Source organism: Pseudomonas triticifolii (genome assembly GCF_014358015.1).
GTDB classification, from domain to species: domain Bacteria; phylum Pseudomonadota; class Gammaproteobacteria; order Pseudomonadales; family Pseudomonadaceae; genus Aquipseudomonas; species Aquipseudomonas triticifolii.
Window position 1 is genome coordinate 115,343 of the sequence record NZ_JACONV010000007.1, and the last position, 56,654, is coordinate 171,996.

Here is a 56,654-nt window from a genome sequence, read left to right on the forward strand (position 1 = left end):
GCCCAGATCGCCCTTGACCAGGTTCTTGTCGATGCCGCTGCTTTCGTAATTGAACAGGTCGTGACGGAAATGCACCTCGCGCGCCTGCTTGTTCTGCGGGTCGACGCTGTACATGCGCACGGGTGTCTTGAAGCCCATGCCGACGTGGAAGAAATGCACGTCCAGTTGGCCGTGGACGTCTTTCCACAAGGAGTGTTCGGGGTCATAGCGAATGGCGTTGAACTGCTGCGGCGTCATGTTGGCCAATACCGGTGGCAGCACCTGCTTGGTACTCACATAACCTTTGCTGGCCAGCTTCTTGGCATGGGCCTGCAACTCGGCAAAATCGAAGTGTTCGATTTCGCCATCGGCTGCTGCAGCCAGTGCGCGAGCGGCAAATAAGCCTGAAGCCGACACGCTGCTATAAGCGGCCAGCGCCATGGAAGCTTTCAGGAGATTCCTGCGATTCATAAGGGTGAAGCCTCTAGGTAATTCTGTGCGTCCTGCACAAAAAATGGCGCGCCAACGACTCCTTGCCGAACGCAAACTACCCACAACAGATAACAAAGACGAGATCCGGTTCGAAAATAGGCCGAAAAAAAACGCCGTTCAGGGTGAATAAAAACGGCGTCGGGCGTTTGAAACGGGCGATGTTCAGGTCTGTGTTGGTAGCCCGATCACGCTCATCGCCGCTTGGCGCAAGGCCTGCAAGCGAGTCAGGTTCGGACGGCCGGTCAACGAAGTATTTTTGCAGAGCGCCGTGAGCGTAGTGGCTATGCAATATTCAGCAATCATTTCGTTGGCCGGCGGAACTGTCAGACACGCCAAATGCAGCATGGCGCGCTTATTGATCAGCCTCCAAGGACTGCGCAAGTGGCCTCATGTCCACCAGTAGCGCACCAGGTGGAAGAAGATCGGTGCGGCGAAACACACCGAGTCCAGCCGGTCTAGCATGCCGCCGTGGCCTTCGATCATATGGCCCCAGTCCTTCACGCCCCGGTCACGCTTGATGGCGGACATCACGATGCCGCCAGCAAAGCCCAGCAGGTTGATGAGCAGCGCGATCAGTGCTGACTGCCACGGGTTGAATGGCGTGATCCAGAACAGCGCGCCGCCAATCAGCGAAGCCAGGGCGATGCCGCCGACGAAGCCTTCGACGGTCTTGGACGGCGAGAGGTTGGGCGCGATCTTGCGTTTGCCGAACAGCTTGCCGCACACGTACTGCAGCACATCCGAGATCTGCACCACGATCACCAGATAGGCAATCAGCAACAGGTTGCGGCCTTCGTAGCCTGCGATCTCCAGCGTCAGCAGAGCTGGCACGTAGGACACGCAGAAGACGGCGATCATCAGGCCCCATTGCACCTTCGACGCACGTTCCAGGAAGTGTTTGCTGTCACCGCCCAGGGACGCCAGGATCGGCAGTAGCAGAAACACGTAGACCGGAATGAAGATCGAGAACAGCCCGTACCAGTTCATGGCGATCAACACGTACTGCAACGGCAGCGCCAGATAAAACGCGGCTACCAGCGCGGGGTAGTCGCTGCGTCGGGTCGGCGTCAGGGTCAGGAATTCGCGCAGGGCGTAGAACGACACGGCGTAGAACAGCAGGATGACCGCGCCCTGGCCAAGCCAGAAGGCAATGCCGATCACCAGCACCATGACCCACCACGCGTTGATTCGCGCGTTCAGGTTATCGATGACCGAATTGGGGCCGCCTGCCCTGCGTTTGAGTACGTAGCCGATCAGCGAGGCCAGCAGCAGGACAGCGCCGATGCCCATGAACAGCATTTGAGTCTGGTTATCCATTACAGCGGCTCCGGTGCCAGGGCCAGCAGTGCATCACGACTGCGGGCGAGGAATTGCTCTTTGCTTTCTTCACTGTCCAGCCGCAGCGGTGCGCCGAAGCTGGTTGTGCATAACAACGGCAGCGGCAACAGGCGGCCTTTGGGCATGACGCGGTTGAGGTTGGATATCCACACCGGCACCAGATCCACTTGGGGATAACTTTGCGCCAGATGAAACAGCCCGCTCTTGAACAGCAGCAGGCCTTCGTCAGGGTTGCGTGTGCCCTCAGGAAACAGGATCAGCGAGTCACCGTTTTCCAGCGCTTCGAGCATGGGCTGCAAAGGATTTTTAACCGGCGCGTCCGGCGTTGAGCTTCGATTGCGGTCCACCAGCACGCCATTGAACACGCGGTTGATGATGTAGCGGCGCAGCGGGCTGGTTTGCCAGTAATCGGCACCGGCAACGGGCCTGGCCGTCTTGCGCAACGCGGGTGGCAGCGAAGCCCAGAGCAGCACGAAGTCGCCGTGGCTGCTGTGGTTGGCATAGTAGATCCGCTGCCGGGGCTCGGGCGTACAGCCCAGCCAAAGGCTGCGAGCGCCGGTAATGCTGCGCGCACCGGCGGTAATGATCGTGGCGACCAGAGGTTCGAACATGACAATTCCTATTGAGCGAAGGACAGCCAGGGAAAGATGAAAATGGCGGCCACCAGCCATAGCAGCTGGAGCGCGATATAACGGACCTGCAGACGTAATTGCCTGAGTGCACCTTGCGTGCGCAGCCCCCAGGGTCGGCCGCCTTTCTCGATGGGCTGCAGCCTGAGGTCGGCCAGCACCTGATCGAGCTCGTGAGTGCGATCACTCAACTGGCTCGGGCGATCAGCCATGTGCTGGAACAGATCGGCATCGAACGCGACGCGGAATGCCTGGGATTTGGCCAGCCCGCCGGTGAGGACCATGCACGCCAGCAACATCATCATCAGCACGCTGGCAGAACCTGTCCACAGCTGCATGAGGCCAAACAGCAGACTCAGCAGCAACAGCCCTGTGGACAAATAATCCAGCGACTTGCCACGCCGTAGCAGCGCGGCCACTACATGCAACTGCATTTCCGATGACATGGATAAGCACTCCTGTGGATAAGTGGTTCCAGTAAAGACGTGTGAAAGCTGACCGTGGTAAGCCTCAACACGACGCCAACGCGGACCGTGGGAGGGGGCTTGCCCGCGATGAGGTCGACGCGGTATTTCAGGAACATCGCGTCATCGTTCATCGCCGGCAAGCCGCCTCCCACAGAGTTCGCGCGGTCACTACGTGCAGCTAGCCAGGTACGTGCGCTTTAAACGAAATCCCTGCGAATTCATTCAAGATATCCACATGGCCACGGCGCAGCACGACACCTGGCCTTGCCTTGCGAATCAACTCGACTGCGTTATCCACAGACCGCGCCCGTCCGCTGTGAAGCAACCATGCGGCGACGGCCATTGCGCTGCGCGAGTATCCCAAGGCGCAGCACACCAACAGCGGGCCATCGGCGCGCAGGCGTTCGATGGCTTGTGCAGCCTGTCGGCATTGCTCGGCGGTCAGTGGCACCAGATCCAGCGCCGCGACCTGTTGATAACTTATCGAGCCGACACCGAGCGGGATTTCGGCGCACATATCCACAACTGTATCGAACGGCTGCAGCTGTTTTGCATCAGGCACACGGCCCAGCCAGATGTTGTCCACAACCTGATCGGGATCGGGGCGGTTTTTTGTCCACAGCCGGGAATTGATCCACGCGCCGATCAGGTACGGCGCCATCAGCCAGCACGCGGCTGGGGATAAGGTTCCGTCTTGGCGCTTCTGGAAGCCCGCCGCGTCGAACACCAGATAATTCAGCGCCACCAGCAGCAGGGACACGGCAGGCCATGCCAGCCAGAGCCAGCCTCCGCCCAGGGTGAACACGGGCGTCGCCAGCAGCAGCGCGCCAATGCCGTAGAACAGCGCCAGCTTGAGTCGCTGCGGCTGCCGGGTCAGGCGGGCGGCCAGTAAAGGGCTGCGGCCTTCGTCGGGCCAGAGCCAGACGCACAGCCAGCCCGCCAGCGCGCCTGTGGGTAAGTCGATGAAGTGATGCTGATACGTCGTCAGCACCGACACGCCAATCAGTGCAAACCAACTGTGCAACAGCCAGCGCCACGCCACATGAAAATGCCGCGCATAGCGGTCGTAGCAGACCCACAGCACCACCAGCAGCGCAATATGCAGCGAGGGCGCCTGATTGAACGGTTTGTCGAAACCGGCCAGCACGGCGAACAGCCAGCCGAACACGCCATCCAGTTCCGGGCGCTCGAACGTGAAGCGCAGCGGCCAGAGCAGAAAGCAGCTGACGGCGATTACCTGCGCGCTGAACAGGCGCAACGCGTGAGTGTCCAGCTCCCGGCGCGTCAGGCAGGCCAGCAGCGAAAACCCGTACAGCAGGTCGATGGACCAGTAGGGCACGATGGTCCAGGCCCAGAACGGCATATGGCTTTCCCAGTCGAACGCCAGGATGCCGACATCACTGCGTTGGGCCGTGTACCAGGTGGCAAAGCCGTAGCTGGCGAAAAAGAACGGTGCCAGCACCAGCAGCCAGACCACCGCCCTTTTCCACAGGCCCGGCTCGCGAACCCTGTTCACTGAATACGCTGCGCAAGGGATACCGTGAAAATCCCCCATTCATCCACGCGCTGGGTGATCTTGCGAAACCCGGCGGCCTCGACCAGTTGATCCATTTCCGACTGGCTACGACGACGCATGACCCAGGCCTGCCCCTGACGGTGGCTGGTCAGGGCGCGGGCGATCAGCTCAAGTTGCGGGTGCCAGGGCTGTCCGGTGTACACCAGATAACCGCCAGGCTCGACGGCGGCTGCCAGCCCGGCCAGCGAGTCGCCGACCATCTGGTTGCTGGCGAACAGTTCGTAGAGACCCGACACCACAGCCAGCGTGGGTTTGGGGTCCAGCGCTGCCAGGTCGGCGCGGTCGAACGCATCGCCTTTGACGAACCGCGCGACGTCTTCCAGGTCTTTCTGTTCGATCAGCAGGCTGCCGTCGCGCACGTTGATGTCGCTGTAGTCACGCAGCAGAATCGACTCGGGCAGCGGGTCGACGCCTTGCAGCGATTCAAGAATGTAACGGCCATGCCCGGCGGCGATATCCACGATACGCACCGGCTTGCCCTGATTGCGCAGGTGCGCCATCGCCAGGCGCAACAATTCCTCGGCGTGAATCTTGCGCTGACGAATCCCGCGCCAGCCGATGGATTGCAGGTAGTTTTTGTCGATCATCCGGCCCAGCGCGCCCGTGCCGGTGGGTTTGTTGCGGTAGACGTAATCCAGCGTGCTGCCGGAATCGAAACCGGTGTCGAAGCCCAGTTTCACGCCTGTGGATAACTTGCTGCCCAGGCGCATGCTGGCACGCGTCATGCGCCAGTACAGGTCGCGTAGCGAATTGCGCGGCAGCGGCGCGGCCAGCGCTTCGGATTCAGCGCAGGTCACGCCCAGTGTGTCGGCGTCGAGCAGGGAAGGGCGCGCCACCGGGGTTTCAAAATTCTGCAGCACGAAGCGCCGCGCACGGCTGATCGCCAGGTGGCGATCGCGCTCGCCCAGTGTGTCGTGGAAGAAGCCCGGCAGGATGTGTTTTTCCTTGCGCACGCTGCCTAGCCCGTCGAAAAACCTTTCCTGCGGACCGCGATGCACCACGAAGTCTGCGCCGGAGATCAACAACTGGGTCGGAATCTGGATGGCCTGCGCGTCGGCAACCACTCGGTCGGCGGCTTCGTAAAGGCCCAGCAGCACATTCACCGAGATCGCTTTGGTGATCAACGGGTCGCTGTCATACGACGCGATGCGCTGTGGGTCATGGCTCAGGAAGCGCGCCTTGACGTAACTGTTGACGAAAAAGTTGCCCTTGAACGTGCGCATCAGCGCCAGTCCCGCGCGTGCGAACGGCACGTAAAGCTTGACCTTGAAGGCAGGCGAGGCGAGGACCAGCGAACGGATTTTCGGCGCGTAATCGTGAGCCCAGGTGGCGGCAATGACCGCGCCGACGCTCTGGGCAATCACGGCCATGTTCTCTTCGGGAATATCGAAGGTCACGCTCAGGTGGTCGACGAAGGTCTGCACGTCGCGAACGCTGGTCGCAAAGCTTGGGCTGTCGCCACGTGCGCCGGGCGACTGACCGTGGCCGCGTGCATCCCAAGCGAAGAAATCGAAGCCCGGCAGGTCCAGTTCATCGACCAGATGGGCGATGCGCCCCGAGTGCTCGTGGCCCCGGTGGAACAACACGATGGCCTGTCGAGGGGCGTCGGCGGTCTGCGTGGTTGCAGGCCAGTGGCGGTAGAACAGCTCTACCCCGTCATGAGTCGTGAAGCGCCGATCATTCATCTCACGCATTGCAACTTCCTTACGCCGGAGGCTTGTGGCTGCTTATTCTTGAGGGGAGGTGGATTCATCCAGACCGCGCCGAACGCGGTTGTACAGGGTGTAGACCAGCAGCGCGCAGACGATGGCGAGCACGCCATTTATCCACAGGGCGGTCAACCAGCCGACCGCAACACCTGCGCCCAGCACGCCGAAGACCAGGGCGCGGTCGCTTTTGCCCATGGGGCCGTCGTAGCGTCGTGATGCGCCAACCATCGGGCCGAGCACACCTGCGTATTCCGTGAAGATCGCCAGCAGCGTGACGGCCAGCACCAGCCCTGGGCTGACGTCGGGTATCAGGGCAAACGGCAGGAACAGCGCACTGTCGGCAATGACATCGGTCAATTCGTTGAGGTAAGCCCCGAGTCGGGACTTCTGGCCGAACTCGCGCGCGAGCATGCCATCAATGGCGTTGAGCGCCATGCGCAGGATCATCCACAGGGGGATGAGCGCGAACACGGCGTAATGCGGGATCGACAGCGCTGCGATGGCGCCGACCAGCAAGGACACCGCGCAGGCTGCAAGCGTGACCTGATTGGCCGTCACGCCTCGGTCGTACAGGCGCTGCACGGCAGGGCGCAGAAGGTTTTGAAAGCGGGGTTTGAGCTGGTAGATAGAAATCAACGAAGAGCATCCGTGTCTGTGGATAACTACAAAGCCCTGCTGCCATTCAGGCGGCGGCGCAGGCCAGGCCGCTAGTGAAACATAATGTGACCTGTATCACGCACTGCTGTTTGTGCGATGTGTCTCACCGTGAGAAATTCGTGGGCGTGAGGGCTAACTGAACACGGGTTGAACCTGAAGAAAATTTCACTCCGGTTGTTACATCATAACGCTATGATGCCCCTCATTCAGACAGCCGAAACGGGCCTCCAGCAGGCCGATGGCAATTGTGGGCAGGTTCCGGGGTAGCGATGCGGGTTGATCTGGATGTCGAACACGCAGACCTTGCAGGTCTGCCGCGTTTTCAAATGGCGGCGCGTCAGGTTCGACGTCTCGCGCAGGTCATGTACGTGACCGCAGGGCTTGGCATTGCCGCAGGGCTGCTGGCGTTCTTCGTCGATCTTTTTTCCCCCGGTTCATTGTGGATGGCCGTGCTGGTGAACAGCGGCGCGGCCTTGCTGTTGCTGGCCGCTGCCGCGCAGTCGGCCAAAAGCGTGTCGGTCTGGCGGAACATGGCGCTGGGTTCGTCCGCAGCGACCGAAACTGACAGCGATCCCCTCGTTGTCGAGGACGCTGGCTGGTACGAACGTCTGCTGACGCGTCTGAGCCATTCGGGCGAGTCGCTGGTGCGTCAGGTGGGGGCCTCGACACTGTGGCTCGCCGGTTGGGCGTTGCTGGTTCTGATCAGCATCCGATCCGTCTGGGACCTGACGTTGCCTGGCAACGACATCTCGTCGCTGGCCAGCCTGACAGGCAGCGTGATGCTGTTGCTGGCGTTCGGTTTGCTGGTGTTCGAACGTCAGTTGCACAGCGACACCCAATGGCCTGAAGCCGAGCCGCTTTGCAGACTGGCACGCATGACGATTGTCGTGCTGCTGGTGGGCGCGCTGTGCCTGTTTTTCTCCAGCGCCGACCGGGTCTGGCCAGCACGTCTGGCGGTGTTCATTGGCCTGTTGCCGATGGCGGTCGCTATCGAGTTTCTGCTCCGCGCTGTGCTGTCGCTGTTCAGCCCCCGAAACGAGCGTCTTGAGCCTCGCTTGCTGGCCAGCAGTTTCGTGGCCGATCTGCTGCGCTGGCCACCGCGCCCGCTGCTGGCCTTGCAGCATGAACTGCATAACCGTTTCGGCATCGATCTGCGCCAGGTCTGGGCATTCACCTACATGCGTCGGGCCTTTGTGCCGGTGCTGGCGGTCGTGACAGCCTTGGGTTGGGCGCTGACCGGCGTGCATGAAATCCCGCTGCAGGGGCGAGGTATCTATGAACGCTTCGGCAAGCCGGTGGAGGTGTTCGGTCCAGGCCTGCATGCCGGTTTGCCGTGGCCGTTCGGTCGCGTGCTGGCCGTTGAAAATGGCGTGGTTCATGAGCTGGCGACCAGTGTGTCTCCCGCCAGTGATGTGGAGCAGATCGCCGATCCTGCCGAAGGGCCGCCACCGGCCAGCGCCAACCGGTTGTGGGACGCCAGCCACATCAATGAGAAATCCCAGGTCATTGCCAGCAACGCGGGCGCGAAACAAAGCTTTCAGATCGTCAACATGGACGTGCGTTTCGTTTACCGCATCGGCCTGACGGACGCCGCAGCACTGGCGGCCACCTACAACAGCGCCGATGTTCCTGCGTTGATCCGTAGCACCGCCAGCCGCGTGCTGGTGCATGACTTTGCCTCGCGTACGCTGGACGAGCTGCTCGGCGAGCAACGCGGCGGCCTGGCGCAAGACATCGGCGAGGCCGTGCAGGCCGACTTGCAGCGGCTGGACAGCGGCGTGGAAATTCTCGCCACCGTGGTCGAGGCGATTCACCCGCCGGCCGGTGCCGCCAATGCCTATCACGCGGTACAGGCGGCGCAGATTGGGGCGCAGGCACTGATTTCCCGCGAGCGCGGTGCAGCGAGTGACAAGGCCAACCAGGCGCAACTCAACGCCAGCGTCGCCCATGATCAGGCCAGCGCCACTGCCCGCGAAGTGCTGGCCACGGCGCAAGGTGCTGATCTGCAATTCGGCGCCGAGCGCCAGGCGTACAGCAGCGCCGGGCAGGCATTTCTGCTGGAGCATTACCTGACGCGCCTGAATGAAGGGCTGGGCAATGCCAAGCTGCTGATACTCGATCACCGTCTGGGTGGCGACAACGCGCCGACCCTCGACCTGCGTTCCTTCACACCACCGGCAGACCCAACGGCGCCGCGTAAAGCCGCTCAGTAAGGAGTCGTCCCTTGAGTCTGTTCCATCATCATCACGATCACAGCGACCACGATCACAGCGGTCACGGCCACCACCACCATCATCATGAAGCGGCGGGTCCGGCTGCGTTTCCATGGAGGCGGGCCAGTCTTGCCGCAGTATTGATCGCGTTTGCCATCGCGGCTGCGAGCCTGGTGCAGGTACGCTCGGGCGAGGCGACAGTCGTCACCCGTTTCGGCAACCCGTCCCGCGTACTGCTGGAGCCGGGCCTTAACTGGCGCTGGCCTGCGCCGTTCGAGGCGACCATTCCGGTGGACCTGCGCCTGCGCACGACCTCCAGCGGTCTGCAGGACGTGGGCACGCGTGATGGCTTGCGGATCATCGTTCAGGCGTACGTGGCATGGCAGGTTCAGGGCGACGCGGACAACGTGCAGCGTTTCATGCGTGCGGTGCAGAACCAGCCCGACGAAGCGGCGCGGCAGATTCGCACCTTTGTCGGCTCTGCGCTGGAAACCACGGCCAGCAGCTTCGACCTGTCCAGCCTGATCAACACCGACGCAAACAAAGTGAACATCACGGCGTTCGAGAACCAGTTACGTCAGCAGATCGATCAGCAGTTGCTCGCTACCTACGGCGTGCGCGTGCTGCAGGTCGGCGTCGAGCGCCTGACCTTGCCGTCAGTCACGCTCAACGCCACCGTTGACCGGATGCGCGCCGAGCGCGAAACCATCGCCACCGAACGCACCGCCGTAGGCAAGCGTGAAGCGGCGCAGATTCGCTCGGCCGCCGAGCGCGATGCGCGCATCGTCGAAGCCGATGCAACGGTCAAGGCGGCTGACATCGAGGCGCAATCACGCGTCGAGGCGGCGCAGATTTACGGCCGTGCCTACGCCGGTTCGCCACAGCTCTATAACCTGCTGCGTTCGCTGGATACCCTGGGCACGGTGGTCACGCCGAGCACCCGTCTGATTCTGCGCACCGATGCCGCACCGTTCCGCGTGCTGGTCGATGGCCCGCCGACACTGGACGGCAAGAGCGGATCGCAGCCATGAGCGAGCCTGCTGCCGACACCGCGTCACAGCGTCCAGCCAGTAACGGGCCCTGGCTGCAGGCCAGTCGCCTGGCGTTTCTGGGGTTGTACGGCGTCACGCTGCTGGCGGCGCTGGGCTGGATCACCTCCAACGTGCGCCAGATTGATCCGCAGAATCGTGCCGTGGTCATGCGTTTCGGTGCGCTTGAACGCATCCAGAACGCAGGCTTGCTGACGGCCTGGCCGCAACCTTTCGAACAAGTGGTGCTGTTGCCCTCGGCTGATCGAGTGATCGAGCGACGTGTCGAAACCCTGCTGCGCTCGTCAGCGGCCCAGAAGGCGGACGAAATTGCGACGTTGTCGGCACCGATCAGCGACGCGCTGGCAGGCTCGGGCTTTCTGCTGACGGGTGATGCCGGTGTGGTCCAGCTGGACGTGACGGTGTTCTACAAGGTCACGGACCCGTATGCCTTCGTGTTGCAGGGCGAGCATGTGCAGCCTGCGCTGGATCGACTGGTCAACCGCAGCGCGGTGGCACTGGCAGCCGCGCGGGATCTGGACACCATTCTGGTCGCACGGCCAGAACTGATGCGCGCCGACAGCCAGGCCGCAGAGCGACGCGAACGTCTGCGCGGCGATCTGGTGCGCGGCATCAATCAGCGTCTGGCCGCTCTGAAAGACGAGGGCATGAGCATCGGCATCGAAGTCGCTCGCGTTGACGTGCAGTCGAGCCTGCCTGCGTCGGCAGTCAATGCGTTCAACGCTGTGCTGACCGCCAGCCAGCAGGCGGATCAAGCGGTGGCCAATGCCCGCACCGATGCCGAAAAGCTGACTCAGACCGCCAATCAGCAAGCCGACCGAACCCTGCAGGTGGCGCACGCCCAGGCATCTGAAAGGCTGGCCAGGGCGCAGACGGATACCGCCACGGTGGTCAGCCTGACGCAGTCGGTGCAGAACCGCAGCGACCCCGGCCTGTTGCAACGCCTCTATCGCGAGCGGATTCCCGGCATTCTGCGTCAGGCCGGTTCCGTCACAACGGTCGATCCCAAAGACGATTCCCGCCTGATCATTCAGGGAGCACAACAATGAGTGGCGAAGCCGTTCACACCCACGAGCCAGCAAAACCGCAGGTGGCTGGCAGCATGTTGAGTGGGGCCGAACAGCGCAGCGCGGCCCGCCAGTTGACGCTGGCGATGCTGGCGCTGGGCTTGCTGGGGCTTGGCCTGATCTGGCGGTTTATAGCGCCCCAGCAGACCGGTGTCAGTCAGCTGCTGCTGGGCGCGGCCTCGCTGTTGGTTGCTATCCCGGTGGTCAGTGCCGGTTGGCACAGCCTGCGGCATCCGAGTCTGCATGGCATCACCGATCAACTGATTGCGTTGGCCATGCTGGGGGCATGGGCCACAGGCGACCTGATGACTGCCGCCCTGCTGCCCATCATCATGATCTTCGGCCATGTGCTGGAAGAGCGCAGCGTGATCGGCTCGCAGGAAGCCATTGAGGCGCTGGGCCGCTTGACCCGCAGCCATGCCCGTTTGCTTGCGGCCGATGGCAGCGTGCGCGAGGTCGACAACACCACGCTGAAAGCGGGCGATCAGGTCGAAGTGCGGGCCGGGGATCGGGTTCCGGCGGACGGTCGCGTCCTCTCTGGCCAGGCCAGTCTCGACACGTCGTCGATCACCGGTGAGTCGGTGCCGCTGGAGGCGACGGTGGGCGTGGAGGTCTTTGGCGGCGCGATCAACCTTGATGGTCTGCTGCGCATTGAAGTGACACGCATCGGCGAGGAATCCACGCTGGGCAAGGTCATCGCCCTGATGCAGAGCGCCGAGCGTTCCAAACCGCCGATCACGCGCCTGCTGGAGCGGTATGCAGGCAGCTACATGGTGCTGGTGTTGCTGATTGCCGCGCTGACCTGGTTCATTACAAACGACGCCCAGGCAATGCTGGCGGTGCTGGTGGCGGCGTGTCCTTGTGCGTTGGTGCTCTCGGCTCCGGCCACCGCCATCGCCGGCATCGCTGTGGCGGCGCGCCACGGTATTCTGATTCGCAGCTCGGCGTTTCTTGAGGAGCTGGCGGACTTGACGTCGCTGGTTGTGGATAAAACCGGGACCCTGACGTTCGGCCGCTTGCGATTGCAGTCGATACAGGCGCGGGGTGCGCAACATCCGCAATTGCTGGAACTGGCGGCCAGCCTTGGGTCTGCCAGCAGTCACCCGGTCAGTCGTGCGCTGGCCGGGCTTGTGGATAAGTCTGAGCTGATGTGGTTGACCGACATTCGCGAGCGTCAGGGGCTGGGTGTGGTGGCGTCGACCGAGCACGGTGATGCGGCGCTGGGTCGTCCCGAGTTGTTCGAGCAACTGGGCATCGTCACACCGAGCGTCCCCGATCACGACGGACCGCTGGCCGGCCTGTCGCTCAATGGCGAGTTTCTCGCCTGGCTGTTGCTGGCCGACACCCTCAAACCGGAAGCGCAATCTGCATTGCAGGCGTTGCGCGAGTTGGGGATGGGCAGGCAGCTGCTGCTGACCGGCGACCGCGAGGGTGTGGCGCATCAACTGGCCCGCGAGGTCGGCATTACTGACGTGCACGCGCAGGCGCTGCCCGAAGACAAGCTCAACCGGGTGATGGGCGAGATTGCCAGTGGCTTCAGGCCCATGGTGGTGGGTGATGGCGTTAACGACTCGCTGGCGCTCAAGGCGGGCGTGGTCGGTGTGGCGATGGGGGCGGGTGGTGCAGACATCGCGCTGGCCTCAGCCGATATCGTACTGATCGGCAGTGATCTGCGCCGCTTGGGCACTTGCGTGCGCCTGAGTCGTCAGTGCCGTCAGACCCTGCACGTCAACGTGATCATCGGCCTGGGCTGGACGCTGGCCATCGTCGCGCTGGCAGCCTTTGGTCTGCTGGGCGCTGCGGGTGCCATGATTGCAGCTATTTTGCACAACCTCAGTACCTTACTGGTCTTGGGGAATGCCGGGCGTCTGCTACGTTTTCAGGAGCCGCTGAGCAAATTATGAGCGGTTCGCAGGCATGGACAGCGGTCGTCATGTTCGGACCGCTCAGGTCATTGCCGGGCTTTACGTACAAGAAATGGCTTGAGCTTTGAAGAACTCTGTTACAAATTAAGAGCTGTTATCAGAGTGCGTTCCAGATTCAGGCTGTTGTTCGGCGCGAGTCAGTGGGCACAAGGCCGTTCCCCGGAAGTTGATTCAACGCAGTTTTCGCCATCGCCATTAGCCTATCGGCCCTTTTGTAGGGCTTGTCCTGGATGCTCTTTTCGGGTTTCTGGATAAGGGGGTGATTTCGTATGCTCACGCAACTTCCGTCGGCCTTGCAGAACCTTCATCTGCCGTTGCGTCTCAAGCTCTGGGACGGGCATCAAATGGACCTGGGGCCTGAGCCCAGCGTCACCATCGTGGTCAAAGACCCGCAACTGGTGTCAGATTTCATCCACCCCAGTCTGGACTTGCTGGGCAGCGCATTCGTGGAAGGGCGACTTGAACTCGAAGGCTCTATCCGTGAAGTGGTCAGGGTGTGTGATGAGCTGACTCACGCACTGTTGGAGGACAAAGAGTCCGACACGCCGGTACGCACGCTGCACGACAAGGCCACCGACGCCGCCTCAATCTCCTACCACTACGATCTTTCCAACGACTTCTACCAGCTCTGGCTCGACCACGAGATGGTTTACTCCTGCGCCTACTTCAAGACCGGTAGCGAGTCGCTGGAGCAGGCGCAGCAGGACAAATTCCATCACCTGTGCCGCAAGCTGCGCCTCACGCCCGGCGAGTATCTGCTGGACGTGGGGTGCGGCTGGGGCGGTCTGGCGCGTTTTGCTGCGCGCGAGTATGGCGCCAGGGTCTTTGGTATCACGCTAAGCGGCGAGCAACTGGCGCTGGCACGTGAGCGTGTGAAGGCTGACGGGCTGGAGAATCAGGTCCAGCTTGAGCTACTGGATTATCGTGATCTGCCGCAAGACGGCCGCTTCGACAAGGTGGTCAGCGTCGGCATGTTCGAGCATGTCGGCCACGCCAACCTGCCGCTGTATGCCCAGCGCCTGTTTGGCGCGGTGAAGGAGGGCGGTCTGGTGATGAACCATGGCATCACTGCCAGACACACCGACGGGCGTCCTGTGGGACGCGGGGCGGGTGAATTCATTGCTCGCTACGTGTTCCCCAACGGCGAACTGCCGCATCTGGCGATGATCAGCGCGCATATCAGCGAGGCCGGGCTTGAAGTGGTCGATGTCGAAAGCCTGCGTGCGCACTACGCCATGACCCTGGAGCACTGGAGCGCCCGACTCGAATCCCGCCTCGGCGAAGCCGCGGCCATGGTCCCGGAACACACGTTGCGCATCTGGCGTCTGTACCTGGCCGGCTGCGCCTACGGGTTTGCGCGAGGCTGGATCAACCTGCACCAGATACTGGCGGTAAAGCCGTTTGCGGATGGCGGGACGGGATTGCCGCTGACGCGGGAGGATGTGTATCGGTAATGCAAATGACGGCATAGAAACGGTTTTCGTGGGAGCGAGCTTGCTCGCGAAAGGGCTGGCGCTGACGCGTAGCCTCTATCGCCTGTGAGCTGTCTGCGCTGACCGTCCGCTGCACACTACAAAATCGGTGAAATCAACCGAGCCACGCGCATGCCCAACTGGTGCAGCCTGCGCGTCTCCCGGCTCTCCTGAATGGAAATCTCCCGCGCCAGTGCGAAGTCAGCGTTGAGCATGGCTTCGACCTGGCTGGAGAAGTCTGGATCCACGGTCAGCAGCATCAGTTCGAAGTTGAGGCGGAACGAGCGGTTGTCGAGATTGGCACTGCCGATGGCGGTGATTTCGTTGTCCACCAGCACCACCTTCTGATGCAGGAAGCCAGGCGTGTAGCGAAACACTCTGACGCCTGCGCGTACCGCTTCGAAGGCGTACAGGCTGGACGCGGCATAGACCACGTAATGGTCGGGGCGGGAGGGAAGCAACAGGCGCACGTCCACGCCACGCAGCACGGCCAGACGCAAGGCGGCTGAGACGGCCTCGTCGGGGATGAAGTAGGGGCTGGTGATCCAGACGCGCTCTTCGGCGGCATGAATGGCTTCGACGAAGAACAGCGAGCAGGTTTCCTGCGCATCGGCCGGGCCGCTGGCAAGCAGCTGACAGAGTACTCCGTCCTCGGGAAAGGTTTCGGGCAGGCTCAACGGCGGCAGTTCGCGGGTGGCCCAGAACCAGTCCTCGGCAAACGACTCCTGCAGGCAGGCGACCACCGGGCCGATGACTTCGACGTGGGTGTCCCGCCACGGCGCCAGAGGAGGCTTGAGCCCCATGTATTCGTCGCCGACGTTGTGCCCGCCCATGTAGCCTTTCAGACCGTCCACCACCACGATCTTGCGGTGGTTGCGAAAGTTGATCTGAAAACGGTTGAGCCAGCCGGCATGGGTGGCGAACGCTTTGATCTGTACGCCGCCAGCGCGCAGCTTTTCACTGTACGCGGCGGGCAGGGCGTGGCTGCCGATGCGGTCGTAGAGGACAAAGATCGCCACGCCTTGCGCCGCCTTCTCCAGCAGCAGGGTTTGCAGCTGCCTGCCGAGCGCATCGTCGTGAATGATGAAGAACTGAATCAGAATCGTCTGTCGGGCTTCGCGTATCGCTTCAAAGATGGCCCCGAACGTGGCATCCCCATTGATCAACAGCCGGACCTTGTTATTGGCCAGAGCCGGCATATGCCCCAGCTTGGGCATGGCGCGCAATGACGCATACGCGTCCGAGCGACGTGCAGCAACGGCTTCTTCGATCCATGGCCGCCAGTTCAGGCTGCCGATGGCAACACGCATTTCCCGGTTGGCTTCACGACGCGCCTTGATATACGCATCGAACGAGCTACGCCCGAAGACCAGGTAAGGGATCAGGGTGAAATAAGGGATGAACAGCAGCGGCATCGCCCAGGCAATTGCGCCTTGCGAGGTGCGTACGGTCAACAGTGCGTGAATCGCGGCACCGGTTCCCAGCAAATGTATAAAACCCAGAACGTAACCGAAAAAATACGGGTCGTGATAATCCATGTGGAACAATGCTCCTCGGCTTTGCTGCCTAACAGACCACAGCCAACGGGTAATGTCGCTATTTTATTCCCGGTGCAACTGGGCAGCGCTTCTATCGTCTAAGCCTCATCTTCCGGCTGGTTTCCAGCTTGTATCTGAATCTGTCACTGCCGCTCAGGAATACTCAAATGAATAAACGTATGTTGGCCTGGATCTTTTGTCTGGCCACACCATTGGCCCAAGCGCAGATGCTGCAACCCGGCCTGTGGGAACTGACCTCCAGCAACATGAAGGTGGATGGCCAGCAACTGCCCGATCTGCAACTGATGCTGGGGCAGTTGAAAAATCTGCCACCCGAGCAGCGGGCCATGATGGAGCAGATGATGCAGAAGCAGGGCGTCACGCTGGGCGGGCAGGGCGTTCGTGTTTGCCTGACTCCCGCGCAGGTAAAGTCAGACAATATTCCGCTGACCGATCCCAAGTCTGGCTGCACGCAGAAAATCACCGCACGCAATGGTAAGACCTGGAACTTCCAGTTCAGTTGCCCCAAAGCGCAGGGCACAGGGCAGGCCCAATTCCTCAGCGATCGTGAGTTCACCACCAAGGTGGTGGGCACGTTCAACGCCACGGGTCAGCAGCAGAACGGCAGCATGGACACCCGTGCCCTGTGGTTGGGCGCACAGTGCGGCACGGTTGCGCCGCGTACCTGAGTCAATTCATTGAGTTACGTTCCACGTGGAACACTCTCTAAAAAACGGACGATTTATTGTCAGTCAGAGCGAGTGTTCCATGACTTAATCTTCATGAAGGACTTCATCTTTCGATTGTAACGGCATGTTATATTGTTACTAATGTTAAGGATGAAACCTTCCTGAGCCGGGATGCTCGTTTTTGCGCTTGAGACATCCCATGCACCGACGTCAAATGCTGCTCAACATGCTCTTGGCCGGCGCGGCCCTGACCTTGCCGCTGGGTGCCTATGCCACGCAGATCCGAAACGCGCGTCTGTGGCGCACCAATGACGCACTTCGTCTGGTCCTCGACCTGAGTGGTCCGGTGCAATACAAAACCTTCTCGCTTACCTCGCCCGACCGGTTGATCATCGACGTCAGTGGTTCGCGATTGACTGGCGATTTCAGCCAGTTGGCACTGGACCGAACCGTTATCAAATCCATTCGTTCCGGCCATTACGGCACGGGCGACGACACACGCATCGTGCTGGACCTGACGGCGCCGGTACAGTTGAACAGTTTCCTGCTCGGCCCTCAGGGCGACCAGGGCCATCGGTTGGTGCTCGACATGAGTTCGACGGTTCATGCGCCCGTGCAGATGGCCCAGTTGCCACCGCCAGTACCGGTCAAGGAACCCGCCAAGGCACGTACGGGTGGTCGCGATATCATGGTCGTGGTCGATGCGGGTCATGGTGGCAAGGATCCGGGCGCGGTGGGTTCCCGTGGCGAGCGAGAGAAAGACGTGGTGCTGTCCATCGCCCAGTTGCTGGCCAAACGTCTCAAGCGCGAGAAGGGTTTCGACGTGCGACTTGTGCGCAACGACGACTTCTTTGTGCCGCTGCGCAAGCGCGTCGAGTTCGCTCACAAATCCAACGCCGACATGTTCATCTCCGTGCATGCCGATGCCGCGCCACGGCTGACGGCATCTGGTGCGTCGGTGTTTGCGTTGTCCGAAGGCGGCGCGACGTCTGCCACCGCGCGCTTCATGGCGCAGCGCGAGAATGGCGCGGACTTGCTGGGTGCAAGCTCACTGCTCAATCTGAAAGACAAGGATCCGATGCTGGCCGGGGTGATTCTCGACATGTCGATGAACGCAACCATTGCCGCCAGCCTGCAACTGGGTCACACCGTGCTGGGCAGTCTGGAAGGCATCACCACGCTGCACCAGAAGCGCGTGGAACAGGCCGGGTTCGCGGTGCTCAAATCGCCGGATGTGCCATCGATTCTGGTCGAGACCGGGTTCATCTCCAACAGCCGTGACAGTCAGCGCCTGGTGACGGCGCGTCATCAACAGGCTGTCGCTGACGGTCTGTTCGACGGGCTGCAGCGTTATTTCCAGCGCAACCCGCCCGCGGACTCGCACATGGCCTGGGTGCAGGCCCGGAAGCAGGAACAGCAGGTCTGACCCTTTATCTGCAGCCGTTCAGGCGGCTGCAGGTGATCTTGCTGCGGGTGCCATTCGAGCTTGAAACCCGTGTAATCGTCGTCCAGCCCACGCGCTGGATGGTACCTATCCAGGCTTCGCCATCCGACGCCAGCCCGGTGAAGAATGTCAGCTGATCGTAGCGGCTGTTGGTCTGCACCCAGCGGCGTTTATCCAGCACTTCATAGCCTCTCAACCAGGTCGTTTGCCCCGCCGTGGTGACACTGTAGTGATTACCCAGCGCGTCGCTGCACGCCAGCACCGTTGCGCTGCGCGTGCACAACGCCAGATCGGCGGCAGGCCTCGCGCCAGCTGACATTGCGGGCGTGCAGGCCAGCATCAGTGCGACGATAAAACATGGCGAGACATCTCTCATGACGAACCCTTCATCAAGCAGTGTAGCTATTCTGTGTTGTTATACTATAACATCTCAGCGTGATTAGAGCAGGCTGCAGAGGGATTCGTCGCAGCCTATATGAACAAGGTCAAAGCCTTGCGTTCCGGCTGGAGAATCCTGATGTCGAACCGTTTACCCGTCACTGTGCTGTCCGGATTTCTCGGCGCGGGCAAGAGCACCTTACTCAATTACGTGCTGCGCAATCGTGAAAGTCTGCGCGTGGCTGTGATCGTCAACGACATGAGCGAAATCAACATCGACGGCAGTGAGGTTCAGCGCGACGTCAGCTTGAACCGCGCCGAAGAAAAGCTCATCGAGATGAGCAATGGCTGTATTTGCTGCACCTTGCGCGAAGACCTGCTCGAAGAGGTCAGCCGCCTCGCTCAAGACGGACGCTTCGATTATCTGCTGATCGAGTCCACGGGCATTTCCGAGCCGTTGCCGGTCGCAGAAACCTTCACGTTTCGCGATGAAGCAGGCAAGAGCCTGACCGACCTCGCGCGTCTGGACACCATGGTGACGGTGGTCGACGGGCTGAACTTCCTGCTCGACTACGAAGCTGCCGATGGCCTGGACACGCGTGGCGAAACCCTGGGCGAGGACGATGATCGCTCGATTACCGACCTGCTGATCGAGCAGATCGAGTTCGCCGACGTCATCCTGATCAGCAAGATTGACCTGATCAGTTCCCACGAACGCGAAGAGCTGATGGCCATCCTGAGAAGCCTGAACGCCGACGCCGACATCATCCCGATGGTCATGGGGGAGGTGCCGCTGGCGCGCATTCTCAATACCAAACGCTTCGACTTTGACCGCGCCTCACAGGCCCCGGGCTGGTTGAAGGAAATGCGCGGCGAGCATATTCCTGAAACTGAAGCGTACGGCATTGCCTCAACGGCTTATCGCGCACGTCGTCCGTTTCACCCCGAGCGGTTTTTCAACTTTATCAATCGTCCGTGGACCAATGGCAAATTGCTGCGCTCCAAAGGTTTTTTCTGGCTGGCCAGCAAATACAAGGAGGCAGGCAGCTGGTCTCAGGCAGGCGGGCTGATGCGCCATGGTTTTGCAGGCCGCTGGTGGCGCTTCGTGACACGTGAGAGCTGGCCTGAAGACCAGGAAAGCGTGACCTCGATTCTGAACAACTGGTCGACGGAAACCGGGGATTGCCGTCAGGAACTGGTGTTTATCGGCCAGGACATCGACTTCGATCAATTGCGCACTGAACTGGACGAGTGCCTGCTCACCGACGACGAAATGGCGGTGGGTGTCGAGCACTGGCGTGCGCTGAATGATCCGTTTGGTCCTTGGCACGAGGAGGTGGCCGCATGATGCCTGCCCATTTACTGAAGTATCCGCCGCTGACGCGTCAAACACACGGTGATACCCCTGATGTACTGGGCGATGTGCTGGAGGATGGCGTCAACCTGGCGGTGTGGCGGCGTCAGCTACCCGCGCATATCGAGGACTTTGGCGCGTTGCTCCTGTCGATGGGCCAGCCACTCTCCGAATCGCTGACCCTGGACGTGAAGGGGGGTGATGTCGAGCCTGATTTGCGCACGCTGGCGTCCGGCTACGCAGACCTGCAGGGGTATCAAGGCTTTATTGCCGACGTGTCCTGGCTGGTCAGCGCCTATGCCTGCCTGTTGGGCGCAGAGAGCGTCGGCCTGCGTTTGCGGGTGCTCGACAAGGCCATGTGCCCGCGCTTTCATGTCGATCATGTGCCGGTGCGGTTGATCACCACCTACGCAGGATGCGGCAGTCAGTGGCTTGAGGAAGGCGTCATCGACCGCAAACAGCTGGGTCGCGCAGAGGCAGAGCCGATGGACGCCAGCCTGATTCAGCAGATCGATACGGCACACGTGGCGTTGCTCAAGGGTGAGCGCTGGCGCGGGAACGAAGGCAGTGGCCTCGTGCATCGCTCGCCAGCGTTGGGCCGTGATGAACGAAGGTTGATCCTGACCCTGGACTGGCTGGCCTGACGCGCCATTACGGCGTTAACCACTGGCCCTTGCTCTGGCCTTCGCAGAACGGTTTAAGGTACAGGGCATCAGTGGCTACGCCGTAATAATGGATGTTCTCGCGATAAGGCATATTGGCGACCTGCGCATTGCGGCACACGCCGAATGCGCCCGCCGGGCACTGGGTTGAATAGGTCACGTCGGTCTTCTGGCCTGCCAGTTGAGGCTGACAAAAGCTGTCGTGAAACAGGTTTGCCGGGATGTTGATATTTTCCTGGCAGACTTTGACATCCAGCCTTTCGGCCTGACTGTGTACCAGGCACGCCTGGGCCCACACGTGTCCCGAAGACATCGCCAGCAGTAACGTCGATACGGCAGACAGCCGCCTTACTTGCATCGTGACCTTTCCTTGCTCTTCAATGGCGAACGTACTCGCAGAAGTGACTTTCCATGCTGCAGAACATTGCGACTCATGTTATCGGAGGCCCGCTGGGCGCCGGCAAGACCAGCCTGATCAAACGATTGCTGGCCCAGAAACCTGAGCATGAACGCTGGGCTGTGTTGATCAACGAGTTCGGACAGATCGGCCTGGACGCTGCACTGCTGACCACCGCCAACGATGGTATCGCACTTGGCGAAGTGGCTGGCGGCTGCCTGTGCTGTGTCAATGGCGTGCCGTTTCAGATCGGTCTGGGTCGGTTGTTGCGCAAGGCCAGGCCTGACCGGCTGCTGATCGAGCCATCAGGGCTGGGGCATCCCGCGCAGTTGATGGCGCAGCTGCGTGAAGCGCCGTGGCGCGACGTCCTGGCCGTTCAGCCCAGCGTCATGGTGCTGGATGCCGCTGCCATGCACGAAGGCGAACGGTTGTCAGCGACTCAACAGCAGGCGCTGGCGCAGGCAGGCCTTGTGATCATGAATAAGTCCGAGCTTCTGGATGAGAGCGCAAGGCAGTCGTTGACTGAGCAACTGGCGGGGCATGAGCTGTTCTGGACGCGTTACAGCGAGCTGCCACTCGACCGCTTACCCGGCTATCGGCAGGACGCGCCTGTGGATAAACGCGCTGTGGATAACCTGGAATTGCCCCGCAGTATCGCGACGTTGCCAGCGGTCTGGGCCGATCCCGAGGTGCCCATCTGTCTGAGTCAGCAAAGCGCGGAAGGCTGGAGCATCGGATGGCGTTGGCATCGCTCGCAACAGTTTGACCTGATACGCATACTGCATTGGCTGGAAAGCCTGTCCTGGCGACGGGCCAAGATGGTTATCCACAGCGAAGGTGGCTGGTATTCAGGCAACGTCGCAGAAAGCGGACGGCTGGCCTGGCATCTCAGCGAGTGGCGACAGGACTCGCGGCTGGAACTGATCTTCTCGACCCCTCAGGATGTCGACGTGTTGCAGAAGCAGATGGCCGAGTGCCTCTTGGCAGACACATGATTGCGGGAAGTGTTTCTGACGTGGCGCTGTCTTACAGCAGCCAAGGAACTGTGGGAGCCGGCAAGTCCCCTCCCACAAAAACAGAGCCTACTGCTTCCACTTTTGATGCGACTGACGCCATTCGCTCATCTGGATGATTTCAGCGCTGGGCGGCGGCGTTTTTATTTCGAACGGGTAGGGCGCCAGTTCGATCTGGGCGGTGTGGGCACCGAACATGGTGATGGTGCCGGGATGGCGTTGTTCGCCGGTGACGGTGAATTCGAAACCGTACACCCTTGCCAGACGCTTGTGACCCTGAGCATCGCGAGCGAAGGTGAGGCGGCGCAGGGCCACATTGCCGTCCAGCAATTCGAGTTCGAGCCGTGCGCAGTGCTGCTTGACCCGCTCCAGCGCTTTCTCGCGCAGACCATGGGCGTGCCACCACCAGGCCGCAGCGCTCGCGAACAGCATCAGCACGAAAATGTTTCCCAAGGTCAGCATGACAGAGTGCTCCAGCGAAGGAGCCACCAGCTTAACTGTCTTGAGTGATTTACAGCCATACTGTGCGACTTATATTTCTCATGACTGCATTTGCATCGTGTTCAGGATACTCCCATGAAACGTACACCCCACTTGCTCGCTATCCAGTCCCACGTGGTCTTCGGCCACGCTGGCAACAGTGCGGCGGTGTTTCCGATGCAACGTATCGGGGTCAATGTCTGGCCGCTCAATACGGTCCAGTTCTCCAACCACACGCAATACAAGCAATGGACGGGCGAAGTGCTGGCTCCGCAGCAGATTCCGGCTCTGATCGACGGCATTGCCGCGATTGGCGAGCTGGGCAACTGCGATGCCGTCTTGTCGGGCTACCTGGGCAGTGCCGCGCAAGGACGGGCGATTCTGACCGGTGTGGCGCGTATCAAGGCCGCTAACCCCAAGGCGCTGTACCTGTGCGACCCGGTGATGGGCCATCCCGAGAAGGGCTGCATCGTCCCGGCAGAAGTCAGCGACTTCTTGCTGGAAGAGGCCGCTGCCATGGCCGACTTTTTGTGTCCCAATCAGCTGGAGCTGGACAGCTTTTCGGGGCGCAAGCCGCAATCACTGCTCGACTGCCTGGGCATGGCAAAAGCGTTGCTGGCGCGAGGCCCGAAAGCGGTGGTGGTCAAACACCTGGATTACCCCGGCAAGGCCGCCGACGGTTTTGAAATGCTGCTGGTGACGGCCGACGCCAGTTGGCACTTGCGCCGCCCACTGCTGGCGTTCCCGCGTCAGCCGGTGGGTGTGGGCGATCTGACCTCGGGCCTGTTTCTGTCGCGCGTGCTACTGGGCGATGATCTGGTCGCGGCATTTGAGTTCACCGCGTCTGCCGTGCACGAAGTGCTGCTGGAAACCCAGGCGTGCGGCAGCTACGAGCTTGAGCTGGTGCGCGCCCAGGACCGTATCGCTCATCCGCGGGTGCGTTTCGAAGCGGTACGTCTGTAAGCAGCATGAGCAGACTGATGGCTCAGGCATCCTTGCCTGGGCCGGATCTTACAAGGCTTCTTCCTTGATTTCCTGATAGCGCTTTTCCAGTTCCTGGCGGATCTGACGGCGTTGCTGCGCCTGGATGTAGCGACGCTTGGCGTCAGGGCTCTCGGGCTCCAGCGGCGGGACGCTGGCGGGTTTGCGGTTGTCGTCCACGGCCACCATGGTGAAGAAGCAGCTGTTGGAGTGGCGCACCGAGCGCTCGCGGATGTTTTCCGTGACCACCTTGATGCCCACCTCCATCGAGGTGTTGCCGGTGTAGTTCACCGACGCCAGGAACGTTACCAGTTCGCCGACATGCACCGGCTCACGGAAAATCACCTGGTCCACGGACAGCGTCACCACATAGCGTCCGGCGTAGCGGCTCGCGCAGGCGTAGGCCACTTCATCCAGGTATTTGAGTAACGTGCCGCCGTGCACATTGCCAGAGAAGTTGGCCATGTCCGGGGTCATCAAAACAGTCATCGACAGCTGGGCGTTTCCGGGTTCCATAGCGTACTCACACGGTCAGGGTGTTCAAGTGGCGCCTGTGTTGGCGCTCGAAGTGTTGCAGCCAGGCAGTCTGCACCCTTATCGGGACGCTGGCCGTCCGGCGTCCGTCACGCATCCCTCCATCTGTTTCCATATATTGCATCGGCTTTTTGTCGAAGAGTGCAGTGTTAACCTTCAAAAACCCGTGGATCGGGTTTTTTCCTACAGTTTCATCAGATTTTGATGACGGAATTATCGGTAGGTGACGTGCTAGGGACGTCGCTAGCGGTCTGAGGAGTCATCACTTACAAGGAGCGAGCCCCCCATGCATGCCATCAACTTCATTCAGGACCTGGCAGTGATCATGCTGGTGGCGGGCGTGGTGACCATCCTTTTCCATCGACTGCGGCAACCGGTGGTGCTGGGCTACATTGTCGCCGGGTTCATCATCGGCCCGCATACGCCGCCCGTGAGCCTGATCCACGACGAAGACACGATCAAGACCCTGGCCGAGTTGGGGGTCATCTTCCTGATGTTCTGCCTGGGCCTGGAATTCAGCCTGCGCAAACTGTTCAAGGTGGGTGCCACGGCGTTCATTGCCGCCTTCCTCGAAATCGCCCTGATGATCTGGATCGGCTATGAAATCGGCCAGTTCTTTGGTTGGAAAACCATGGACTCGCTGTTTCTGGGGGCGATTCTGGCGATTTCCTCGACCACGATCATCGTCAAGGCGCTCAACGACCTGAAGATGAAGAACGAGCGCTTCGCTCAGTTGATCTTCGGGGTGCTGATCGTTGAAGACATTCTGGGGATCGGCATCATCGCGCTGCTCTCCGGGATTGCAGTCAGCGGTTCGGTCAGCTCTGGCGAGGTGTTCTCGACAGTCGGCAAATTGTCGCTGTTCATGATCGTGGCGCTGGTGATCGGCATTCTGCTGGTGCCGCGAGTGCTGGCCTACGTGGCCAGATTCGAAAGCAACGAAATGCTGCTGGTAACAGTGCTGGGCCTGTGTTTCGGTTTCTGCCTGCTGGTGGTCAAGCTGGAATACAGCATGGTCCTGGGCGCGTTCCTGATTGGCGCGATCATGGCCGAATCCCGCGAGCTGATAAAGATCGAGCGTTTGATCGAGCCGATCCGCGACATGTTCAGCGCGATCTTCTTCGTGGCGATCGGCTTGATGATCGACCCGCATATCTTGCTGGATTACGCCTGGCCCATTGCAGTCATTACTGTTGCGGTGGTGCTGGGCAAGATGCTGTCCTGCGGGCTGGGCGCGTTTATCGCGGGCAACGATGGCCGCACCTCATTGCGCGTGGGGATGGGCCTGTCACAGATTGGCGAGTTTTCTTTCATCATCGCGGCGCTGGGCGTGACGCTGCAGGTCACCAGCGACTTCCTGTACCCGGTGGCGGTTGCCGTTTCGGCCATCACCACGTTGTTGACGCCCTACCTGATTCGCGGCGCTGATCCGCTGTCGAACAAGCTGGCCACACTGGTGCCCGGCCGTGTCGCCCGGGTCTTCAACCTGTACGGCGAATGGCTGCGCAGCATTCAGCCACAGGGACAGGGTGCGGTGTTGGCGAAGATGATCCGTCGCATCCTGCTGCAAGTCGGCGTGAACCTGGCGCTGGTCATGGCGATCTTCTTCAGCGGAGGCTATTTTGCCGAGCGCATCGGTGGCTACATGAGCGAGTGGGTCGGTGATATCAGCCATCAGAAGGCATGGATTTGTGGCGCAGCGTTGCTGCTCTCGCTGCCATTCCTGATCGCGGCGTATCGCAAGCTCAAGGCACTGTCGATGTTGCTGGCGGAGATGGGTGTGAAACCGGAAATGGCTGGCCGTCATACGGCACGCGTGCGCAGGGTGGTGGCGGAGGTGATTCCCTTGTTTTCGCTGGCAGTCATCTTCGTCATGCTGGCGGCGCTGTCGGCGAGCATTCTTCCGGCCAACGAGTTGCTGCTGGTCATCGCACTGATTGGCGCGTTGGTGGCGGCGCTGTTGTGGCGGTGGTTCATCCGCGTGCATACACGGATGCAGGTCGCGTTGCTGGACACACTGGAGAATAACAATCAGGAGTCATCCGGGCATTGAGCCCGGTGACAGATCTGCTTGCGATACAGCCCGGGGCGTTTCAGCTTTCCAGCCAGACGTCCCGTGCCCAATGCCAGACCGATTCCCAGCTTTCTTCCGTGACCAACTCTTCTTCGGCGGACCACAACAGCACGGTGCCGTCTTCTTCGACGCAGTAGTAGTCGTCGCCGTCCTGGCAGATCGGAATCAGCTCACGCGGCACGCCCATGTCCCATGCAGTCGCTGCCACATCCGGCAGGAAGGTGTGCGACTGCGGGTCTGTGACCGTGACGGGCTCCAGGCTGCCGTACACCACGTCGCTGACAGTCAGGAGAAACTCCTTGAAGACAAACGGGATGTTGATGAACAGCTGTTCCTCGATCTCGACCAGTTGGTCCTCATCGGGCAGTTCAAGTGGAACCGGAACCGGCTCGTTTGCTTCACGCAGTTGTTCGATGACTTCTTCCACGACACGGATCCTCTTACTTGATGGCGCGGGTTATACAGTAGCGTAAAGGCTTTCTCAAAATAACTATCCGAACGGATAAACAAAAACCCCGGACATGTCCGGGGTTCTGAACGCAGGAACGGTATCTGGTTCAACCGTTCTGGCGAATTCCTGCTACCAGCCAAGGCTGGTTGTCGCCCTGCGCACGTTCCATGTTCCAGCTTTCGCTGAACACTTCACCCTGGTCAAAGCGCGAGGTCTTGGACACGCCCGAGAAGGTCAGGGTCGCGATGGTCTTGTCGGCACGATCATCCACACCGTCCAGCTGGACGTTGAGGTTGTCGATGTACGTCGACTGGAAGCCATCACCCAGGTCAGCTCGTTCCTTTTTCAGGAACTGAAGCATTTGCGGGGTCACGAACTCGGAGATCTTGTCCATCTCATTGGCATCCCAGTGCTGCTGGAGCGACTGAAAGTGGCTGCGAGCGGCCTCAAGGAAGCGTTCTTCATTGAACCAGGCAGGCGCATTGATGACCGGTGCTGCGGAAGCGGCGGAGCTGCTGCCGAAGATCGGGTTTTGCGCAGGCTGGCTGACTTCACGCTGGTAAGGCGCACCGGCACCGGCCATTTTCGGCTGTTGCTGCTGACGCTTGCGCGCAATGAAGCGGAAGATCAGGAAGGCGATCAGGCCCATGATCAGGAAGTCGAACAGTTGCAGGCCCTGGAAACCGTCACCCATGAACATGGCGGCGAGCATGCCACCGGCAGCGATACCGGCCAATGGACCCAGCCAGCGGGACGCGCCGCTCGCGGCGGGTGTCGGGCGGCCAGCAGCGTTAGGGGCAGCAGCCGGTGTAGCAGGCGCTGTCTGGCGCGCCTGATGGGTCGGTGCCGAGCCCATGCTCTTGCCGCCACCGAAACGCGCGGCGTTCACATCCAGGCTCATGGTGAGCCCGATGCACAGCGCCATCGCGATGCTTAGAAAACGTTGCATAAGGGTATTCCCGTTTTGTGATTGCACGCGCGTCATGTTGCACAGCACATGGCTTCATGACCAGCGCGTTAATGTTTCGGACTTTTACACAAGTAGCGTAAGACTTTTCGCTGCGGCTTGTGGGATCGGTCATCTAGACGTTCAGTTATACACAAGAATGCCTGAATGAACGCACAACCCACCGCCTGATCGTCTCCATTGCGTGGTCAGCTTTATGCACACGTCTTGCAGCAACCGACTCACTGTGGGAGGCGGCTTGCCGGCGATGGCGTCCGCTCAGTCGCTGATAGGTCGCTTCAAAAAATGCATCGTCGGCAAGCCGCTTCTCAACCGCGATGCATTCAACCCGACACTCCCGCAGAAACGGTTACAACGCCACCAGCTTCGCGTAACCCATCATCAACCACTTGCTGCCTTCGGCAAAGTTGACCTGCACCCGGGCCTGAGCGCCTGCGCCCTCGAAATTGAGGATCACGCCTTCGCCGAATACCGCGTGCTGCACACGCTGGCCCAGGGTGAACTCGGTTTCCGGGATGCCGGTGCCGCTGAACAGGCTGCTGTTGTTGACCTTCTGGGTGCCGCCGAACGGGCGGCTGACGCTGTTGGACAGACGCACCTCCTGAATCAGCGCCGGCGGGATCTCACGGACGAAACGCGACACCTTGTTGTAGGTCTCGCTGCCGTACAGGCGACGCGTCTCGGCGTAGGTCATGACCAGATGCTGCATCGCGCGGGTGATGCCCACGTACGCCAGACGGCGCTCTTCTTCAAGACGGCCGGGCTCTTCCAGGCTCATCTTGTGCGGGAACAGCCCTTCTTCCATGCCCACCAGGAACACGTGCGGAAACTCCAGGCCCTTGGCGCTGTGCAGCGTCATCAGCTGAATGCTTTCTTCGTGCTCCTGAGCCTGAGTATCGCCCGCTTCCAGCGACGCATGGCCGAGGAAGGCCGCCAACGGGGTCAGGTCCTCTTCGCTTTCGGTATTTTCGAAGGCACGCGCAGCGCTGACCAGTTCCTCAAGGTTTTCTACCCGTGCCTGGCCTTTTTCGCCTTTTTCCTGCTCGTGGTAGGTGATCAGCCCGGATTGTTCGATGACCGTCTGGGTCATCAGGTGCAGCGGCATCTCCATGACCTTGGCTGACAGGTTCTCGATCAGTTCGATGAACCCGCCCAGCGCCGTCGCCGCGCGGCCGGTCAGGCCTTTGTTGGCGACCAGCAGGCGCATGGCCTCCCACATCGATACATCGGCGTGACGGGCGTGTTCGCGGATGGCTTCGACAGTCTTTTCACCGATGCCGCGTGCCGGGACGTTAATGACCCGCTCAAGCGCCGCATCGTTGCCGCGACCTTCCAGCAGGCGCAGGTACGCCATGGCGTTCTTGATCTCGGCGCGTTCGAAGAAGCGCTGGCCGCCATAGATGCGATACGGAATGCGTTCGCGCAGCAGCGCTTCTTCCAGCACCCGTGACTGGGCGTTGGAGCGGTACAGAATGGCGATGTCGTTACGCGAGGTACCGGTCTTGAGCACGCTCTCGATGGTCTCGACCACGTAACGCGCTTCATCGTGTTCGTTGAAGGCCGCGTACAGACTGATCAGTTCGCCGTCGCCGACATCCGTCCACAGCTCTTTGCCCAGGCGACCGCTGTTGTTGACGATCAAGCCGTTGGCCGCTTTGAGGATGCTCGCCGTGGAGCGGTAGTTCTGCTCAAGACGGATGACCTCGGTGTCCGGGAAGTCGGACGAGTACTGATGAATGTTCTCGATCTTCGCGCCACGCCAGCCGTAGATGGACTGGTCGTCGTCGCCGACCACCATGAGACTGTCGCCGCCCTGTGCCAGCAGACGCAACCAGGCGTACTGCACGGCGTTGGTGTCCTGGAACTCGTCCACCAGCACATGGCGGAAGCGCCGCTGGTAGTGCGCCAGCAGACCCGGGTTATCACGCCACAGGTCCAGGGCGCGCAGCAGCAGTTCCGAGAAGTCGATCACGCCCGCCCGTTGGCAGGCCGCTTCGTAGGCTTCATAGATGCTGCGCATGGTGGTCAGGAACAGGTCGCCGCTGGCCTGAATGTGCTGCGGGCGCAGCCCTTCGTCCTTCTGCCCATTGATGAACCACTGTGCCTGACGGGCCGGCCAGCGTTGCTCGTCCAGGCCCAGGTCGCGGATCACGCGCTTGACCACGCGCTGCTGGTCGTCGCTGTCCAGGATCTGGAAGGTCTGCACCAGCCCGGCTTCCTGCCAGTGCGCCCGCAACAGGCGGTGCGCCAGGCCGTGGAACGTACCGACCCACATGCCTGCCGGGCTGATGCCCATCAGTTGCTCGATGCGATGACGCATCTCGGCAGCGGCCTTGTTGGTGAACGTCACCGACAGCACGGAGTGCGGGGAGGCTTGCTCGACCTGCATCAGCCAGGCGATGCGATGCACCAGCACACGGGTTTTGCCGGAGCCAGCTCCGGCCAGGACCAACTGACGACCCAGGGAGGCGGCTACGGCCTGACGCTGGGCATCGTTGAGGGAATTGAGAAGCAGAGAGAGATCATCGCGCATCGGCGCATTCTAGGGTGCTGCGTCATGGTGGGCAAACCATGCTTTGTGTGAGGCAACAAAAAACCTGTGGCACTGACGACCGGCGGGTCAGGGCTGCGAGCATTGCTCGCCGTGCCTTGAGCGAATGAACGGCGCTCTGCGAAATGGCAAATTGATTTTTTTGTGCAATGCGGCTGTTTGGTCTACCCAAACCCTTGTGTATGCTCCGCACACGCTCAAGGCCAAGGTCCTGTTTGAACGCTCCTGAGGGGCGCAGGCGGGGCCTGATCAAATACAAGAACGACGCCATGACATACCGCTTCAGCGCGGGCGATGCACCTGACAGCACTCGCCATAGCCCTCACAAGCCGTTCACTGCCCAACTGGCGGTCGAGCGCACGCGTCTTCTTTATCAGGGGTCGTTGTTGCCAACGCTGTTCATGTTCGTGAGCGGGCTTGTCTGTGCCTGGCTGCTGTGGAGCCCGGAGCGCTATGTGCTCGTCGGGATCTGGCTGGGCTGGCTGTCTGCACTGGTCTGTCTGCGCATCATCCAGGTCGCCGCGTTTCGGGCTGCGCCGCCGCAGCGTCAGGTGCATGCGGTCTGGCGTCGAATGTTTCTGCTGGGCGCCTGTGTCAGCGGGCTGACCCTGGCAGCAGCGGCCGTGGTGCTGGTTCCGGTCGAAAATTTCCAGCAGCAGGCCTGGGTCTTCGGCATGATCGGCGCGGCGATTCTGTCCGCCAGCGTGGCTTACGCCGTCAGCATTTCTGCGTTTCTGGTGTTCAGCCTGTCCTGCCTGCTGCCGCCGATCCTTTATCTGTTTTGGGGCGGCGATGTACCGCTACGAGGCTGGGGCTGGCTGGGATTGATTCTGTTGTTCGCCCTGAGCGTCGTGGCCTGGCAGATCAATCGTCTGATGCAGCGCAGTCTGTTGCAGCGTTTTCAGAATCAGGCGTTGATCGAGCATCTGCAGCACGCGCAAGCGGTCAGCGTGGCGCTCAACACTGAGCTGGCCCGTGAAATAGAGCAGCGCCGTGAGGCCGAACGTGACTTGCGGGAGGCGCAGGCAGGGCTGGAAGATCGTGTCGCTCAGCGCACGCTTGAGCTTGAAGAGGCCAACCAGGCCCTGAGCAAGAGCCCGCCGAGGCTGGCTGCAACCGTGTTCGATGCGGCCAGCGAGGGTATCGTGATCTTCGATCCGGATTACACCATCCTGACGGTCAATCAGGCGTTCAGCCGGTTCAGTGGCTATCAATCGGACGATGTGATCGGTCGTAAGGTGATGGACATCGCCAGCAGTCGGGATGCCCGTCGTCATTTCCAGGCCATTCGCCACTCTCTGGAGCAAACCGGGCAATGGCAGGGCGAACTGGTTGAAACCCGCAAGAATGGCGAGCTGTATCCGCAATGGCTGCAACTGAACGCTGTGCGCGATAAATCAGGAAAAACCAGCCACATTGTCGGCTTCTTCTCTGATCTTTCCGCCAGGCGTGCTGCCGAGGAGCGCATGCGTTATCTGGCCCATTTCGACGAATTGACGGGGCTGGCGAACCGCTCGTTATTCACGCAACGTCTGCACGAGATTCGCCAGCGCGTTCAACGCACAGGCCGAAGCCTTGCGTTGCTGCACATCAACCTCGACCGCTTCAAATTACTCAATGAAAGTCTGGGTCACGAAGTAGCGGACCAGTTGCTCAAACACGTGGCTCGCCGATTGAACAGTGCGATGCCGGAAGCCGACATCATCGCTCGGCTGTCGGGCGACGAGTTTGCTGTCCTGTTCGACGCCTATGCCAACCTCTCAAGTCTGGCGCGAGTGACCAGCCGCCTGCTCAGCAAGCTGCGCGTGCCGTTGTCCGTGGGTGGGCATGAACTGGTGATCAGCGCCTCAGTGGGCATCAGCCTGTTGCCCGATTCAGCCCGTGAAGTTTCGGCGCTCGTGAGTCAGGCGAACATGGCGATGCAGCACGCCAAGCACATGGGCGGCAACAATTTCCAGTTCTTCACCGAGAGCTTGCAGGCCAGCACGCTGGAGCGCCTGCAAATGGAAATCCAGTTGCGCAGGGCCATTGAAGAGCATCAATTGCTGGTCTTTTATCAACCCAAGCTGAGCCTGAGGAGTGGACGTCTGGACTCGGCCGAAGCCTTGGTGCGCTGGCACCACCCACAGCGCGGCATGGTGCCACCGGGAGACTTCATAGGGCTTGCCGAGGAAACCGGGCTGATCGGCGCCATCGGTGAATTCGTGCTGCGCAAGGCGTGCTGGCAGGCCTGCGAGTGGCAGCGTCAGGGTATGGCGCCGATCAGGGTGTCGGTCAACCTGTCGGTCCATCAATTGCGTCAGGGGAAGCTGGTGAGTCTGGTGCGGCAAGTGCTTGAGGAAACCGGTCTGGAACCGCAATGGCTGGAGCTGGAGCTGACTGAAAGCCAGCTGCTCGACAGCGTCGAACACATTAGCGCGACCTTTCAGCAGTTGCGTGAGCTGGGCGTAAAGCTGGCTATCGATGACTTCGGCACGGGCTACTCTTCATTGAGTTACCTGCGACGCTTTCCGGTGGACTACGTCAAGATCGATCAGGCGTTCATCAGTGGCCTGGATGACGGAACCGGGGATGCGGCGATCATTCAAGCGATCATTTCCATGGCTCACAGCCTGGGTTTGAAGGTGGTCGCCGAGGGCGTTGAAAACCAGAGTCAGTTGGAGTTCCTCAGAGAGCATGGATGCGATGAGGTACAGGGTTATCTGATCAGCCGGCCGATCGAGGCGTCTGCCATGGCCGCGATGCTGATTCAGTCGCGCTGAGACAGCATCGTGGTTGTAGTGGATTCGGCATAATGTAGGATTATTCCCACAAAAAAGAGCGATTTGCCCTTCCTCATTCTGTTTAAGACCTTCCACGTTCGTTTAACTGGGCGTCTCGCAGGTCATGTAGTATAACTACAAGAAAGCTACAACCCGCCCACTTCTTCATTGCCGAGTCTGCCTTTTGAATCTGCTGCAACACATCGCCCAGTCACGTCACCTGCTGCGCAAATCGGAGCTCAAGGTAGCCGACCATGTGCTGCTCGACCCTGCCGCTGTGATGCACAGTTCCATGGCTGATCTGGCGCACAGTGTGGGGATTAGCGAACCGACCATCGTGCGTTTCTGTCGCGCCATTGGGTGCACGGGGTTTCAGGACCTCAAGCTCAAGCTGGCCCAGAGCCTGGCAGCGGGCGCGAGCTTCGGGCAGTTCGCGATTCATGAAGACGATTCGGTCGCCGACTACAGCCTGAAGATTTTCGACACCACCCTGCACACGCTCATGGAAGTGCGCGAGAACCTCGATCCGCATGCGCTGCAACAGGCCGTCACGGCAATGGCCGGTGCCAATCGGGTCGAGTTCTACGGTTTCGGTGCGTCTGGCGCGGTCGCCGCTGATGCCCAGCACAAGTTCTTCCGCCTGCTGCTGACGGCGGCGGCGTATTCCGATCCTCACATGCAGGCCATGTCGGCGGCGACGCTCAAGCCGACGGATGTCGCGGTGTGCATTTCCCAGTCGGGCCGTTCCAAAGACCTGCTGATCACCGCCAACATGGTGCGTGAAAGCGGCGCGACCCTGATCACGCTGTGTCCGAGCCAGACGCCACTGGCCGAGCTGTCTTCGGTCAATCTGGCCATCGACGTTCACGAAGACACCGAGATTTATACGCCGCTGACCTCGCGCATCGCGCATCTGGTGGTGATCGATGTGCTGGCGATGGGTGTGGCCATGGCGCGTGGGCCAAGCCTGGTCAACCACCTCAAAAGCGTCAAGCGCAGCTTGCGCAGCCTGCGTCTGTCGCCAAAATCGATCAAGCCTCACGAAGACTGATTGGCCTCCAGCATAAAATACCGGCTGGCGACTTCAGGCGTCTTTCGGGCGAGGTTCAGTCTGACGCGCCTCACGTCATCGCGTCTGCCTGTGTTTTCATCAAATTGTCATGCTTGCGCCGCTTGATCGTCACGGCCGGGCGTCACCCTGTACTCCCTTGAAATGTATTGGGAGACAGGACATGGCTCGGCACTACGACGATTTACCCAACAGCACCGTGAAAACCCGCCGTCAGCAGGAAGATCAGCGTCGCATGGAGTTTCGTCGTGCGATCGAGAGCTACTGTGAGGCGCGTCAGCTCAATCAGGATCTGTGTGACTACCTGGACGGTGTGTCCGGCCCGGTCTGGCAGACCCTCACGCCGTCCGTGGACGGCCGTCGAAGCGCTCGACAAGCTGGCTGATCTGCGCCCGTTCGCTACGAATGAATGCCAGAAAAGCGTGTGCCACCGGCGACAGGCGTTTGTCTCTGCCTTGAACCACGCACCAGCTTCGATACAACGGCAGCTCGGCCACGGGCAGCTCCATGAGAGCGCCGCTGGCCAGCTCCTGACACACGGCGTGACGTGTCAGCATCGCCAGTCCCAATCCGGCCACCACGCATTCACGCTGCGCCTCGCTTGAAGATACTTCCGATGTCTGCAGGAAGTGCACGCGTTTTTCCTTGAAATACTCCTCGCAGGCACGGCGTGTGCCAGATCCCGGCTCGCGGGTCAGCAGCGGCCACGGCTCCAGGTCCTTGAGGCTCAGCACGGCCTGACGGCACAGCGGATGCTCCGGTGGTGCGACGGCAACGATGGGGTTGTTGAGGAATGGCAGAAACTCCAGCCCCATGTCCTGCGGCACCATCGACATGATCACCAGATCATCGCGGTTGTCCGACAGTCTTCTGATCACCAGCGCACGGTTGACCACGGTCAGGTTCAGGCTGACTTCCGGATGCTGGCGTTTAAACGCGGCAAACAAGTGCGGGATGAAATACTTGCAGCTCGATTCGATGGCCAGTTTGAGTTGGCCTTGAAGGGAGCCCTGCATGTCGGAGAGCTGCATATCGAGGTTTTCCAGCCGGCCGAAGATGTCCTTGCTGGCAGCCTGAAGCGCTTCTGCGGCTTCGGTGAGGTAGAGCTTCTTGCCGACGTATTCGAACAGCGGTTGGCCGACCAGCTCTTCCAGCTGACGAATCTGCAGGCTGACCGCAGGTTGGGTCAGCGCCATTTCCTCGGCTGCCCGACTGTACGAGCGCAGGTCGCACACCTCATTGAAAATGCGTAGTTGACGCAATGTCATACGCATCAATGACTTACGCATTTTTAGCAAGCCCTTTGGACGGTTGAGACGCTGACTATAAGCTTTTACTTATGGCTAACCCAATTTTTACTCATTTTTATTAATTCTCGATCAGGCATAGGGTGTCCCTGCGGCATTCAGTCACATGCCTAGTTACAAAAGTAGCCAGGACGTTGGTCCTTAAGGTCGAGGAAACGCCAGTGATAACAAAAATATTGATCGCCAACCGTGGAGAGATTGCCGTCCGCATCGTGCGCGCCTGCGCCGAGATGGGCATTCGCTCGGTGGCCATCTTTTCCGACGCCGACCGACATGCGCTGCATGTCAAACGCGCTGACGAAGCCTATAGCATTGGTGCCGAACCGCTGGCGGGTTACCTGAACCCCCGCAAGCTGGTCAATCTCGCCGTGGAAACCGGTTGTGATGCGCTGCATCCCGGTTATGGTTTTCTCTCGGAAAATGCCGAACTGGCAGACATCTGCGCCGAACGTGGAATCAAGTTCATCGGTCCGTCTGCTGAAGTCATTCGCCGTATGGGTGACAAGACTGAAGCGCGCCGCAGCATGATCAAGGCCGGGGTGCCGGTCACTCCGGGCACCGAAGGCAACGTGGCCGACATTCAGGAAGCGCTGATCGAAGGGGATCGCATCGGCTATCCGGTGATGCTCAAGGCCACTTCAGGTGGTGGTGGACGCGGCATTCGTCGCTGCAACAGCCGCGAAGAACTGGAGCAGGCTTTTCCCCGGGTGATCTCGGAAGCGACCAAAGCCTTTGGTTCGGCCGAGGTGTTCCTGGAGAAGTGCATCGTCAATCCCAAGCACATCGAAGCGCAGATTCTGGGCGACAGCTTCGGCAACGTCGTGCATCTGTTCGAGCGCGACTGCTCGATCCAGCGCCGCAATCAGAAGCTCATCGAAATCGCCCCCAGCCCGCAACTGACCCCGGAACAGCGCGCCTACATCGGTGATCTGTCAGTGCGCGCGGCCAAGGCGGTGGGCTACGAGAACGCGGGCACCGTGGAGTTCCTGCTCGCCGATGGCGAGGTGTACTTCATGGAAATGAATACCCGCGTTCAGGTGGAGCACACCATCACCGAAGAAATCACCGGGATCGATATCGTTCGCGAGCAGATTCGCATCGCGTCCGGCCAGCCGCTGTCGGTCAAACAGGAAGACATCATCCATCGCGGGTTCGCGTTGCAGTTTCGGATCAACGCCGAAGACCCGAAAAACAACTTCCTGCCCAGTTTCGGCAAGATCACCCGCTATTACGCACCCGGCGGCCCCGGTGTACGCACTGACACGGCGATCTACACCGGCTACACCATCCCGCCGTACTACGACTCGATGTGCCTGAAGCTGATCGTCTGGGCGCTGACCTGGGAAGAAGCGATGGACCGCGGCCTTCGTGCCCTGGACGACATGCGTCTGCAAGGGGTGAAGACCACCGCCGCGTACTACCAGGAAATTCTGCGCAACCCGGAATTCCGCAGTGGTGAGTTCAACACCAGCTTCGTCGAAAGCCACCCTGAACTGACCAACTACTCGATCAAGCGCAAACCCGAAGAGCTGGCTCTGGCCATCGCTGCCGCCATTGCCGCCCACGCAGGCCTGTAAGGAATACTGAAATGTCCAAGAAGATCTTCGTTACCGACACCATCCTGCGTGATGCTCACCAATCGTTGCTGGCCACGCGCATGCGCACCGAAGACATGCTGCCGATCTGCGAAAAGCTCGACCAGGTCGGCTACTGGTCGCTGGAAGTCTGGGGCGGCGCGACGTTCGATGCCTGCGTGCGCTTTCTAAAGGAAGACCCGTGGGAGCGCCTGCGCCAACTGCGTGCGGCGCTGCCCAACACCCGCTTGCAAATGTTGCTGCGCGGTCAGAACCTGCTGGGCTATCGCCATTACAGCGATGACGTGGTCAGGGCCTTCGTCGCCAAGGCAGCCGTCAATGGCATTGACGTGTTCCGCATCTTCGATGCCATGAACGACGTACGTAACCTGCGTGTGGCCATCGAGGCCGTGAAAGCCGCGGGCAAGCATGCGCAAGGCACCATCGCTTACACCACCAGCCCGGTTCACACCATCGACGCGTTCGTGGCGCAGGCCCGGCAGATGGAGGCGATGGGGTGCGACTCGGTCGCGATCAAGGACATGGCCGGCCTGCTCACACCGTTCGCGACGGGTGAGCTGGTCCGTGCGCTGAAGGCCGAGCAGTCGCTGCCGGTATTCATTCATTCCCATGACACGGCGGGCCTGGCCGCGATGTGTCAACTCAAGGCGGTCGAGAACGGCGCGGATCATATCGATACGGCTATCTCCAGTTTCGCCTGGGGCACCAGCCATCCAGGGACTGAATCCATGGTCGCGGCGCTCAAAGGCAGCGAGTTCGACACCGGTCTGGATCTGGAACTGCTGCAGGACATCGGTCTGTACTTCTATGCCGTGCGCAAGAAATACCACCAGTTCGAAAGCGAATTCACCGCCGTCGATACCCGCGTACAGGTCAATCAGGTGCCGGGCGGGATGATTTCCAACCTGGCCAACCAGCTCAAGGAGCAGGGCGCGCTCAACCGCATGAACGAAGTGCTGGCTGAAATCCCGCGTGTACGCAAGGACCTGGGCTATCCGCCGTTGGTCACGCCGACCTCGCAGATCGTGGGCACCCAGGCGTTTTTCAACGTGCTGGCCGGTGAGCGCTACAAGACCATCACCAATGAAGTGAAGCTGTACCTGCAAGGCGGTTACGGCAAGGCGCCAGGTCAGGTGGACGAGAAGCTGCGTCGTCAGGCCATCGGCAACGAAGAGTTGATCGATGTGCGTCCGGCCGATTTGCTCAAGCCGGAAATGACCAAGCTGCGGGCTGACATCGGAGCGCTGGCCAAGTCCGAAGAAGACGTGCTGACGTTCGCCATGTTCCCGGACATTGGCCGCAAGTTCCTCGAAGAACGCGCGGCTGGAACGCTGACGCCTGAGGTGTTGCTGCCGATACCCGAAGCGGGCAGCGCTGCCCGTGCAGGGGGCGAGGGCGTTCCGACCGAATTCGTGATCGACGTGCACGGCGAGACCTATCGCGTCGACATCACGGGGGTCGGGGTGAAAGCCGAGGGCAAGCGTCACTTCTACCTGTCAATCGATGGCATGCCGGAAGAAGTGGTGTTCGAGCCGCTCAACGAGTTTGTCAGTGGCGGTGCGAGCAAGCGCCAGCAGGCGCACGCGCCGGGCCATGTCAGCACCACCATGCCAGGCAACATCGTCGATGTGCTGGTCAAGGAAGGCGACAGCGTCAAGGTCGGCCAGGCCGTGCTGATCACCGAAGCGATGAAAATGGAGACCGAGGTCCAGGCCTCCATCGCCGGCAAGATCGTCGCCATCCATGTTGCCAAGGGCGACCGCGTCAATCCGGGCGAGATCCTGATTGAAATCGAAGGCTGACCGGACACAGAGCCTGTCCGAATAGCGAAACCGTTTACCTCTGGGGGAGCCTTCGTGGCTCCCTTTTTTTATTCATACAGCTCGGAATGAGGCGCAGAGCGTCCCGGGCGGCGTTACCACGCAGGGCGTGGGAACGATCAAAACTGCAGCTCACTGGACTGATCTGCCCCCAAGAAGTCAGATGGGTGTCCAGCTTTTGGGGTGCAGATCAGACTGTGGGAGGCGGCTTGCCGGCGATGAAGTCGACGCGGTGTGTCAGGAAAATTGCGTCATCGTTGATCGCGGGCAAGCCCCCTCCCACGGTTCCGATCCGCACGCTGAGCCTACTGCCGAAACGCTTCCAGCCCTTTGATCTGCTCACCCTCCTTGAAGTTATCCACAGCCAGCCAGTGCTCAAAGGCGGTCTGCAGGGCGGGCCATTCGCTGTCCAGAATCGAGTACCAGGCGGTATCTCGGCTCATGCCTTTGACCACCATGTGCTGGCGGAAGGTGCCTTCGTAGCTGAAGCCGAAGCGTTCGGCAGCACGTTTGGAGCGGGCATTGTTGGCGTTGCATTTCCATTCCAGGCGACGGTTGCCCAGCCGGAAGGCTTCCCTGGCCAGCAGATAAATCGCCTCGGTGCCCTTGGGCGTGCGCTGCATGGCGGCGCTGAAGGTCACGTGACCGATTTCAATCCGGCCATGTGCAGGGAACATCGACAGAAAACTGATCACGCCCTCGGTTTTGCCCGTTTGCTGGTTGACCACGCTGTAGAACCACGGATCGGTATCTGCCTGATGCCGAGCCAGCCAGCTATCAAAGTCGTCGCGCTCTTTGAAGGGCCCATAGGGCAAGTAGTCCCACAATCGGGGATCGGCGTCTGGTCCCTGAAGCACTGACCACAGCTCATCGGCATGGCAAGCCGTGTCCAGCTTCTCCAGTCGTACGAAACGACCACTCAGGGGGTGGGGCGTCGGCAGTGTCGCGGGTTGCCAATCCAGTGGGGTCTCAGACATCAATCACTTCCCTTAAAGAGCCTTGCGAAATTGAATGTAGCCGCCGCGCTCGGCAACGCGTTCGTACAACTGGATGGCCGTGGCATTGGTTTCGTGGGTCAGCCAATGGACCTTCTCACAGCCTGCGGCCTTCGCGGTCGCGTAGACATGTTCAATCAACTGTCTGCCAAGGCCCGTACCGCGCTGTTCGGGTGCAACGAACAGATCCTGCAGGTAACACGCGTTGCCAATACTCCAGTTGGAGCGATGGTAGATGAAGTTCACCATGCCCACCGCCTTACCGTCCAGCCACGCCAGCGCGGCGTGGGTCGGCTCGCTGGGGTCGAGAAAGCGCTGCCAGGTCACGTCGCTGACACCCTCCGCCAGCTCGGTTTTGTAAAAGTGCAGATAGGCCTGCCACAGCGGCAGCCATGCCGTTTGGTCGTCAGCGCTTACGGGTCGAATCTGGACGTCATTCATCAAGCGTTCTCCTGCGGGTTCATCAAGCGGGCAATCTGTTGTTCGTTGATTTTCTGGCTGGCAGCAAGGCCGTCCCGGACGCCCGCCATGTCCGTGGCGCTGCGGTTCTGGCTGAGTTTGCGTTTGCCTTCCAGGCGCTGGACGGGCAGGGCGAAGCCGACAATGGCACCCAGCATTTTGGCGATGTACTCGGCGGGCGCGTCGTCAATGGACCAGGGTTGCGCACGATCGGACTCATGCTTTGCCGTCAGATCGCTCAATAACTGACGCAGCCGTGGAGCGTCGGTAAATGTCTCGGCCTTGCCGTAGGCGTGCACGGTCACATAGTTCCAGGTCGGCACAACCTGACCGTGCTCGGCTTTACTCGGGTAATAAGACGGGCTGACGTAGGCGTCCTCACCGGGAAATATCACCAAGGCTTCGGCGCAGCTGTCCAGCTGCCGCCACTGTGGGTTGGCTTTGGCCAGATGTCCGTAGAGCGTGCCGTGGATGCCTTGCTCCTCACGCAGCAACAACGGCAGGTGCGAGGCCTGCATGCCGTCCTCGCTCCAGGTGACCAGAATCGCCAGGCGTGTCTGCTGCATCTGTTCGTGAAGTCTGGGCGTGTCGTTGTCGCTGAATGCTGCGGGTGTGTACATGGCAGTGCTCCGTGGCCGATGAGCAGATCCTAGGCAACGCATTGGCCTGTTGTAAGATCCATTCTCAAGAGATTTTATAGGGCCAATCCAATGGTGTCCGACACGTCTGCGTTTCCTTCCACGCTCATCGGCATCAGGCTGGACCGGCGTCAGGGCCTGAGCAAACAGCTGTATCGCGCCTTGCGTCAGCAGATTCTGGAGGGCCGTCTCCACAGCGGGACGCGCTTGCCTGCCAGTCGCGAACTGGCCGACCTGTTGGCCATTTCCCGCAACAGTGTGATGCGCGCCTACGACCAGTTGTATGCCGAAGGTTTTACGGAAACCCGGGTGGGCGACGGTACTTATATCGCGAGCCTTCCAGGCCGCAACGCCGCGCATATAAAGGCGGCCTCCAGAAAACTATCCACTGACTTGTCCACAGGTTTGTCTACACCTTTTTCCACAGGTTTATCCACAATCTTGTCGGAGATGCCAGAGGATCTGGACGGTGAAGTTATCCACAGTTCGGCGCTGGATCTGATCAAGGCACACTCGCTTCCGGCTCCGTCAGATGAAGTGCCCAGGGCCTTTCGCGTCGGCGTGCCGGCCTTCGATCTTTTTCCCTTCGCCTTGTGGGGCAAGCTCTACGCCGCCTTCTGGCGTCGGCCCGACCCTGCGATGCTGGGCTACGGTGCAGCGGCGGGAGAGCCCAGGTTGAGGGCGTTGATCGCAGCGTATCTGCGTTCCTCCCGAGGCTTGCAGTGCACCGCTGAACAAATTGTGATCACCAGCGGCGCTCAACACGCCATCAGCCTTTGTGCACAGCTGCTGGTCGAGCCCGGTGAAGGCGTCGCGATCGAGAATCCGGGCTATCGCGCAGCCGGCCATGCCTTTGCCGTGGCGGGTGCGCGACTGCAGGGCGTGGCAGTTGACGAAGAAGGGCAGCGCTGCGCCGATCTTGAGCAAACCGATTGCAGGCTGGCTTACGTGACCCCGTCCCACCAGTACCCGACCGGCGTGGTCATGAGCCTGGCCAGACGCCTGGAGTTACTGGCCTGGGCTGAACGGCATCAAGGCTGGATCGTCGAGGATGACTACGACGGCGAGTACCGTTACAGCGGCGCGCCGCTGGCTCCCTTGGCGGCGCTGGATCGCAGTGGGCGAGTCTTGTATGTCGGCACGTTCGGCAAGATCGCCTTCCCGGCCTTGCGCCTCGGTTACCTGGTGTTGCCGCAGGAACTGGTGCGCCCGTTCAGCCAGCGCAAGGCAGTGGACATGCGTCATACCGAAGTCAGCACTCAGGCGGTCATGGCGCAGTTCATTGCCCTTGGGCATTTCCAGCGGCACATTCGCCGCATGCGACGTGCCGCGCTGAGTCGGCGCAACGCGTTACTGGCGGGCTGGCCCGCAGGCATTGCGGGATGCGCCGCAATGCCCAGCGTCGCGGCGGGGCTGCATGTGATGGTCAAGGTCGACAGCCTGGCCCGCGAGCGTGAGCTGGTCGAGCAGGCGTGGAGCGTCGGCGTCGAGGTCAATGCCTTGAGCAGCTACTGGCTGCCGGACTCGACCGAACCCCTCGATGCGCGTGCCGGGCTGGTGCTGGGCTTTGCTGCCGTGCCGGAGGCGCAAATCAGCGATGCGCTGAACAGGCTGCGTAAGGTCTGGTCCGAGTAAGCCTGCTGCACACGTATAATCGCTTTCTTTTGCTACCTGTCGTTGAGAGACCCATGAACACATCCCTTTCTGCAACACCCGGCCGTGCCTACGGCGCGCCGCTGGCGGCGTTGTTCCTGTTATTGATGGGCGCGCAATTTCTGCTGCTCAGCGTTGGCACGCGTCAGGTCCTGCTATGGATCGTCGGGGCGGCGCTGGGAATGACCCTCTATCACGCCGCGTTCGGCTTCACATCGGCCTGGCGCGTGTTCATTCGTGAACGACGCGGTGCCGGTCTGCGTGCGCAAATGGTGATGCTCGCCGTGGCTGTGGTGCTGTTCTTTCCTGCGCTGGGCGCTGGCTCGCTGTTCGGGCAGCCGGTCAGTGGCCTGGTTGCGCCGGTTGGCGTTTCGGTCGTGGTCGGGGCCTTTATCTTCGGTATCGGCATGCAACTGGGCGGCGGCTGCGCGTCCGGGACACTGTTCACCGCAGGCGGCGGGAATGCGCGGATGCTGGTGACGCTGCTGTTCTTCATCCTCGGTTCGCTGATCGCCACTCATCATGTCGACTGGTGGTTCGCCTTGCCGTCGTTTCCGGCCACGTCTGTGGTCAAGAGCTTCGGCGTAATCCCGGCGCTGCTTGGCAATCTGGCGCTGTTCGCCTTGATTGCGTTTGTCACGGTACGCCTTGAAAAGCGTCGTCATGGCGAACTCGAGGCTCCAGTCTCCAGTGAACACAGGGGTCTGCGTCGCGTGCTGCGCGGACCGTGGGTGCTGGTCTGGGGCGCAGTGGCGCTTGCGCTGCTCAACTACGCCACGCTGGCGCTGGCAGGTCGGCCGTGGGGCATCACTTCGGCATTTGCGCTTTGGGGTGCCAAGGTGGCGAGCGGTCTGGGCGTGGATGTCGGCAGTTGGGTGTTCTGGCAGAGTGCGGCTAATGCCAAGGCGCTGGCTGCCCCGGTCTGGGAAGACATCACCAGCGTCATGGACATCGGCATCATGCTGGGTGCCTTGCTGGCGGCGGGCCTGGCCGGACGCTTTGCGCCTAACCTCGATATTCCGACACGCTCGATCGTCGCAGCCGTCATTGGCGGGTTGATGCTGGGCTACGGCTCGCGTCTGGCCTATGGCTGCAACATCGGCGCGTACTTCAGCGGCATCGCATCCGGCAGCCTGCATGGCTGGCTGTGGTTGGTTGCGGCCTACGCCGGTAACGTCATCGGCGTCAGGTTGCGACCGGTCTTCTTTGCCGGGGAGCGTGCGCAGGTAACGTTGAGCGGCTGCTGAAACGATTGATCCCTTGAGATAAAGCGGGCCGCTCGCGAACCAACTGCCGTTTTCGCATTCAAAGCCCGTGCAGTAGCGAGGATGTGCTGCCTCGCTTATCTATCGATGGGGTAGTCCTTTGCAGCAGACGATCATGGGAAAATTCCGGTTCCTGGGCAAGACAATCGGTTATGTGGGCTGGTCGCTTTTCTGGCTGCTGATTTGGGACGTGATCGTCACGGTCGATTTCATGCTGTACCTGGAGCGCAAGATCACCTTGCCGTCCATGCCGTTGACCTTGCTCGGTTCTGCGCTGGTGGTGCTGACCAGCTTCCGGAATTCCAGCGCCTACAACCGCTGGTGGGAAGCCCGCACCCTGTGGGGTGCGCTGGTCAACAGCTCGCGCAGCTTCGCCCGCCAGGTGCTGACGCTGGTCGAAGACGACGAGGGCGGCATCAATCCGGTGAAGGCCACGCTGCTGCGCCGCCATGTGGCCTACGTCAAATGCCTGTCCGCGCATTTGAAAGGCGAGCACTGTGGCGACGAGGTGCAGGCCTTGATTGCGCGTGAAGAGTTCGAGCGCCGGTTCGACACCAACAACTTTCCCAACGACCTGCTCAATACATCGGCAGCGCTCCTGGCCAAGGAATACCAGTGCGGCCGTCTGGACAGCATCCGCCTGGCGCGGCTTGAATCGACCATGGTGGACATCTCCAACTGCCAGGGCGGCATGGAGCGGATTGCCAATACGCCGCTGCCGTATCCATACGTCGCTTTTCCTCGCCTGTTCATCACCCTTTTCTGCCTGATCGTGCCCATCGGCCTGGTTGAAACCCTCGGCTGGTTCACGCCATTGGCCTCCACCGTGGTGGGCTTCATGCTGCTGGCGATCGAGAAGATCGGCACGGACCTGCAAAGCCCGTTCAAGGCCAGCGAACATGAAATCCAGATGACCGCGCTGTGCGCGAACATTGAGCGAAATCTGGACTCGATGCTTCGTGGGGCTCAGGAGGAAAGCAAGGTTTCCTGACCGCAGCAACCGCCCACGGAGAACCGCGCCATTGGGCGAGTGACGTTGTGTTGGAAGGGAGGGGGAATCGCGATATCCCGGTTGACTCAGGGCTGTCCTGAGTCACCGAGACGGTTCAATGGCTCAGCGCAGTTCGCCACACAGGTCCAGCTCTACCAGCCGCCGGACTTCTTCAGTGGTCAGGCCGGCACCGAGCAACGCATGCAGCTTGCCCAGCGCGGCTTCACGCGTCATGCCTCCACCGGACAAAACGCCTGCACTGCGCAGACGGCTGCCCGCTTCGTAGACATCCAGTTCCACGCCGCCTTCATGGCATTGTGTGATTGCAACCACACAGATGCCTTGCGCCCGGGCGTTTTCCAGGCTTGCTACGAACTGAGGATTGTCGCTGGGGCCGGTGCCGTTGCCGAAACACTCCAGAACCAGACCCTGAATGCCGCTGTCGATCAGGCCATCCAGTTGAGCCGCGCCGATACCAGGAAACAAAGGCAGCACCGCGACATTGGCCAGCGTTCGGGCCTGACGATAATCCAGCGCGTCGGGCAACGATATGGCTGCGTGACCGCTACGGGAGCGTTGCAGCGGCGCGAACGGATGACGTCCGAAGCTGCGGATTTTCGCGCAACGGGTCGGGTCCATCAGCTCGCCATGGAAATACAGCTGAACGCCCGGTGCCAGACCCTCGCCGAGGGCGAGCAGGGCACCGTTGACGTTTTCCCAGGCATCGCTGTCCGGCACGCCGGCCGGCAGCATGGAGCCTGTGAACACGACAGGCGCATTGAGCCCCAGCAACTGAAAGCTCATGGCCGCCGCGCTGTACGCCAGAGTGTCGGTGCCATGCAGCACCAGCACGGCGTCGCAGCCGTCCACGTCCACCGCTTCGATCACCGCTTCACGCAGACGCAACCAGTAGGCTGGCGTCATGTTGGCGCTGTCGATCAGGGGCGACATCTCGCGAAAACGCCATTGCGGCACGACCAGTTCCGGCAGCTCGGCCAGTTGTCCGGCCATTCGCGTCTCGAAACCCGAAGCAGGTGCCAGCCCGTTGGCGCTGGCCTGCATGCCGATGGTGCCGCCGGTATAAAGAACCATCACTCGCTGAGCAGATTTTTTTACATCATGAGTCATGGTTCTTCTCCGTTATGGCGTTATACGTTTATCGCGCTTCTGGGGCAGGCTTGCCTGCCAGCTCAGCATCATGAACCGGCTTTTGCGCCGGGTTGGCAGGCCATGCGCTACGGTCCAGGTCCAGATCAGGGAATTTGCTGGAGTCGAAAACCGGCGTCTTGATGCCTGCACGACGCTGTGCATCGTAGTCACTCAGGATGCGCTTGACGACTTTGAACAGCATCGCCAGTGCGATCAGGTTGACGAACGCCAGCATGGTCATGGTGATGTCGGCAAAGGCCAGCACGTCTTTCAGGTCGACGACAGCACCCCAGAGGATCAGCACCAGTACCGCAATGCGGTAGAGGACGATGGCCTTGACCTTCTCACCGAACAGGAAGCGCAGGCTGTTCTCGCCCAGGTAGTAGTTGTAGAGGATCGAAGTGAACACGAACAGGGCCAGCGCGACGCTGATGAAGATCCGGCCCCAGTCACCGACCACGGCTGCCAGCGAGTTCTGGGCCAGTACGATACCGTTGCCGTCGTAGCCGACGTTGTAGATGCCGGACAGCAGAATCAGCAAGGCGGTGCAGGTGCAGATCACGAAGGTATCGAGGAAAACGCTGAACGCCTGAACCACGCCCTGTGCAACCGGGTGCTCGACCTGAGCGACGGCTGCCACGTTAGGCGCGCTGCCCAGACCGGCTTCGTTGGCGAATACGCCGCGCTTGACGCCCATCACGATGGCGCTGCCCAGCAGACCGCCGAACACCGGATCAAGACCGAAGGCGCTTTTGACGATGGTCATCAGCATGCCTGGAACGTGATCGATCTGCAGCACGATCACGTAGACGGTGACGGCGATGTAGATCAGGGTCTTGACCGGCACCAGCAGGTCGGAGATAGCGGCGATACGCTTGATGCCACCGATGAATGCCAGACCCAGCAGCACGACCAGGCAGATGCCGGTGGTCATGGTGTCAACGCCGAAGGCGCTTTTCAGCGAGTCGGTCACGGCGTGGGATTGCAGGCCGTTGAACGCGAAGCCGAAGGTCACCAGCAGCAGAACCGCCATGACCATGCCCAGCCAGCGCTTGCCCAGGCCGTACTGGATGTAGAACGCCGGACCGCCACGGAACTGGCCTTCGGAATCCTTGCGTTTGTAAAGCTGAGCGAGGGAGCACTCGATGAAGCTGCTGGACATGCCGACCAGTGCGGTCACCCACATCCAGAACACGGCACCCGGGCCACCGAGTGTCACGGCAATGCCGACGCCTGCAATGTTGCCTGCACCGACACGGCCGGCAAGGCTCAGCATCAGGGCCTGAAACGAACTCAGCTGACCTGCGCTGCTCTTCAGGCTGTCGCCGAATACCGAGAACATGTGGAAAAAGTGTCGAAACTGAACGAAACGTGAGCGGATCGTGAAGTAACTACCCAGACCTACGATAAGGACAATGAGGACCTTACCGGAGAGGAAGTCGTTAATCATTTCCAGCATTTTTGTTATTCCTCGCTACTTTTGAGGGGGCGCACTATACCGGTGCAAAGTTTTTACGTCTGTAGGTGCTTTCTTGTAAGACTGATTCTTCATTTGCCGCGTTAAATAAATACTCTGTGGATAACCCCACACAGCGTGATCCCAGAGGCCTTGGACCGCTTATCGGATCCATGTTTGCCAGCGGGCAAAAAAAAGGGCCTGGAGAATCACTCCCAGACCCTCAAAAAATTGAGGGGTGTCTAGGCCCTCAATCTGGTGAGCAGGTTGCGCAGATCATCGTCTGTCAGGCCTTCAGTGGCGCCAGACGTGGAGCGATCATGTTTTCCGGTCGCAGAATGTCGTCGAGCATGGCGTCGTCGAGCAGGCCTTCCTCGCGAACCAGTTCCAGTACGCCGCGGCCGGTTTCCAGCGCGATACGGGCGATACGGGTCGAGTTCTCGTAACCGATGTAAGGGTTCAGGGCGGTGACCAGACCGATCGAGTGCTCGACCAGTTCACGGCAGCGCTGCTCGTTGGCCGTGATGCCGACGATGCAGTGCTCGCGCAGCATGTCCATGGCGCGTTGCAGCAGGCGGATCGAGTCGAAAATCTTGTACGCGATCAGCGGCTCCATCACGTTGAGCTGCAACTGGCCGCCTTCGGCTGCCATGGTCAGCGACAAATCGTTGCCGATGATCTCGAAGGCCACCTGATTGACCGCTTCCGGGATAACCGGATTGACCTTGCCGGGCATGATCGAACTGCCGGGCTGACGTGCTGGCAGGTTGATCTCGTTGATGCCGGTACGTGGGCCGCTGGACAGCAGGCGCAGGTCGTTGCAGATCTTGGACAGCTTGACCGCGGTGCGCTTGAGCATGCCCGAGAACAATACGAAGGCACCCATGTCGGAGGTGGCTTCGATCAGGTCGGCAGCAGGGACCAGCGGCTGGCCGCTGATGGTTGCCAGGCGCTCGACCGCAAGATGCTGGTAGCCAGGATCGGCGTTGATACCAGTGCCGATGGCGGTGCCGCCCAGGTTGACCTCGGTCAGCAGTTCCGGTGCCAGGCTGCGCAGGCGGTTCAGGTCTTCTGTCAGGGTGGTGGCGAAGGCGCGGAATTCCTGACCCAGGGTCATCGGAACGGCGTCCTGCAACTGCGTGCGACCCATTTTCAGAACGTGGTTGAATTCCTGGCCCTTGGCCGCGAACGCCTGAATAAGGCTGTCGAGGCTGGCGAGCAGGGCGTCGTGGCCCAACAGCAGACCCAGGCGGATGGCCGTCGGGTAGGCGTCGTTGGTCGACTGAGCCATGTTCACGTCGTTGTTGGGGTGCAGATGCTTGTACTCGCCCTTCTCGAAACCCATGGTTTCCAGCGCGATGTTGGCGATGACTTCGTTGGCATTCATGTTGGTTGAAGTGCCAGCGCCGCCCTGAATCATGTCCACCACGAACTGATCATGGAAATCACCGCGGATCAGGCGGGCACAGGCTTCGCTGATGGCGGCGTGCTTGGCGGTGTTGAGGTGTCCGAGCTGGTGGTTTGCATCGGCGGCTGCCTGCTTGACCATGGCCAGGGCCACAACCAGTTTCGGGTAGTGCGACAGCGGCACGCCGGACAGGTGAAAATTGTTGACCGCTCGCAGTGTCTGAATGCCGTAGTAGGCGTTAGCAGGTACTTCGAGAACACCAAGCAGGTCTTTTTCGATGCGCGATGATGCAGGCGAGGACATGATAGAAAAAGTCTCAAATGAGGCACGGACAATGCCGGAACGCAGCGGATAGTGGGCTTTGCGTTTAAAATTGACCAATGCTGTTAAACGCTGGGCCATGCAGAAACGGCATAACAGGTGTGTGACTCGGCTTTTGTGCGGGGCGTAAAGGCGACAAGATGTCGCACCTGTGTATTTTCCCGTCGCGCAGGGAACGCCAAAGGTTTTTGTAGCGGCGGCGCGTCGGGCGTCGTCTTTACGCAGTCGCCTGCTATGCAGTCAGCCATTGTCCGGGAGGACCTGATGAATCTGGAAAGCAAATGGTTGGAGGACTTCAGCGCCCTGGCGGCGACTCGCAGTTTTTCCCAGGCTGCCGAGCGCCGCTTCGTGACGCAGCCGGCGTTCAGCCGACGTATTCGCAGCCTTGAAGCCGCGCTCGGGCTCACTCTGGTCAACCGTTCGCGCACGCCGGTCGAGCTGACGGCGGCCGGGCAATTGTTTCTGGTCACGGCCCGTACGGTGGTGGAGCAGTTGGGCGAGGTCGTGCGTCACCTGCATCATCTGGAAGGCGGGCAGGGCGAGGTCATGCAGGTCGCTGCCGCGCATTCGCTGGCGCTTGGCTTCTTTCCGCGCTGGATCGCCCAGCTTCGCAACGAGGGCTTGAACATCGCCACCCGGCTGGTGGCGACCAACGTCGGTGATGCGGTGCATGCCTTGCGTGAGGGTGGCTGCGACTTGATGCTGGCGTTCTATGACCCCGACGCGGCGCTGCAAATGGATGCCGAGATCTTTCCATCGCTGCACTTGGGACAGACGCAGATGCTTCCGGTCTGCGCCGCCGACGCTCAGGGGCTGCCGCTGTTCGACATGGAAGGCGAAGCCAGCGTGCCGCTGCTGGCGTACAGCGCCGGTGCCTTTCTGGGGCGCTCGGTGAACATGTTGCTGCGCCAGCGTAACCTGCGCTTCACCACGGTTTACGAAACGGCCATGGCCGACAGCCTTAAAAGCATGGCGCTGGAAGGCCTGGGCATCGCGTGGGTGCCGCAATTGAGCGTCCGTGCCGAACTGGCACGCGGTGAGTTGGTGGTGTGTGGCGGACCGGAGTGGCATGTGCCGCTGGAAATCCGCCTGTACCGCTGCGCGCTGGTACGCAAGGCAAACGTTCGGCTTCTGTGGCGAAAGCTGGAAGGCGCTGCGACGCCGTGAGGATGCCGGACGGACCGCTCTGGCGAGCGGTCCGTGTGTGTCAGGGGTGTTCGCTCAGGTTGGCTGCGATCTGTTGTTTGTTCTCGTCGCTGTAGGTGTAGCAGTTGGCTCGAAGTGTATTGCGTACAGCAACCATGTTGGTTTCACACCACCAGCCGCCGCGATATAAAACCTGCGCCGCCTCGTGAGTGCCGCCCAGCATGTGGCCCAGCTCGTGCGCGATGGTGCTGTAGTTCTGCAGTGATGCGATGGCGCTGTAGCCCTTAACTAACGCATAGCCTCCTGTCTCTGAGTTGAGCATGTCCTGAGTCAGCAGCATGTATTTGGTCGTCGGGTTATAGGGCAGGTTTTTCGCGTCGGTGTACCGGTCCACCGCGTTCCTGAATGCCAGGGAGGTTCTGGTCAGGTCGTCACCCTTATATGCGAAGTCTGTCAATGTCGGGACATTGCGTATGAATTCAAGTTGGACACGCCGACCGGTGAAGCTTTCCAGGTCCTTCACGAACCACGTAATGTAATCCTGAGCAAGACGATTGATGTCGGTCTCCTTGACGTCGTCATGCAGGAACATGAACAGGAACAGGGGGCGTTTGGACGGTGTGTTTTCGGCCAGTGCAGCCTGGTTCAGCAAAAGTGCCAGTGCCGTGATCAACAGCAGGGATCGGGTAAAGAGTTTCAACATAAGTACTCATCCTTGAGTAAATAGAAAGGGTATGGCCTGCCCGGAATGGACAGGATCTGAAACACCTAATCGCAATTTTGGGCTGCGGTCAGTCGGCATCGGCAGCGCTGGCTGTAGTCTTGTGCGGATGAATGTGCAGGGCCTTTGCACGCACTTTCGTCAGACGGGGTCTTGCGCTCTGCACGGTTTGTAAAAACCTTGCGCGGATGGTCGCCGAGGGGGCTGTCATCCTCTCGCTTTGAGGTATACTGCGCGGCCTTTGGCCGGTTCAATCGGTCATTATTCGTACAGCAAGCCACGCCGGTCCTCCTGCGTGGCTTGTTGTTTTTAGACGCGCCTGCGGGCGCCCGATGAGAGGCACGACGATGAGCGCACTGGTTGGCGTGATCATGGGCTCCAAGTCCGATTGGTCCACCCTTAGCCACACCGCCGACATGCTGGAAAAGCTCGGCATTCCCTACGAAGTCAAAGTGGTGTCTGCGCACCGCACGCCGGACTTGCTGTTCCAGTACGCCGATGAGGCCGAAGGCCGTGGTATCGAGGTGATCATCGCAGGTGCCGGTGGTGCCGCTCACTTGCCGGGCATGTGCGCCGCCAAGACCCATCTGCCTGTATTGGGTGTGCCGGTTCAGTCGTCGATGCTGTCGGGTGTCGACTCGCTGCTGTCCATTGTGCAGATGCCGGCCGGCATTCCGGTTGCGACCCTGGCCATCGGCAAAGCGGGCGCGATCAACGCGGCGCTGCTGTCGGCGAGCATCCTGGGCGCCAAGCATCCGCAATTCCACGTGGCGCTGAAAAAATTCCGCTCCGAGCAGACAGACAGCGTCCTGGACAATCCAGACCCACGCCACGCCTGAGGTTTTTCCATGAAAATCGGTGTAATCGGTGGCGGCCAACTGGGCCGCATGTTGGCTCTGGCGGGAACTCCGCTGGGCATGAACTTCGCCTTCCTCGACCCTGCGCCAGACGCGTGTGCTGCGGCATTGGGCGAGCATCTGCGGGCCGATTACGGCGATCTGGATCACCTGCGCCAGTTGGCTGATGAAGTCGATCTGGTGACCTTCGAATTCGAAAGCGTTCCGGCCGAGACCGTGGCGTTTCTGTCGCAGTTCGTGCCTGTCTATCCGAGTGCCGAAGCGTTGCGCATTGCGCGCGATCGCTGGTTCGAAAAGAGCATGTTCAAGGACCTGGGCATCCCGACGCCTGCCTTTGCGGATATCCAGTCGCAAGCCGATCTGGACGCTGCAGTGGCCCGTATCGGTCTGCCCGCTGTCCTGAAAACCCGCACGCTGGGTTACGACGGCAAGGGCCAGAAGGTTCTGCGTTCGGCCGCTGATGTGGTCGATACCTTCGCTGAACTGGGCAGCGTGCCGTGCCTGCTGGAAGGCTTCGTGCCGTTCACCGGCGAAGTGTCGTTGATTGCGGTGCGTGCGCGCGACGGCGAAACCCGTTTCTACCCGCTGGTCCACAACACTCACGACAGCGGCATTCTGCGCCTGTCCATCGCCAGTACCGATCACCCGCTGCAAGGGCTGGCTGAAGACTACGCAAGCCGTGTGCTCAAGCAGCTGGATTATGTGGGCGTGCTGGCGTTCGAGTTCTTTGAAGTCGATGGTGGCCTCAAGGCCAACGAAATCGCGCCGCGTGTTCACAACTCCGGTCACTGGACGACTGAAGGCGCCGAGTGCAGCCAGTTCGAAAACCACCTGCGTGCCGTTGCTGGCTTGCCGTTGGGCTCCACCGCCAAGGTGGGCGAGAGCGCCATGCTGAACTTCATCGGCGAAGTGCCTGCGGTAGACAAGGTGATCGCGGTTGATGACTGCCATCTGCATCATTACGGCAAGGCGTTCAAGGCAGGCCGCAAGGTCGGTCATGCCACCGTCCGCAGCCACGACCGCGCTACGCTGGATCGTCAGGTCAAACGCGTCGAGGCGTTGATCAAGGGCTGAGCGAGCACTCCGCTTTGATCGTGCCAATACTCTGCGCTCAGCGTGATGCACACGTCATGAAGGGTATGGAAAGCGGGTCTGATACGGTACAGGCTGTCTGAATACAGGTCGCGTGGGAGGCGGTTTGTCGGCGATAGCGTCCGTCCAGTCATTGAAGGCTGGCTGAAAAACGCATCGCCGGCGAGCCGGCTCCAACAGGGTTCGCAGTTATCCAGTGATCGTGTGCAGAACGGCAAGCGCAGAGTGTGAGGTGCGATCGTTTGCTCCATCCTTCCTCAATCTTGATTTCCCCCGGAACCATTCCCCACCGCCGTTCTCAGATAGCAGTAAGCCAAGGCTGCAATGAGTCGTGGCGCGTTTAATTCATACAGAGGGAAATGGCATGGGTATCATCGGAACCATCTTCATCGGCTTGATCGTTGGCCTGCTGGCTCGCTTCCTCAAACCGGGCGATGACAGCATGGGCTGGATCATGACCATTGTGCTGGGTATTGCCGGTTCGCTGGCTGCGACCTACGGTGGCCAGGCTTTGGGCATCTATCAGGCGGGCGAAGGCGCAGGCTTCCTGGGTGCGCTGGTCGGTGCAATCATTCTGCTGGTCATCTACGGCATGATCAAAAAGCGCTGAGTTCAGGCGTCAGCCCTCTGTTTTGTAGCGCGCAGAGGGCTAGAATGCGCGGCAATTCATCCTCTTTCTGCCGAGCACCTTCATGCGTCGCTTTCTACTGATGACCCTGCTGCTGGTAACCGGGCTTGCACATGCCCAGTTGCCGGAAACCGACTGGCTGGACCTGATGCCCAAGTCGGATCAAAAGGCCCTTGAGGCCATGCCCGAAATTGATCACAACTCCCCCGAAGCCATGGGCACGTTCGACAGCAAGGGCGGCTTGAAGCAGAGCAAGGGGTTGCCTGCTGTCATGTACTCCACCAAGACTGTCGCCGCGATGAATGGCAAAAACGTTCGTCTGGGCGGTTACCCCGTGCCGCTGGAAACCGACGCCAAAGGCCATAGCACACTGTTCTTCCTCGTGCCGTACCCCGGCGCGTGCATTCACGTCCCGCCGCCGCCGCCCAATCAAATGGTGCTGATACGCTACCCCAAGGGCCTGAAGCTGGATGATATCTATGCGCCGTTGTGGGTCGAAGGCACCCTCAAGGTCGAGAAGGTCAGTAACGATCTGGCCGATGCGGCCTATGCGATGGATGCGTCAAAGGTCCGTATCGTCGTCGAATCGGACCTCTGATCAGGCGTTGGCCTAAAGCGTTTCGCTCCAGATACTCACGTTCAGAATGTGCATGTCGTCTGGGGCCAGCGTTACCACATCACTCAGTACGTTGGCGGTTTCGACACACACCATGCGCTGCCAGCCGTCTGGCGCCATGTCGGTGAAGCGTGCAGTCTTCTCGACCCACGGATTCCACACAATGGCCGAGTTCGAACCGGTGCTGTGAATCTGGATACGGCGTTGCCACTGTGGGTCGACAATGCTGAGCAGGCCCGGCGTATCCATATAGATACGGTCGGTTTCGCCCGTGAACGTCAGGTCGCCTGCCTGTTGACGCTCTTCCCAGTTTTCAAGGGTTTCGATGTAGCGCAGGCCGTCGAGCCCCTCGACGCTGACCTGACGCGAGTCGCTCACCGCAAAATAGGTGTGCAGGGCCTGACTGATCGTGACGGCCTCGGTGCCGCAGTTATAGCTGACCAGACTGACGTTCAGCGCATCGTCCAGACGAATGCTCAGCTTGAGGGCGACATTGTGCGGCCAGCCGGGCAACTTGCCTTCGGCCTGCGGCATCACGAACTCCACCAGCAAGGCGTCGCCGTCTTCACCCATGCCCAGCAGCTCCCAGTCCAGCGCACGCACTTCGCCATGAGCCTTGGCGGGCTCGTCGCTCTGACGCATGGCCTGCACGCTTTCAGGGTTGCGTTCCAGGTTGCCGAACCAGGGCCAGCAGATCGGCATGCCTGCGCGAATCGGCTTGCCCTTCTTGAAGACCGCTTCCTCGTTCAGCCAGATCAACGGTTCCTGCCCGGCGCGCTGGTAACTGAGGATGTGCGCGCCTTGTTGGGCGACGAGCAGCTCTGCGTCGCCATGACGAATGCGCCAGCAGTTCAGTTCATCGTACTGGACGGATTCAACGGCGGACTCTATCGGGGGTGTGGACATGCAAAATCTCTCACTCAGTAGTCGTGACGACAGTAGACCGTACCTGACGGGATGAGTTTGCCCAAGGAGCAGGCTCGCCGAGACCTGTCCTTGTTGGCAATGCAGCGCTTAACGCCTGGCCGGAACCGAGCGTGTACGGCCGCTGGCATCGATAGCAACAAATACGAACGCTGCTTCGGTGACCTTGCGCCATTCGCTGGTCAGCGGGTCGTCGCTCCACACCTCGACCATCATCTTGATGGACGTACGGCCCACTTCCAGCGTGCGCGTATAAAAGGACAACTGTTCGCCAACGGCGACCGGGACCAGAAACGCCATGCGGTCGATAGCGACCGTTGCGACGCGTCCGCCTGCCACTTTGCTGGCCATGGCAGTGCCTGCCAGGTCCATCTGAGAGACCAGCCAGCCGCCGAATATATCGCCAAAGCCGTTGGTTTCACGGGGTAAAGCCGTAATCTGTAACGCAAGGTCGCCTTGCGGAGTTGGATCTTCTTGTTCGAGCTCGATCATGCCTAGGGTGCCTCTGACCCATGACTCTATTGTTTTTTGCCGCGGTGGACAGGTGCCATTCAAAACCTTGAGCATGAACTTTTTAAGGTCAGCCTTCGGTATGGCCCTTAAGGGAAATTCTGCGAAAGCCGCTGACTCAGACGTTTTCGCACAATTTCCCATTGCGCTGGGCAGCCTGCGAGTATATCGGTCGTTGCGTCATAGAACGACCGCCGGGTTTTCATTTTGTCCCTGCGCAGTTCCTGCTATGTGTTTTTTGTAGCAATTTGCTATCTTGCTGCACCTCTACAGGTGACAAGACTGCCTGTACACGCAAATTTGATGCCTATCTGCATCGTTGCCCCGGACAATCGCTTCTGCACGCCACCCCGCCGCAGCCAGCGTAGCTGTCGCATGCCCTTTCAGAACAAGCAAAGAGAAGCCTTGTCATGTCATCTGTTTCTTCAAGTACCGCGCAACCCTCGCGCCCTTTGACCCGTAGCGATTATAAAACGTTGTCGCTTTCTGCCTTGGGTGGCGCGCTGGAGTTTTACGACTTCATTATTTTCGTGTTCTTCGCGGCGGTGGTCGGCAAGCTGTTCTTCCCGGTGGACATGCCTGACTGGCTGCGCATGATGCAGACCTTCGGCATTTTTGCGGCCGGCTATCTGGCGCGTCCGCTGGGCGGCATCATCATGGCGCACTTTGGCGACCTGCTGGGGCGCAAGAAAATGTTCACGCTGAGCATTTTCATGATGGCCGTGCCGACCCTGATCATGGGTTTGCTGCCAACCTACGCGCAGATCGGCATGTGGGCGCCCATTCTTCTGCTGCTGATGCGCGTGATTCAAGGCGCAGCGATTGGCGGTGAAGTGCCCGGTGCCTGGGTGTTCGTGTCCGAACATGTGCCGGCTCGTTACATCGGTTATGCCTGCGGCACACTGACCGCGGGCCTGACCGCTGGCATTCTGCTGGGCTCGCTGGTCGCCACGGCGATCAACAGTATCTACAGCCCTGTCGAGGTGGCGGACTACGCCTGGCGTATTCCTTTCCTGCTGGGGGGTGTGTTCGGTTTGATGTCGGTGTACCTGCGTCGTCTGCTGCATGAGACGCCTGTGTTCGCCGAGCTGCAATTGCGCAAGGCGCTGGCAGACGAAGTGCCGCTCAAGGCGGTGCTGCGTGATCATCGTGGTGCCGTTGCACTGTCGATGCTGATGACCTGGTT

General features: G+C 60.5%; 51 protein-coding genes (2 of these 51 running past the window's edge). 26 read left to right on the forward strand and 25 right to left on the reverse strand.

The window, feature by feature from the left end; all coding sequences use genetic code 11:
* The 7 genes from H8S56_RS12705 to H8S56_RS12735 all read right to left on the reverse strand — a co-directional run.
* Nucleotides 1-450 carry the beginning of a glucan biosynthesis protein D gene (locus H8S56_RS12705; protein WP_024686437.1) on the reverse strand. 1,170 nt of this gene lie to the left of the window's left edge, so only the first 450 of its 1,620 coding nucleotides appear in the window; its start codon is at nt 448-450; the stop codon falls past the left edge of the window.
* Between the two features lie 408 nt (nt 451-858).
* Entirely contained in the window at nt 859-1,788 is a 930-nt protein-coding gene (locus tag H8S56_RS12710) for a phosphatidate cytidylyltransferase (RefSeq protein ID WP_024686436.1), read from the reverse strand.
* Nucleotides 1,788-2,420: a lysophospholipid acyltransferase family protein gene (locus H8S56_RS12715; protein ID WP_187518828.1), complete on the reverse strand. Its 633-nt coding sequence runs from the start codon at nt 2,418-2,420 to the stop codon at nt 1,788-1,790. Before H8S56_RS12715 ends, H8S56_RS12710 begins: the two co-directional genes overlap by 1 nt.
* A gap of 8 nt (nt 2,421-2,428) precedes the next feature.
* A complete protein-coding gene (locus tag H8S56_RS12720) occupies nt 2,429-2,884 on the reverse strand; it encodes a hypothetical protein (protein ID WP_024686434.1) in 456 nt (151 codons plus the stop codon).
* Nucleotides 2,885-3,083: 199 nt separating this feature from the next.
* Nucleotides 3,084-4,421, reverse strand: coding sequence for a phosphatase PAP2/dual specificity phosphatase family protein (locus H8S56_RS12725; RefSeq protein ID WP_187518829.1), 1,338 nt, complete (start codon nt 4,419-4,421; stop codon nt 3,084-3,086).
* The gene (locus H8S56_RS12730) at nt 4,418-6,175 is read right to left on the reverse strand and encodes a bifunctional alpha/beta hydrolase/class I SAM-dependent methyltransferase (protein WP_187518830.1); all 1,758 of its coding nucleotides are present in this window, start codon (nt 6,173-6,175) and stop codon (nt 4,418-4,420) included. The genes H8S56_RS12725 and H8S56_RS12730 overlap by 4 nt, the downstream gene beginning before the upstream one ends.
* 33 nt (nt 6,176-6,208) lie before the next feature.
* The gene (locus tag H8S56_RS12735; protein ID WP_187518831.1) at nt 6,209-6,826 is read right to left on the reverse strand and encodes a CDP-alcohol phosphatidyltransferase family protein; all 618 of its coding nucleotides are present in this window, start codon (nt 6,824-6,826) and stop codon (nt 6,209-6,211) included.
* A 290-nt stretch (nt 6,827-7,116) separates the two neighbouring features.
* Here H8S56_RS12735 and hflK (H8S56_RS12740) point away from each other — a divergent pair, with 290 nt between their 5' ends.
* From hflK (H8S56_RS12740) to cfaB, 5 genes are all read left to right on the forward strand, one after another.
* Nucleotides 7,117-9,060, forward strand: a complete 1,944-nt coding sequence (gene hflK / locus H8S56_RS12740) for a protease modulator HflK (RefSeq protein ID WP_187518832.1) — start codon at nt 7,117-7,119, stop codon at nt 9,058-9,060.
* 11 nt (nt 9,061-9,071) lie between these two features.
* Nucleotides 9,072-10,091 (forward strand): protease modulator HflC, encoded by a 1,020-nt coding sequence (gene hflC / locus H8S56_RS12745; RefSeq protein ID WP_024685302.1) that lies wholly within the window; start codon nt 9,072-9,074, stop codon nt 10,089-10,091.
* Nucleotides 10,088-11,158: a protease modulator HflK gene (gene hflK, locus H8S56_RS12750; RefSeq protein WP_187518833.1), complete on the forward strand. Its 1,071-nt coding sequence runs from the start codon at nt 10,088-10,090 to the stop codon at nt 11,156-11,158. Before hflC ends, hflK (H8S56_RS12750) begins: the two co-directional genes overlap by 4 nt.
* Entirely contained in the window at nt 11,155-13,080 is a 1,926-nt protein-coding gene (locus H8S56_RS12755; protein ID WP_187518834.1) for a heavy metal translocating P-type ATPase, read from the forward strand. Before hflK (H8S56_RS12750) ends, H8S56_RS12755 begins: the two co-directional genes overlap by 4 nt.
* Before the next feature lie 290 nt (nt 13,081-13,370).
* Nucleotides 13,371-14,555, forward strand: a complete 1,185-nt coding sequence (gene cfaB, locus H8S56_RS12760; protein WP_187518835.1) for a C17 cyclopropane fatty acid synthase CfaB — start codon at nt 13,371-13,373, stop codon at nt 14,553-14,555.
* 116 nt (nt 14,556-14,671) lie between these two features.
* Here cfaB and cls read toward each other — a convergent pair whose 3' ends face one another.
* Nucleotides 14,672-16,111 carry a cardiolipin synthase gene (cls, locus tag H8S56_RS12765; protein ID WP_024685004.1) on the reverse strand — a complete coding sequence of 480 codons (1,440 nt, stop codon included), beginning with the start codon at nt 16,109-16,111 and terminating at the stop codon, nt 14,672-14,674.
* Nucleotides 16,112-16,278: 167 nt separating this feature from the next.
* Here cls and H8S56_RS12770 point away from each other — a divergent pair, with 167 nt between their 5' ends.
* Together H8S56_RS12770 and H8S56_RS12775 are read left to right on the forward strand one after the other, a co-directional pair.
* The gene (locus tag H8S56_RS12770) at nt 16,279-16,800 is read left to right on the forward strand and encodes a DUF3617 domain-containing protein (protein WP_024685003.1); all 522 of its coding nucleotides are present in this window, start codon (nt 16,279-16,281) and stop codon (nt 16,798-16,800) included.
* A gap of 199 nt (nt 16,801-16,999) precedes the next feature.
* The gene (locus H8S56_RS12775) at nt 17,000-18,226 is read left to right on the forward strand and encodes an N-acetylmuramoyl-L-alanine amidase (protein ID WP_187518836.1); all 1,227 of its coding nucleotides are present in this window, start codon (nt 17,000-17,002) and stop codon (nt 18,224-18,226) included.
* 4 nt (nt 18,227-18,230) lie between these two features.
* Here H8S56_RS12775 and H8S56_RS12780 read toward each other — a convergent pair whose 3' ends face one another.
* Entirely contained in the window at nt 18,231-18,620 is a 390-nt protein-coding gene (locus tag H8S56_RS12780) for a glutamine synthetase (RefSeq protein WP_187518837.1), read from the reverse strand.
* Between the two features lie 141 nt (nt 18,621-18,761).
* Between H8S56_RS12780 and zigA the strand changes: the two genes are divergently transcribed.
* Entirely contained in the window at nt 18,762-19,970 is a 1,209-nt protein-coding gene (zigA, locus tag H8S56_RS12785; protein WP_187518838.1) for a zinc metallochaperone GTPase ZigA, read from the forward strand.
* Nucleotides 19,970-20,620 (forward strand): DUF1826 domain-containing protein, encoded by a 651-nt coding sequence (locus tag H8S56_RS12790; protein WP_024684999.1) that lies wholly within the window; start codon nt 19,970-19,972, stop codon nt 20,618-20,620. The genes zigA and H8S56_RS12790 overlap by 1 nt, the downstream gene beginning before the upstream one ends.
* Before the next feature lie 7 nt (nt 20,621-20,627).
* Here the strand turns inward: H8S56_RS12790 and H8S56_RS12795 are convergent, their stop codons facing one another.
* Nucleotides 20,628-20,996: an NADH:ubiquinone oxidoreductase gene (locus H8S56_RS12795; protein WP_187518839.1), complete on the reverse strand. Its 369-nt coding sequence runs from the start codon at nt 20,994-20,996 to the stop codon at nt 20,628-20,630.
* A 53-nt stretch (nt 20,997-21,049) separates the two neighbouring features.
* On the opposite strand from H8S56_RS12795, the gene H8S56_RS12800 reads away from it, so the two are divergent.
* Nucleotides 21,050-22,030: a CobW family GTP-binding protein gene (locus H8S56_RS12800; protein WP_187518840.1), complete on the forward strand. Its 981-nt coding sequence runs from the start codon at nt 21,050-21,052 to the stop codon at nt 22,028-22,030.
* 87 nt (nt 22,031-22,117) lie between these two features.
* Here H8S56_RS12800 and H8S56_RS12805 read toward each other — a convergent pair whose 3' ends face one another.
* Nucleotides 22,118-22,510: a DUF3301 domain-containing protein gene (locus H8S56_RS12805; protein ID WP_004881684.1), complete on the reverse strand. Its 393-nt coding sequence runs from the start codon at nt 22,508-22,510 to the stop codon at nt 22,118-22,120.
* 114 nt (nt 22,511-22,624) lie between these two features.
* Here H8S56_RS12805 and pdxY point away from each other — a divergent pair, with 114 nt between their 5' ends.
* Nucleotides 22,625-23,491, forward strand: a complete 867-nt coding sequence (pdxY, locus tag H8S56_RS12810; RefSeq protein ID WP_024684996.1) for a pyridoxal kinase PdxY — start codon at nt 22,625-22,627, stop codon at nt 23,489-23,491.
* Between the two features lie 48 nt (nt 23,492-23,539).
* On the opposite strand, the gene H8S56_RS12815 is transcribed toward pdxY, so the two are convergent.
* Entirely contained in the window at nt 23,540-24,025 is a 486-nt protein-coding gene (locus H8S56_RS12815) for an acyl-CoA thioesterase (RefSeq protein ID WP_024684995.1), read from the reverse strand.
* Between the two features lie 304 nt (nt 24,026-24,329).
* On the opposite strand from H8S56_RS12815, the gene H8S56_RS12820 reads away from it, so the two are divergent.
* Nucleotides 24,330-26,096 carry a cation:proton antiporter gene (locus tag H8S56_RS12820; RefSeq protein ID WP_187518841.1) on the forward strand — a complete coding sequence of 589 codons (1,767 nt, stop codon included), beginning with the start codon at nt 24,330-24,332 and terminating at the stop codon, nt 26,094-26,096.
* A gap of 40 nt (nt 26,097-26,136) precedes the next feature.
* On the opposite strand, the gene H8S56_RS12825 is transcribed toward H8S56_RS12820, so the two are convergent.
* The 3 genes from H8S56_RS12825 to uvrD form a co-directional block, all read right to left on the reverse strand.
* On the reverse strand, nt 26,137-26,544 hold the full coding sequence (locus H8S56_RS12825) for an SMI1/KNR4 family protein (RefSeq protein ID WP_024684993.1): 408 nt from the start codon (nt 26,542-26,544) through the stop codon (nt 26,137-26,139).
* Between the two features lie 130 nt (nt 26,545-26,674).
* On the reverse strand, nt 26,675-27,517 hold the full coding sequence (locus H8S56_RS12830) for a Tim44 domain-containing protein (RefSeq protein WP_187518842.1): 843 nt from the start codon (nt 27,515-27,517) through the stop codon (nt 26,675-26,677).
* 367 nt (nt 27,518-27,884) lie between these two features.
* Complete coding sequence (gene uvrD, locus H8S56_RS12835; RefSeq protein ID WP_024685339.1) at nt 27,885-30,068, reverse strand: DNA helicase II; 2,184 nt, start codon at nt 30,066-30,068, stop codon at nt 27,885-27,887.
* A 287-nt stretch (nt 30,069-30,355) separates the two neighbouring features.
* On the opposite strand from uvrD, the gene H8S56_RS12840 reads away from it, so the two are divergent.
* From H8S56_RS12840 to H8S56_RS12850, 3 genes are all read left to right on the forward strand, one after another.
* Nucleotides 30,356-32,848 carry a putative bifunctional diguanylate cyclase/phosphodiesterase gene (locus tag H8S56_RS12840; protein WP_187518843.1) on the forward strand — a complete coding sequence of 831 codons (2,493 nt, stop codon included), beginning with the start codon at nt 30,356-30,358 and terminating at the stop codon, nt 32,846-32,848.
* Between the two features lie 184 nt (nt 32,849-33,032).
* A complete protein-coding gene (gene hexR, locus H8S56_RS12845) occupies nt 33,033-33,899 on the forward strand; it encodes a transcriptional regulator HexR (RefSeq protein ID WP_024685337.1) in 867 nt (288 codons plus the stop codon).
* A gap of 217 nt (nt 33,900-34,116) precedes the next feature.
* Nucleotides 34,117-34,302, forward strand: coding sequence for a PA3496 family putative envelope integrity protein (locus H8S56_RS12850; RefSeq protein WP_187518862.1), 186 nt, complete (start codon nt 34,117-34,119; stop codon nt 34,300-34,302).
* On the opposite strand, the gene H8S56_RS12855 is transcribed toward H8S56_RS12850, so the two are convergent.
* Nucleotides 34,256-35,206: a LysR family transcriptional regulator gene (locus tag H8S56_RS12855; protein WP_187518844.1), complete on the reverse strand. Its 951-nt coding sequence runs from the start codon at nt 35,204-35,206 to the stop codon at nt 34,256-34,258. The genes H8S56_RS12850 and H8S56_RS12855 overlap by 47 nt on opposite strands.
* 179 nt (nt 35,207-35,385) lie before the next feature.
* On the opposite strand from H8S56_RS12855, the gene H8S56_RS12860 reads away from it, so the two are divergent.
* Both H8S56_RS12860 and oadA read left to right on the forward strand, forming a co-directional pair.
* Entirely contained in the window at nt 35,386-36,801 is a 1,416-nt protein-coding gene (locus H8S56_RS12860) for an acetyl-CoA carboxylase biotin carboxylase subunit (RefSeq protein WP_024685334.1), read from the forward strand.
* 11 nt (nt 36,802-36,812) lie between these two features.
* Nucleotides 36,813-38,621 (forward strand): sodium-extruding oxaloacetate decarboxylase subunit alpha, encoded by a 1,809-nt coding sequence (oadA, locus tag H8S56_RS12865; protein ID WP_024685333.1) that lies wholly within the window; start codon nt 36,813-36,815, stop codon nt 38,619-38,621.
* A 323-nt stretch (nt 38,622-38,944) separates the two neighbouring features.
* Here the strand turns inward: oadA and H8S56_RS12870 are convergent, their stop codons facing one another.
* Genes H8S56_RS12870 through H8S56_RS12880 form a run of 3 tightly spaced genes read right to left on the reverse strand, consistent with a single transcriptional unit; the run spans nt 38,945 to nt 40,713 of the window.
* Nucleotides 38,945-39,616, reverse strand: a complete 672-nt coding sequence (locus tag H8S56_RS12870; RefSeq protein ID WP_187518845.1) for a GNAT family N-acetyltransferase — start codon at nt 39,614-39,616, stop codon at nt 38,945-38,947.
* Between the two features lie 12 nt (nt 39,617-39,628).
* A complete protein-coding gene (locus H8S56_RS12875) occupies nt 39,629-40,075 on the reverse strand; it encodes a GNAT family N-acetyltransferase (RefSeq protein ID WP_024694916.1) in 447 nt (148 codons plus the stop codon).
* A complete protein-coding gene (locus tag H8S56_RS12880; protein ID WP_187518846.1) occupies nt 40,075-40,713 on the reverse strand; it encodes an FMN-binding negative transcriptional regulator in 639 nt (212 codons plus the stop codon). Before H8S56_RS12880 ends, H8S56_RS12875 begins: the two co-directional genes overlap by 1 nt.
* Nucleotides 40,714-40,803: 90 nt before the next feature.
* Between H8S56_RS12880 and pdxR the strand changes: the two genes are divergently transcribed.
* The 3 genes from pdxR to H8S56_RS12895 all read left to right on the forward strand — a co-directional run bounded on the left by pdxR (nt 40,804) and on the right by H8S56_RS12895 (nt 44,640).
* On the forward strand, nt 40,804-42,366 hold the full coding sequence (gene pdxR / locus H8S56_RS12885; protein WP_187518847.1) for a MocR-like pyridoxine biosynthesis transcription factor PdxR: 1,563 nt from the start codon (nt 40,804-40,806) through the stop codon (nt 42,364-42,366).
* A 53-nt stretch (nt 42,367-42,419) separates the two neighbouring features.
* On the forward strand, nt 42,420-43,631 hold the full coding sequence (locus tag H8S56_RS12890; protein WP_187518848.1) for a YeeE/YedE family protein: 1,212 nt from the start codon (nt 42,420-42,422) through the stop codon (nt 43,629-43,631).
* Between the two features lie 133 nt (nt 43,632-43,764).
* Nucleotides 43,765-44,640, forward strand: a complete 876-nt coding sequence (locus tag H8S56_RS12895; protein WP_187518849.1) for a bestrophin family protein — start codon at nt 43,765-43,767, stop codon at nt 44,638-44,640.
* A 123-nt stretch (nt 44,641-44,763) separates the two neighbouring features.
* Here the strand turns inward: H8S56_RS12895 and H8S56_RS12900 are convergent, their stop codons facing one another.
* From H8S56_RS12900 to aspA, 3 genes are all read right to left on the reverse strand, one after another.
* Nucleotides 44,764-45,768, reverse strand: a complete 1,005-nt coding sequence (locus tag H8S56_RS12900; RefSeq protein WP_024694911.1) for an asparaginase — start codon at nt 45,766-45,768, stop codon at nt 44,764-44,766.
* Nucleotides 45,769-45,796: 28 nt separating this feature from the next.
* Nucleotides 45,797-47,248: an alanine/glycine:cation symporter family protein gene (locus H8S56_RS12905; protein WP_187518850.1), complete on the reverse strand. Its 1,452-nt coding sequence runs from the start codon at nt 47,246-47,248 to the stop codon at nt 45,797-45,799.
* 283 nt (nt 47,249-47,531) lie between these two features.
* Nucleotides 47,532-48,956, reverse strand: a complete 1,425-nt coding sequence (gene aspA, locus H8S56_RS12910; protein ID WP_024688222.1) for an aspartate ammonia-lyase — start codon at nt 48,954-48,956, stop codon at nt 47,532-47,534.
* Nucleotides 48,957-49,238: 282 nt separating this feature from the next.
* On the opposite strand from aspA, the gene H8S56_RS12915 reads away from it, so the two are divergent.
* Nucleotides 49,239-50,141: a LysR substrate-binding domain-containing protein gene (locus H8S56_RS12915; RefSeq protein WP_187518851.1), complete on the forward strand. Its 903-nt coding sequence runs from the start codon at nt 49,239-49,241 to the stop codon at nt 50,139-50,141.
* Between the two features lie 40 nt (nt 50,142-50,181).
* On the opposite strand, the gene H8S56_RS12920 is transcribed toward H8S56_RS12915, so the two are convergent.
* Nucleotides 50,182-50,823 (reverse strand): reprolysin-like metallopeptidase, encoded by a 642-nt coding sequence (locus tag H8S56_RS12920; RefSeq protein WP_187518852.1) that lies wholly within the window; start codon nt 50,821-50,823, stop codon nt 50,182-50,184.
* Nucleotides 50,824-51,188: 365 nt separating this feature from the next.
* Between H8S56_RS12920 and purE the strand changes: the two genes are divergently transcribed.
* The 4 genes from purE (at nt 51,189) to H8S56_RS12940 (ending at nt 54,016) form a co-directional block, all read left to right on the forward strand.
* Nucleotides 51,189-51,680 (forward strand): 5-(carboxyamino)imidazole ribonucleotide mutase, encoded by a 492-nt coding sequence (purE, locus tag H8S56_RS12925; RefSeq protein WP_024688225.1) that lies wholly within the window; start codon nt 51,189-51,191, stop codon nt 51,678-51,680.
* 9 nt (nt 51,681-51,689) lie between these two features.
* Entirely contained in the window at nt 51,690-52,772 is a 1,083-nt protein-coding gene (locus H8S56_RS12930) for a 5-(carboxyamino)imidazole ribonucleotide synthase (RefSeq protein WP_024688226.1), read from the forward strand.
* A 382-nt stretch (nt 52,773-53,154) separates the two neighbouring features.
* Entirely contained in the window at nt 53,155-53,400 is a 246-nt protein-coding gene (locus H8S56_RS12935) for a GlsB/YeaQ/YmgE family stress response membrane protein (protein WP_024688227.1), read from the forward strand.
* A gap of 82 nt (nt 53,401-53,482) precedes the next feature.
* Entirely contained in the window at nt 53,483-54,016 is a 534-nt protein-coding gene (locus tag H8S56_RS12940; protein ID WP_024688228.1) for a DUF3299 domain-containing protein, read from the forward strand.
* Nucleotides 54,017-54,028: 12 nt separating this feature from the next.
* On the opposite strand, the gene H8S56_RS12945 is transcribed toward H8S56_RS12940, so the two are convergent.
* Together H8S56_RS12945 and H8S56_RS12950 are read right to left on the reverse strand one after the other, a co-directional pair.
* Nucleotides 54,029-54,940, reverse strand: a complete 912-nt coding sequence (locus tag H8S56_RS12945) for a D-hexose-6-phosphate mutarotase (protein WP_187518853.1) — start codon at nt 54,938-54,940, stop codon at nt 54,029-54,031.
* 108 nt (nt 54,941-55,048) lie between these two features.
* Complete coding sequence (locus H8S56_RS12950; protein ID WP_003316086.1) at nt 55,049-55,450, reverse strand: acyl-CoA thioesterase; 402 nt, start codon at nt 55,448-55,450, stop codon at nt 55,049-55,051.
* Nucleotides 55,451-55,878: 428 nt separating this feature from the next.
* Between H8S56_RS12950 and H8S56_RS12955 the strand changes: the two genes are divergently transcribed.
* A protein-coding gene (locus H8S56_RS12955) for an MFS transporter (RefSeq protein WP_187518854.1) crosses the window boundary here: on the forward strand, nt 55,879-56,654 show its 5' portion. Its footprint extends 514 nt past the window's final position; 776 of the gene's 1,290 nt are visible here — the first part of the coding sequence; its start codon is at nt 55,879-55,881; the stop codon falls past the right edge of the window.

Excerpts from the sequence above, each read along its gene's own strand:
- H8S56_RS12710 (WP_024686436.1), bottom strand. The coding sequence starts at position 1,788 with ATGGATAACCAGACTCAAATGCTGTTCATGGGCATCGGCGCTGTCCTG.
- H8S56_RS12715 (WP_187518828.1), bottom strand. The coding sequence starts at position 2,420 with ATGTTCGAACCTCTGGTCGCCACGATCATTACCGCCGGTGCGCGCAGC.
- H8S56_RS12720 (WP_024686434.1), bottom strand. The coding sequence starts at position 2,884 with ATGTCATCGGAAATGCAGTTGCATGTAGTGGCCGCGCTGCTACGGCGT.
- H8S56_RS12730 (WP_187518830.1), bottom strand. The coding sequence starts at position 6,175 with ATGCGTGAGATGAATGATCGGCGCTTCACGACTCATGACGGGGTAGAG.
- hflK (WP_187518832.1), top strand. The coding sequence starts at position 7,117 with ATGCGGGTTGATCTGGATGTCGAACACGCAGACCTTGCAGGTCTGCCG.
- hflK (WP_187518833.1), top strand. The coding sequence starts at position 10,088 with ATGAGCGAGCCTGCTGCCGACACCGCGTCACAGCGTCCAGCCAGTAAC.
- H8S56_RS12755 (WP_187518834.1), top strand. The coding sequence starts at position 11,155 with ATGAGTGGCGAAGCCGTTCACACCCACGAGCCAGCAAAACCGCAGGTG.
- cfaB (WP_187518835.1), top strand. The coding sequence starts at position 13,371 with ATGCTCACGCAACTTCCGTCGGCCTTGCAGAACCTTCATCTGCCGTTG.
- cls (WP_024685004.1), bottom strand. The coding sequence starts at position 16,111 with ATGGATTATCACGACCCGTATTTTTTCGGTTACGTTCTGGGTTTTATA.
- H8S56_RS12770 (WP_024685003.1), top strand. The coding sequence starts at position 16,279 with ATGAATAAACGTATGTTGGCCTGGATCTTTTGTCTGGCCACACCATTG.
- H8S56_RS12775 (WP_187518836.1), top strand. The coding sequence starts at position 17,000 with ATGCACCGACGTCAAATGCTGCTCAACATGCTCTTGGCCGGCGCGGCC.
- H8S56_RS12780 (WP_187518837.1), bottom strand. The coding sequence starts at position 18,620 with ATGAGAGATGTCTCGCCATGTTTTATCGTCGCACTGATGCTGGCCTGC.
- zigA (WP_187518838.1), top strand. The coding sequence starts at position 18,762 with ATGTCGAACCGTTTACCCGTCACTGTGCTGTCCGGATTTCTCGGCGCG.
- H8S56_RS12790 (WP_024684999.1), top strand. The coding sequence starts at position 19,970 with ATGCCTGCCCATTTACTGAAGTATCCGCCGCTGACGCGTCAAACACAC.
- H8S56_RS12795 (WP_187518839.1), bottom strand. The coding sequence starts at position 20,996 with ATGCAAGTAAGGCGGCTGTCTGCCGTATCGACGTTACTGCTGGCGATG.
- H8S56_RS12800 (WP_187518840.1), top strand. The coding sequence starts at position 21,050 with ATGCTGCAGAACATTGCGACTCATGTTATCGGAGGCCCGCTGGGCGCC.
- H8S56_RS12805 (WP_004881684.1), bottom strand. The coding sequence starts at position 22,510 with ATGCTGACCTTGGGAAACATTTTCGTGCTGATGCTGTTCGCGAGCGCT.
- pdxY (WP_024684996.1), top strand. The coding sequence starts at position 22,625 with ATGAAACGTACACCCCACTTGCTCGCTATCCAGTCCCACGTGGTCTTC.
- H8S56_RS12815 (WP_024684995.1), bottom strand. The coding sequence starts at position 24,025 with ATGGAACCCGGAAACGCCCAGCTGTCGATGACTGTTTTGATGACCCCG.
- H8S56_RS12820 (WP_187518841.1), top strand. The coding sequence starts at position 24,330 with ATGCATGCCATCAACTTCATTCAGGACCTGGCAGTGATCATGCTGGTG.
- H8S56_RS12830 (WP_187518842.1), bottom strand. The coding sequence starts at position 27,517 with ATGCAACGTTTTCTAAGCATCGCGATGGCGCTGTGCATCGGGCTCACC.
- uvrD (WP_024685339.1), bottom strand. The coding sequence starts at position 30,068 with ATGCGCGATGATCTCTCTCTGCTTCTCAATTCCCTCAACGATGCCCAG.
- H8S56_RS12840 (WP_187518843.1), top strand. The coding sequence starts at position 30,356 with ATGACATACCGCTTCAGCGCGGGCGATGCACCTGACAGCACTCGCCAT.
- H8S56_RS12855 (WP_187518844.1), bottom strand. The coding sequence starts at position 35,206 with ATGCGTAAGTCATTGATGCGTATGACATTGCGTCAACTACGCATTTTC.
- oadA (WP_024685333.1), top strand. The coding sequence starts at position 36,813 with ATGTCCAAGAAGATCTTCGTTACCGACACCATCCTGCGTGATGCTCAC.
- H8S56_RS12870 (WP_187518845.1), bottom strand. The coding sequence starts at position 39,616 with ATGTCTGAGACCCCACTGGATTGGCAACCCGCGACACTGCCGACGCCC.
- H8S56_RS12875 (WP_024694916.1), bottom strand. The coding sequence starts at position 40,075 with ATGAATGACGTCCAGATTCGACCCGTAAGCGCTGACGACCAAACGGCA.
- H8S56_RS12880 (WP_187518846.1), bottom strand. The coding sequence starts at position 40,713 with ATGTACACACCCGCAGCATTCAGCGACAACGACACGCCCAGACTTCAC.
- pdxR (WP_187518847.1), top strand. The coding sequence starts at position 40,804 with ATGGTGTCCGACACGTCTGCGTTTCCTTCCACGCTCATCGGCATCAGG.
- H8S56_RS12890 (WP_187518848.1), top strand. The coding sequence starts at position 42,420 with ATGAACACATCCCTTTCTGCAACACCCGGCCGTGCCTACGGCGCGCCG.
- H8S56_RS12895 (WP_187518849.1), top strand. The coding sequence starts at position 43,765 with ATGGGAAAATTCCGGTTCCTGGGCAAGACAATCGGTTATGTGGGCTGG.
- H8S56_RS12900 (WP_024694911.1), bottom strand. The coding sequence starts at position 45,768 with ATGACTCATGATGTAAAAAAATCTGCTCAGCGAGTGATGGTTCTTTAT.
- H8S56_RS12905 (WP_187518850.1), bottom strand. The coding sequence starts at position 47,248 with ATGCTGGAAATGATTAACGACTTCCTCTCCGGTAAGGTCCTCATTGTC.
- aspA (WP_024688222.1), bottom strand. The coding sequence starts at position 48,956 with ATGTCCTCGCCTGCATCATCGCGCATCGAAAAAGACCTGCTTGGTGTT.
- H8S56_RS12915 (WP_187518851.1), top strand. The coding sequence starts at position 49,239 with ATGAATCTGGAAAGCAAATGGTTGGAGGACTTCAGCGCCCTGGCGGCG.
- H8S56_RS12920 (WP_187518852.1), bottom strand. The coding sequence starts at position 50,823 with ATGTTGAAACTCTTTACCCGATCCCTGCTGTTGATCACGGCACTGGCA.
- purE (WP_024688225.1), top strand. The coding sequence starts at position 51,189 with ATGAGCGCACTGGTTGGCGTGATCATGGGCTCCAAGTCCGATTGGTCC.
- H8S56_RS12930 (WP_024688226.1), top strand. The coding sequence starts at position 51,690 with ATGAAAATCGGTGTAATCGGTGGCGGCCAACTGGGCCGCATGTTGGCT.
- H8S56_RS12935 (WP_024688227.1), top strand. The coding sequence starts at position 53,155 with ATGGGTATCATCGGAACCATCTTCATCGGCTTGATCGTTGGCCTGCTG.
- H8S56_RS12940 (WP_024688228.1), top strand. The coding sequence starts at position 53,483 with ATGCGTCGCTTTCTACTGATGACCCTGCTGCTGGTAACCGGGCTTGCA.
- H8S56_RS12945 (WP_187518853.1), bottom strand. The coding sequence starts at position 54,940 with ATGTCCACACCCCCGATAGAGTCCGCCGTTGAATCCGTCCAGTACGAT.
- H8S56_RS12950 (WP_003316086.1), bottom strand. The coding sequence starts at position 55,450 with ATGATCGAGCTCGAACAAGAAGATCCAACTCCGCAAGGCGACCTTGCG.